Source organism: Pedobacter immunditicola (assembly GCF_037482985.1).
In the GTDB taxonomy this organism is placed as follows: Bacteria; Bacteroidota; Bacteroidia; order Sphingobacteriales; family Sphingobacteriaceae; genus Pedobacter; species Pedobacter immunditicola.
On the sequence record NZ_JBBHKC010000011.1, the window covers coordinates 57,672 to 115,342 of the forward strand.

Annotated in this window: 47 protein-coding genes (1 of these 47 only partly in view); 17 read left to right on the forward strand and 30 right to left on the reverse strand. The window is 40.6% G+C overall.

All coding sequences use genetic code 11. The features are described 5' to 3' along the window. The 15 genes from hmpA to hemA form a co-directional block, all read right to left on the reverse strand. A protein-coding gene (hmpA, locus tag WG905_RS17660) for an NO-inducible flavohemoprotein (protein ID WP_339593081.1) crosses the window boundary here: on the reverse strand, positions 1-997 show its 5' portion. The gene continues 215 nt to the left of window position 1, outside the view; 997 of the gene's 1,212 nt are visible here — the first part of the coding sequence; its start codon is at positions 995-997; its stop codon lies off the left edge, out of view. A 135-nt stretch (positions 998-1,132) separates the two neighbouring features. Beyond that, entirely contained in the window at positions 1,133-2,128 is a 996-nt protein-coding gene (locus WG905_RS17665; protein ID WP_339593082.1) for an ABC transporter ATP-binding protein, read from the reverse strand. Between the two features lie 28 nt (positions 2,129-2,156). Then, positions 2,157-2,939, reverse strand: a complete 783-nt coding sequence (locus WG905_RS17670; protein WP_339593083.1) for an outer membrane beta-barrel protein — start codon at positions 2,937-2,939, stop codon at positions 2,157-2,159. A gap of 19 nt (positions 2,940-2,958) precedes the next feature. Further along, positions 2,959-3,681: a hypothetical protein gene (locus WG905_RS17675; protein WP_339593084.1), complete on the reverse strand. Its 723-nt coding sequence runs from the start codon at positions 3,679-3,681 to the stop codon at positions 2,959-2,961. Continuing rightward, positions 3,662-4,231, reverse strand: a complete 570-nt coding sequence (locus WG905_RS17680) for an RNA polymerase sigma factor (RefSeq protein WP_339593085.1) — start codon at positions 4,229-4,231, stop codon at positions 3,662-3,664. The genes WG905_RS17675 and WG905_RS17680 overlap by 20 nt, the downstream gene beginning before the upstream one ends. A 186-nt stretch (positions 4,232-4,417) precedes the next feature. Then, complete coding sequence (locus WG905_RS17685; protein ID WP_339593086.1) at positions 4,418-5,551, reverse strand: hypothetical protein; 1,134 nt, start codon at positions 5,549-5,551, stop codon at positions 4,418-4,420. Between the two features lie 67 nt (positions 5,552-5,618). Continuing rightward, positions 5,619-6,161, reverse strand: coding sequence for a CopD family protein (locus WG905_RS17690; protein ID WP_339593087.1), 543 nt, complete (start codon positions 6,159-6,161; stop codon positions 5,619-5,621). Between the two features lie 5 nt (positions 6,162-6,166). Continuing rightward, a complete protein-coding gene (gene hemE, locus WG905_RS17695) occupies positions 6,167-7,189 on the reverse strand; it encodes a uroporphyrinogen decarboxylase (protein ID WP_339593088.1) in 1,023 nt (340 codons plus the stop codon). Positions 7,190-7,210: 21 nt separating this feature from the next. Next, on the reverse strand, positions 7,211-7,696 hold the full coding sequence (locus WG905_RS17700; protein WP_339593089.1) for a hypothetical protein: 486 nt from the start codon (positions 7,694-7,696) through the stop codon (positions 7,211-7,213). A gap of 29 nt (positions 7,697-7,725) precedes the next feature. Further along, a complete protein-coding gene (locus WG905_RS17705; RefSeq protein WP_339593090.1) occupies positions 7,726-8,433 on the reverse strand; it encodes a response regulator transcription factor in 708 nt (235 codons plus the stop codon). A gap of 5 nt (positions 8,434-8,438) precedes the next feature. Continuing rightward, positions 8,439-9,305 (reverse strand): sensor histidine kinase, encoded by an 867-nt coding sequence (locus tag WG905_RS17710; protein WP_339593091.1) that lies wholly within the window; start codon positions 9,303-9,305, stop codon positions 8,439-8,441. Continuing rightward, positions 9,306-10,679, reverse strand: a complete 1,374-nt coding sequence (hemL, locus tag WG905_RS17715; RefSeq protein WP_339593092.1) for a glutamate-1-semialdehyde 2,1-aminomutase — start codon at positions 10,677-10,679, stop codon at positions 9,306-9,308. It abuts the gene before it with no gap. Position 10,680: 1 nt separating this feature from the next. Beyond that, positions 10,681-11,649 carry a porphobilinogen synthase gene (gene hemB / locus WG905_RS17720; RefSeq protein WP_339593093.1) on the reverse strand — a complete coding sequence of 323 codons (969 nt, stop codon included), beginning with the start codon at positions 11,647-11,649 and terminating at the stop codon, positions 10,681-10,683. Between the two features lie 17 nt (positions 11,650-11,666). Beyond that, entirely contained in the window at positions 11,667-13,247 is a 1,581-nt protein-coding gene (gene hemC / locus WG905_RS17725) for a hydroxymethylbilane synthase (protein WP_339593094.1), read from the reverse strand. A 41-nt stretch (positions 13,248-13,288) separates the two neighbouring features. Then, the gene (hemA, locus tag WG905_RS17730; RefSeq protein WP_339593095.1) at positions 13,289-14,515 is read right to left on the reverse strand and encodes a glutamyl-tRNA reductase; all 1,227 of its coding nucleotides are present in this window, start codon (positions 14,513-14,515) and stop codon (positions 13,289-13,291) included. Positions 14,516-14,686: 171 nt separating this feature from the next. Between hemA and WG905_RS17735 the strand changes: the two genes are divergently transcribed. Further along, entirely contained in the window at positions 14,687-15,514 is an 828-nt protein-coding gene (locus WG905_RS17735) for an alpha/beta hydrolase (protein WP_339593096.1), read from the forward strand. 159 nt (positions 15,515-15,673) lie between these two features. Here WG905_RS17735 and WG905_RS17740 read toward each other — a convergent pair whose 3' ends face one another. The 8 genes from WG905_RS17740 to WG905_RS17775 all read right to left on the reverse strand — a co-directional run bounded on the left by WG905_RS17740 (position 15,674) and on the right by WG905_RS17775 (position 27,518). Then, positions 15,674-17,248 carry a DUF5689 domain-containing protein gene (locus WG905_RS17740; protein ID WP_339593097.1) on the reverse strand — a complete coding sequence of 525 codons (1,575 nt, stop codon included), beginning with the start codon at positions 17,246-17,248 and terminating at the stop codon, positions 15,674-15,676. A gap of 32 nt (positions 17,249-17,280) precedes the next feature. Then, a complete protein-coding gene (locus tag WG905_RS17745; RefSeq protein ID WP_339593098.1) occupies positions 17,281-18,840 on the reverse strand; it encodes a SusD/RagB family nutrient-binding outer membrane lipoprotein in 1,560 nt (519 codons plus the stop codon). A 65-nt stretch (positions 18,841-18,905) separates the two neighbouring features. Continuing rightward, a complete protein-coding gene (locus WG905_RS17750) occupies positions 18,906-22,172 on the reverse strand; it encodes a SusC/RagA family TonB-linked outer membrane protein (RefSeq protein ID WP_339593099.1) in 3,267 nt (1,088 codons plus the stop codon). Positions 22,173-22,514: 342 nt separating this feature from the next. Continuing rightward, a complete protein-coding gene (gene ispG, locus WG905_RS17755) occupies positions 22,515-24,476 on the reverse strand; it encodes a (E)-4-hydroxy-3-methylbut-2-enyl-diphosphate synthase (protein WP_339593100.1) in 1,962 nt (653 codons plus the stop codon). 18 nt (positions 24,477-24,494) lie between these two features. Next, positions 24,495-25,106 (reverse strand): RDD family protein, encoded by a 612-nt coding sequence (locus WG905_RS17760; RefSeq protein ID WP_339593101.1) that lies wholly within the window; start codon positions 25,104-25,106, stop codon positions 24,495-24,497. A 20-nt stretch (positions 25,107-25,126) separates the two neighbouring features. Next, positions 25,127-26,077, reverse strand: a complete 951-nt coding sequence (locus tag WG905_RS17765; RefSeq protein ID WP_339593102.1) for a toast rack family protein — start codon at positions 26,075-26,077, stop codon at positions 25,127-25,129. Between the two features lie 39 nt (positions 26,078-26,116). Further along, positions 26,117-26,809: a PspC domain-containing protein gene (locus tag WG905_RS17770; protein ID WP_339593103.1), complete on the reverse strand. Its 693-nt coding sequence runs from the start codon at positions 26,807-26,809 to the stop codon at positions 26,117-26,119. 16 nt (positions 26,810-26,825) lie between these two features. Further along, positions 26,826-27,518, reverse strand: coding sequence for an SDR family oxidoreductase (locus WG905_RS17775; RefSeq protein WP_339593104.1), 693 nt, complete (start codon positions 27,516-27,518; stop codon positions 26,826-26,828). A 304-nt stretch (positions 27,519-27,822) separates the two neighbouring features. Here WG905_RS17775 and hflK point away from each other — a divergent pair, with 304 nt between their 5' ends. The 6 genes from hflK to WG905_RS17805 all read left to right on the forward strand — a co-directional run bounded on the left by hflK (position 27,823) and on the right by WG905_RS17805 (position 33,251). Beyond that, positions 27,823-28,782 (forward strand): FtsH protease activity modulator HflK, encoded by a 960-nt coding sequence (gene hflK, locus WG905_RS17780; protein WP_339593105.1) that lies wholly within the window; start codon positions 27,823-27,825, stop codon positions 28,780-28,782. Positions 28,783-28,784: 2 nt separating this feature from the next. Further along, positions 28,785-29,723, forward strand: a complete 939-nt coding sequence (gene hflC, locus WG905_RS17785; RefSeq protein ID WP_339593106.1) for a protease modulator HflC — start codon at positions 28,785-28,787, stop codon at positions 29,721-29,723. Between the two features lie 75 nt (positions 29,724-29,798). Further along, the gene (locus WG905_RS17790; RefSeq protein WP_339593107.1) at positions 29,799-30,533 is read left to right on the forward strand and encodes an MlaE family ABC transporter permease; all 735 of its coding nucleotides are present in this window, start codon (positions 29,799-29,801) and stop codon (positions 30,531-30,533) included. Then, entirely contained in the window at positions 30,530-31,282 is a 753-nt protein-coding gene (locus tag WG905_RS17795; RefSeq protein WP_339593108.1) for an ABC transporter ATP-binding protein, read from the forward strand. Before WG905_RS17790 ends, WG905_RS17795 begins: the two co-directional genes overlap by 4 nt. A 23-nt stretch (positions 31,283-31,305) precedes the next feature. After that, the gene (locus WG905_RS17800; RefSeq protein ID WP_339593109.1) at positions 31,306-32,187 is read left to right on the forward strand and encodes a class I SAM-dependent methyltransferase; all 882 of its coding nucleotides are present in this window, start codon (positions 31,306-31,308) and stop codon (positions 32,185-32,187) included. A 17-nt stretch (positions 32,188-32,204) separates the two neighbouring features. Next, positions 32,205-33,251, forward strand: a complete 1,047-nt coding sequence (locus WG905_RS17805) for a hypothetical protein (protein WP_339593110.1) — start codon at positions 32,205-32,207, stop codon at positions 33,249-33,251. A 106-nt stretch (positions 33,252-33,357) separates the two neighbouring features. Here the strand turns inward: WG905_RS17805 and WG905_RS17810 are convergent, their stop codons facing one another. Both WG905_RS17810 and WG905_RS17815 read right to left on the reverse strand, forming a co-directional pair. After that, complete coding sequence (locus WG905_RS17810) at positions 33,358-34,215, reverse strand: AraC family transcriptional regulator (protein WP_339593111.1); 858 nt, start codon at positions 34,213-34,215, stop codon at positions 33,358-33,360. 125 nt (positions 34,216-34,340) lie between these two features. After that, a complete protein-coding gene (locus WG905_RS17815; RefSeq protein ID WP_339593112.1) occupies positions 34,341-35,009 on the reverse strand; it encodes an ankyrin repeat domain-containing protein in 669 nt (222 codons plus the stop codon). Between the two features lie 316 nt (positions 35,010-35,325). Between WG905_RS17815 and WG905_RS17820 the strand changes: the two genes are divergently transcribed. The 4 genes from WG905_RS17820 (at position 35,326) to WG905_RS17835 (ending at position 39,170) form a co-directional block, all read left to right on the forward strand. Beyond that, positions 35,326-36,672: an amidohydrolase gene (locus WG905_RS17820; RefSeq protein ID WP_339593113.1), complete on the forward strand. Its 1,347-nt coding sequence runs from the start codon at positions 35,326-35,328 to the stop codon at positions 36,670-36,672. Between the two features lie 344 nt (positions 36,673-37,016). After that, a complete protein-coding gene (locus tag WG905_RS17825) occupies positions 37,017-37,619 on the forward strand; it encodes a HupE/UreJ family protein (protein WP_339593114.1) in 603 nt (200 codons plus the stop codon). Between the two features lie 296 nt (positions 37,620-37,915). Beyond that, positions 37,916-38,875 (forward strand): DUF418 domain-containing protein, encoded by a 960-nt coding sequence (locus WG905_RS17830; protein WP_339593115.1) that lies wholly within the window; start codon positions 37,916-37,918, stop codon positions 38,873-38,875. A 79-nt stretch (positions 38,876-38,954) separates the two neighbouring features. Further along, positions 38,955-39,170, forward strand: a complete 216-nt coding sequence (locus WG905_RS17835; RefSeq protein WP_339593142.1) for a cupin domain-containing protein — start codon at positions 38,955-38,957, stop codon at positions 39,168-39,170. Here the strand turns inward: WG905_RS17835 and WG905_RS17840 are convergent. Next, positions 39,167-42,193 (reverse strand): DNA gyrase/topoisomerase IV subunit A, encoded by a 3,027-nt coding sequence (locus tag WG905_RS17840; protein ID WP_339593116.1) that lies wholly within the window; start codon positions 42,191-42,193, stop codon positions 39,167-39,169. The genes WG905_RS17835 and WG905_RS17840 overlap by 4 nt on opposite strands. Positions 42,194-42,548: 355 nt before the next feature. On the opposite strand from WG905_RS17840, the gene WG905_RS17845 reads away from it, so the two are divergent. From WG905_RS17845 to WG905_RS17865, 5 genes are all read left to right on the forward strand, one after another. Next, positions 42,549-42,800, forward strand: coding sequence for a hypothetical protein (locus tag WG905_RS17845; protein WP_339593117.1), 252 nt, complete (start codon positions 42,549-42,551; stop codon positions 42,798-42,800). Positions 42,801-42,856: 56 nt separating this feature from the next. Further along, a complete protein-coding gene (locus tag WG905_RS17850; RefSeq protein ID WP_339593118.1) occupies positions 42,857-43,249 on the forward strand; it encodes a VOC family protein in 393 nt (130 codons plus the stop codon). A 141-nt stretch (positions 43,250-43,390) separates the two neighbouring features. Next, positions 43,391-48,532, forward strand: a complete 5,142-nt coding sequence (locus tag WG905_RS17855; protein ID WP_339593119.1) for a translocation/assembly module TamB domain-containing protein — start codon at positions 43,391-43,393, stop codon at positions 48,530-48,532. Continuing rightward, complete coding sequence (gene tamL, locus WG905_RS17860; protein ID WP_339593120.1) at positions 48,516-50,807, forward strand: translocation and assembly module lipoprotein TamL; 2,292 nt, start codon at positions 48,516-48,518, stop codon at positions 50,805-50,807. Before WG905_RS17855 ends, tamL begins: the two co-directional genes overlap by 17 nt. Positions 50,808-51,000: 193 nt before the next feature. Beyond that, positions 51,001-51,978, forward strand: a complete 978-nt coding sequence (locus WG905_RS17865; RefSeq protein ID WP_339593121.1) for a YihY/virulence factor BrkB family protein — start codon at positions 51,001-51,003, stop codon at positions 51,976-51,978. A gap of 9 nt (positions 51,979-51,987) precedes the next feature. Here WG905_RS17865 and WG905_RS17870 read toward each other — a convergent pair whose 3' ends face one another. After that, positions 51,988-53,892, reverse strand: coding sequence for a DNA topoisomerase IV subunit B (locus tag WG905_RS17870; RefSeq protein WP_339593122.1), 1,905 nt, complete (start codon positions 53,890-53,892; stop codon positions 51,988-51,990). A 374-nt stretch (positions 53,893-54,266) separates the two neighbouring features. Between WG905_RS17870 and WG905_RS17875 the strand changes: the two genes are divergently transcribed. Further along, a complete protein-coding gene (locus WG905_RS17875; RefSeq protein WP_339593123.1) occupies positions 54,267-55,607 on the forward strand; it encodes a DEAD/DEAH box helicase in 1,341 nt (446 codons plus the stop codon). Between the two features lie 156 nt (positions 55,608-55,763). Here WG905_RS17875 and WG905_RS17880 read toward each other — a convergent pair whose 3' ends face one another. From WG905_RS17880 to WG905_RS17890, 3 genes are all read right to left on the reverse strand, one after another. Beyond that, a complete protein-coding gene (locus WG905_RS17880) occupies positions 55,764-56,498 on the reverse strand; it encodes an acyl-CoA desaturase (protein ID WP_339593124.1) in 735 nt (244 codons plus the stop codon). A 246-nt stretch (positions 56,499-56,744) separates the two neighbouring features. Next, positions 56,745-57,242: a cupin domain-containing protein gene (locus WG905_RS17885; protein WP_339593125.1), complete on the reverse strand. Its 498-nt coding sequence runs from the start codon at positions 57,240-57,242 to the stop codon at positions 56,745-56,747. Between the two features lie 38 nt (positions 57,243-57,280). Further along, positions 57,281-57,652 (reverse strand): response regulator transcription factor, encoded by a 372-nt coding sequence (locus WG905_RS17890; protein WP_339593126.1) that lies wholly within the window; start codon positions 57,650-57,652, stop codon positions 57,281-57,283. Positions 57,653-57,671 lie beyond the last annotated feature (19 nt).

Consider the following 57,671-nt stretch of genomic DNA (forward strand, 5'->3'; position numbering starts at 1 on the left):
CATTATAAAAGATGTGCTTTTCCACATTAGCCTTTGATTCGGTAATGGTTTCCAGCTGCTCTTTAAACGCGTGAACTGAACTGTTTCGGCAACCGTGCAGCCAGGTTATAGGAAACGAATAATTTTTATCTACTAAATGTTGCAACATACTGATCATCGGGGTCAATCCTACTCCCCCACTGATTAACATCACCGGACCTTCCATCTTTTCTGGTAAAGTGAAATTTCCAGTTGGTGCAGTTAATTCAACGAGATCACCTTCATTAACAAAATCATGGAGCCTGTTGCTGATCAAACCATCAGTATTAAGTTCAGCACCTTTTTCTTTCTTCACGGAGATACGGTAGTAATCTTGTGCAGGTGTACTGGAGACACTGTATTGCCTGGGTTGTTTTAAGCTCAATTCAGGCAAGTAAAGTCGTAAGCTGATAAACTGACCAGGAATGTGTTGCATTACCTTCCCACCGTCTGCTGGATATAAATAGAAAGATGTGATTTCAGCAGATTCAATTTCTTTCTTCCCTACTTTAAATGGACGCCAACCTGTCCAGCCATTCGTTTTTAAGGTTTGTTGTTCATATAAGCCTGCTTCATGACCAGACATCAATTTCGCCAGCTGCGCGTAGGCGGCCGACCAGGCATCTACGATCTCCGGCGTTGCAGCCGCTCCCAGCACTTCCTGTATAGAAGCGATAAGGTGTTTTCCAACAATCAGGTATTGTTCCGGACGAATATCTAAACTCACATGTTTATGTCCAATGCGGTCTACTGTAGGTGCCAGTACAGCCGGATTTGCGATATTTTCAGCATAAGCTAAAACAGCCATGGCCAGTGCAGTCTGCTGTTTTCCATTTTGCTGGTTTCCCATGTTAAATAAGTTCTTAAGCTCAGGATTATGTGTAAACATCCTATTATAGAAGTGTGTAGTCAGAAGTACACCGTTTTCCCTTAATACGGGTACAGTAGCTGTAATCAATGCTTTTTGTTCACTTGTCATATTAGATCTATCTTAATTCAATAGTCCAAAGTTACAGTTAATCAATAAAAGACAAAATCATCTTCTATTAATATATCAAATACAGCTTGAATATTACAACAAAGTGACTTCAAAAAAACAGATTGACTTCTTAAATTACTGGAATGTTAAAAACTTATTGACGTATGCCTGGATATGGTCATTCTTTTTATGTTCACCGCGATTAAGTTGTATCGCCCTGATCCTTACACCGTTCCTTTCCAGCAGTAGTTCTTCATAAAAGCCTTTATAGTATACATCTTTTACTTCGAACCTTCTGCTGCTCATGGAACTTTTCAATTCTATCCATTCAGGATAAAAAACAACCTTTTTACCGGCACTATGTAAGCCCAGCTTTTCAGCCGAAGCTGAAGACAAGGCGTTAGCGTTACCAAGCAACTGGGCAGTATAAACACTGGAAGGGTGGTTATAAACGTAAGAAGGCTCTCCCTGTTGTATAAGCTGGCCATCTTTGATCAGCAACAACTTATCGGCAAGGAAAAGTCCATCGGCAGGATCATGGGATACCATGATGACAGTAACACCTGTATCGGCAACAATTCTTTTGATATCCGCACGGAGTTGGTTTTTGAGCAGTGCATCTATCTGGCTAAATGGTTCATCGAGCAACAACACAGCTGTATCACTGATCAGGGCTTTTGCAATGGCTACCCGCTGTTGCTCCCCTCCGCTTAGCTCGGTAATCTTTTTATCCTTTAAATGAACAATGTTCAGGTGTTGCATCATCTGCAAAGTTTTCTCCTGCTTTCCTTTAACATCTGTATTGGAAAGCATTGATGCAATGTTATCATAAACCTTGGCATAAATATTCAATGAAAAGTCTTGGGTAACCATTTTCATATCCTTATGTCCGGGTATCAATTGTTCATCCGGTCCGGCAACTCTTTCTCCGTTAAAAAGCACCTGCCCGGCATCCACCTTGAGCAAGCCATAAATACATTTCAACAGGGTAGATTTTCCGCTTCCGCTTTCTCCAAGTATGGCAACAATCTGTCCTTGCTCAATATCAAAACTGATATTGTTTACCCCCGAGACTGGTGTGCTTTGATATTGTTTCGTTAACTGCTGTACGCTAATGACCTGTTCCTTCACTTTGGTAAAGGTAATAATTTTGTGTGTCTTAGTTCATTCCGAAGGTAATACCAAACGACATGTTTTTCAATCCTTTTTGTGCCGGGCTATCAAACATGTCATTAAAGTAATATTTAGTGAAGATGCCTAAGCCGCCATAACCGATACGCACTGCGCCACCATAACGGAAAGCCTGGAAGTTATAATCATCTCTATATTTTACCTTGCCATGCTCATCACTCACTTGTTTCACTTTTCCGTTGAGTAAAAAACTCACCTCCGGACCAACGACGAAATAGAAACGTTTACCCTTATCATTTTCTTTAGAACGGAATTCAAAATTCAGGGGAATATGTACATAACTGTTGGAGAAACGGTTTTTACTAAAGTCCGTGTTTTCCTCCACATAAGTTAAATCGCGGGTACCTTGTTGTATGGTAATGTTATTTCGCAGGCGAATTAAAGTCCAGTCGAAACCACCTGCAATGTATACTTTGAAATGAGGGTTAAAACGATAACCGAACTGGATGACATCGAAAGAAATTGTCGAGGTTTTAACGCCTTTATAGCTCAAAAAATCATTAGTTGGCGACAGGTTAAAACTGCCGTTGTCCACCAGTTTGGAAAAACCCAAATCAAGCCTCGTGAAAGTAATGCCACCTATAAACCGGCCTTTTTTTGCCTGATCCTTTGTCACACTATCTTGTTGCTGCAAGCCACGATTATTGTTCAGGCTATCCTTAGCTGTACTGTCTATTTGTGCGGTTGCTGTTCCTGTCATCCCAAGGGCCAGTCCGCTGACCATCAGTGCTGCAATAATTAACTTCTTCATTTATGTTTAGTTTATGGTTTTAACGTTTTGATTTATTCTTTCCATTCAATTTAATGATCCCTATATTAATGGCCACCAGTGAAGAATTATCATCATCATCCGATTTAAACTGGAGGAACTTCTTTTCCCTTTTATCTACTTTTTCCACCACAAGATTGACCAGGTCTCCAATGTTATTAATTCCATTTTTCTCGTTGGTTACACCCTCTGTTTCTGCCACACCCTGACCGGCAATTGCTTCTTCGGTTGCTGCTGGAGATGGGGTAACCTGGGCAACTTCGATCTCCATTTCTGCAACCTTTAATTCCTGTTTCTTTGTGGTGTTTATATGTTTAAGATGAACTTTGGGGGCTGAAGGTTGCATAGCGATCAAAACATTTTCCGGCTGTCGCCTTACAGCGGGTTGTTTTGCTGTCAGCACTTCTTTGGCCTTTTGAACCGGGGTAATAACAGGTTCGATAACTGGCAATTCTTTAACTTCCTGCGAAGGCTTTATCTCGGTAGTTACTACTTCAGGACTACCGTGTAACTGCATTTTATCCTCATCATTGAATAACAAGCCTGCAGCAATGGCTACAAAAGCCATTGCTGCAGGCATCCAGTAAATGGGCAGCGGCCTTTTTTGCTTTGGTTGGATTTGTTGCTCAATATTGGCCCAAAGAACAGCAGGTGGTTCCACCGCAGCATCAGCTAGTTTATCTTTAAACAATTGATCCAAATCCTTATCCTGTATATTGTGCATAATTTAAGCCCTCCATTTTTGTGATTTTTTCTTTTAATACGGCCCTTGCCCTCGAAAGTTGCGATTTACTTGCGCTTTCAGAAATGCCCAGGGTCTGCGCAATTTCTTTATGGGAATAGCCCTCAATAATGTACATGTTAAAAACCAGGCGATAACCATCCGCCAGCTGCTGAATAAGCTTCAGCAAATCCTGCATTTCCAATTTACTATAGTCGAAACTTACTGCAGGTTGCTCATAAGCATCATCCAACTGCACAAGGTTTAGACTTTTAAGGTTTTTCCGATAACTTTCAATGGCTGTATTGACCATGATGCGCCTTATCCAACCTTCAAAAGAACCCTCAGCACGGTAATCCTTTATGTTATTGAAAATTTTAATATAGCCCATTTGCAGGGAATCCTCAGCTTCCATCCGATCCCGGGCATAGCGTAAACACAGGGCGAACATCTTGGCTGAAGTCTGCTTATAAAGCAGCTCCTGCGCCTTGCGGTCCCCGGCTTTGCAGCCCACCATCAAATCATCAATAGTATAGGTTTTTGTCAACTTCATTTGCTTGTTTGGTTTAATGAAGATGCGAATCGAAATGCAAAGGTTGCACCTGGTTTAAACTATTTTTTAGATGAATAAACAAGGTCGATGTTACTGACGATATTTACAACATGGCTTTCCATGATATAGCAAAAAGCATAGCTATTGATTATCAGAAAAGCTTTAAGTTTCAAAGGCCAGGTTATCTTATTTTTTAATCTTAAATAGCTTAAAATTTTGCTTATAAGTGAGGAAGAAAGAATGATTAAATTGAAGTTGTTTACTGGAATCATCAAGATCAATATGCGGTTCAAAACGCACATCAAGATACAGGTTTGGGATAAGTTCCTGCTGGTATGCATAACGCAACGATAAAATATTCCGGTGATTCTGGGTAAAACCGGTATTGTATAAATTATTGGAAACTGATTCATATAAAGGCATCCCTTTAATAGAAATGAATTTATTTCCTTTCCAGTAAGAAGCAACAATGCTACCGAATGTGGTTTCCATTCCGGCGTTTAGCCATAAGCCATAACCACCCTGGTAAGCACGCCTTTTATCGCCAGAGAAATCTTTATAAGCAGCCACGTAGTTATCTGTATAAACTTCCTTGATCCTTCGGCCATCAATTACTTTATGCAATTTAAAACCTGTGGCACCATTGAATAACGTGGTCAATGGAATGTCTTTTAACACATCAATCTGACCGCCCTGGTGATAAACCAGGAATTGAGCAGGAACACTAAACTTCCAGCCATTGAAGTTGGAGATGGTGGTTTCTGTAGAAAGGCCACCAATAATCTCTTCTTTAGCTGCTGATCCCCGGTAGATCATTTTCTGCCAGGCTATCCAGGCATCAAGTTTAAACTTCTCTTTTTCAACCAGCAACTGCGTTCCGTACTCCACCGGATCAGTGATATGTCGTTCAAAATTATATATTGGTTCGATGTAATTATGGTGAATGCCACCTTCGATACTTCCAAAAATAAGACTGAGGTCACGTTTCTGGTATTTAACGCTGAATAATGGCTTGGCATTGTAAACACCGTTATCCCCGAAATCTTTCCTGATCACGGCACCTGCGGTAATCGCCAAGTTTGGATGGGCCTGGTAAACCAATTGAGGCTGTATTTGCGTACCATATAAAGTATAGCCATCATGAAAATCATTACTATACTCGTAATTTCTAACGAAATTGAAATTATAGAAATTGAACTGAACTTCACCCACGGCGTTACTGTCAGGACGAATGCGATTTTCAATAGCCTTCTGGTTAAACTGACCAAAAACTGCATTCATCAACATCCCTAAAGTCAACGTTAGCAGCGTTGTTTTCATTCTCATGTTTTTGTTATTTAATGGTGATGAAGAGCTAATTAATTTAAATGACTACGCAACTCTCCAATTATTCATCAAGTTTTTTTCTGTAGCTTTTATACCATTTTACAGCAAGCATGATCACGGTAGAAAAAATAACCAATCCTATCAATCCATAGATCCAGTCGACCGCACTTTTCAATACTACGGCAAAAACGATGGCGACCAGGATAATGGTTGCCACTTCGTTCCATAAACGGAGTTGAAAAGAACTCAGCTTAAAAATTCCCTTTTTAAGCTGGTTCAAAATACGTAGACAAAGAAAATGATAGGTAAGTAATAACACGACAAATGCCAGTTTAACATGCATCCAGGGCATGGAAAGCAATGCGGGACGGATGAAGAGCATGGTAACCCCGGCAGCAACAGTGAGCACCATTGCCGGCGTTGTTATAATGCTCCACAATCTTTGCGTTATCTTTTGATATTCACGCTGTAAGATAAGCCTTTCCATTTCAGGCTTATCATTGGCTTCTGTATAATAAATAAACAACCTGACTCCATAAAACAACCCTGCCATCCAGCTAACAACAAAAATGATGTGAACAGCAAGAACGTAATAATAAGCCATGGTAATTAATATTTAAATCCCTTTACCACATCTATTGCGTATTTCACGTTGTCGAAAGGAATATCCGGCATGATACCATGGCCAAGGTTAAGAATGAATCCCTTCTCCCCGCGCATGCGTTCAAACAATGCTAAGATATATTTTTTGATCACCGGTTTATCCGCATACAAAATATGAGGATCAAGGTTCCCCTGAACAGCCATACCTGCAGGCAGGATATTTTTGATATTCAATAAATCGGCGTTCCAGTCGACAGAAATCACATCAGGATTCGCTTCTGCCATCATTGGTGCAAACACAGAGCTTCCTTTACAGAAAGAAATCACCGGGATATCTTTTCTGTTCAGGTTAGCAATTATTTCCTGAATGTAGCGGTGAGAAAACTCACGGTAATCGTTCCATGTTAAAGCCAATGCCCAGCTATCAAAAATCTGAACGGCATTCACGCCGGCAGCAATTTGAAGGTTTAAATACTCAGCGGTCACTTTAGCTATTTTAGCCAACAGCTTATGCGCAGTCTCCGGATGATTATGAATAAAAAGTTTAGTTTTCTTGAAGTCTTTAGATGAACCACCCTCTACAAGGTAACTCATTACCGTAAATGGTGCACCTGCAAATCCAATCAAAGGGATTTTGTTATCCAGGCGTTGCTGAATAACTTTAATGGCATCAGCCACATATTGCAGCTTATCTAAACAATCAACATTTAAAGCCTCCACATCAGCAAGGGTACTTACCGGATTGGCAAACCGCGGTCCGACCCCTTGTGTAAAGCTTAAGTCTCCGCCCATGGCCTCACCTGTTACCAGGATATCTGAAAACAAGATAGCCGCATCAATACCCAGCAAATCGACTGGTAACATCGTTACATCAGCAGCCAGTTCGGGCGTTTTGCACATTTCAAGGAAAGAATATTTATTCTTTATTTCCCAGTATTCAGGCATAAAACGGCCAGCCTGGCGCATCATCCATACGGGTGGACGTTCAGTTTGCTTTGAAAATGCTGCATCTAAAAATAACGTGTTCATCTAAAAAAAATTATATGGTGTTTATAAGCTATTCGCTTCTTTTTCTATTCTATTAATTATTTCCTTGGCTCTAGGCGTACTCGCCATATCCTTTGCAATCTCCAGGTAAGCCAAAATCCTAAGCTTATCCTTCTTACGCAATGCAAGATTTGCCAGATGGATCAGAACAAAAACTTTATCTGTTTTGCCACCCAGTGGAAACCTGCTTGCCAATTGGAAATGGTATTCCGCCTCCTCATATTGCTCCCTGTGTAAGGCAATATTGGCGCGCATAAATTCATAATAACCTCTTCTGTTTTTCGCTAAACGTTCCGGATCAGGAACCTCATCCAATGCATTTTCTGTGGCTTCATAATTCCCTTTCTTAAAATGTTTGGAAGCTAATAAAACCGAACTTTGCTTATAGTGACTCCAGATTAACAGCGCAAGCATCAGTCCTAAAAAGGAGGCTAGCTGGTATTCTTTAACCAACAGGCAGCCAATGCCAGCAACGGCCGTAGTAGCCATCAGTAAGTATCTACCTTTGGCGCTAAACATTAATTATTAATATCGGTGAATTTATAACCAACCCCTCTGATGGAGTGAAAGTAAACAGGATTTTTCTGATCAGGTTCAAAATACTTACGGAAGGTTAAAATAAAGTTATCGATCGTTCTTGTAGAAGGATAAACATCATAATTCCAAACGGTTTCCAGAATTTGCTCTCTTGATACCGCTTCGTTTTTACGCTCTATCAATAACTTCAATAACATCGTTTCCTTTTTGGTCAAAGGAACAATAACACCATCATCCTGTTTCAATTCAAAAGAATTGAAATAAATAGTTTTATCGCCAATTTTATAGGAATTAAGTTCTTTTAAGTCATCAGCCTTCATGCTGCGCTTAACCAGGATACCCACCCTTAAGATCAGTTCTTCCAGGTTAAATGGCTTCACCAGGTAATCATCTGCACCTTTCTTCAATCCCATTACACGGTCTTCACTTGTGTTTTTTGCTGTTAAGAAAAGAATGGGCACTTCAGCATTTTCCAGGCGTATGGTTTCACATACCTGGAAACCATCCATCTCCGGCAGCATCACGTCAAGGATGATCAGGTTAAAACGTTCCTCCTTAAAAACTTTAAGCGCCGTTTTACCATCTTTTACCGCATGAACTTTATAACCTTCCAATTCAAGGTTTAATTTTATCGCATCTAATAAATGGTCTTCATCTTCGACCAATAATATTCTTAGTTTCTGTTGCATAGGAATCAGCTAAATGTAACTTCAAAAATTGTACCCTGGGGCACATTATCTTTAACGCTGATATCAGCGTCGTGGTTTTGTAATACTTCTTTAACAATAAACAGGCCTAACCCTGTTCCTTTTGCCTTCCGCACCCGCTCGTCACCCACACGATAAAACTTATCAAAAATGAGCATTTTTTCTTCGTCAGGTATCCCAGGACCATTATCCGCTACAACCAGGAACGGGTGGCCATTCAATTTAGTTAATTCAACGCTAACCTGTGCACAAGGACCCGAATATTTGACTGCATTTTCCAGCAGATTGGTCACAACAGAAGCTAAAGCAAACGGATCACCGGATACTTTGATGCCCGGCTGTACTTTAGTCGCAATATTCTGTTCACAATCACAGGTATGAATCTGCAAACGGTCAGAAATTTTGTTAACAAGTTCTGAAAAGTCAAATTCCTCTTTGGGGAAAGAATAAGAACGATTTTCAATCTTTGTTGCCAGCAGCATGTTCTCTACCAGGTCATCCAAACGTTCAATGTCCTTCAGTGAGTTTTTAAGTAAAGAGGTTTGCCTTGCCTTGTCTAAATCTCTCTTAACGATGGTTTGCAAGGAAAGTTTGATTGCCGCCAGCGGCGATTTCAATTCATGTGTTACAGATAACAAAAAATTGGTTTGTTGTTCATGTAAACGTTTTTCCTTTTTGATAGACTGAAGCAGAAAATAAGCGCCCACACATAATAAAAACAAGAATACACCACCCTCACCCAATATCATTGCCATCCTTGAGGGCTGCAATTTAATCACAAGCATACCCCATGACACTAACTGTATCAAGCTGTACAGCAACAGAAAGTAAAATATGATGAGGGAGTTCTTCATTTATTTATTTCTAAAAACAATATCAAGCGTTTCCACAATGGCACGTTTAGCCTTTTCCAATTCTATTTTTGTATGTGCTGCCGAAACAAAACCTACTTCATAACCCGAAGGTCCCAGGTAAATTCCACGGTTGAGTAATTCCCGGTGCATGATTTTAAATTTTTCCATGCTGGATGGATCTATATCTGCTGCACTTTGTATTTTTTCTTTCTCTGTAAAAGCAAACCAGAAAATAGAACCAATGTAAAATACCTTAATTTTATAATTCCTTGCGGTAGCAAAGCGTTGAATACCTTCCGCAAATTCCGCTGTTTTATTATTCAGTTCTTTATAGAAATTAGAACGTAAAAGCTCAGTCAATTGTGCAATACCGGCAGCCATAGCCACAGGATTACCAGACAAAGTCCCTGCTTGGTAAACACCGCCTTCAGGAGAAATATGGCTCATGATTTCTGCTGAGGCACCATACATTCCTACAGGTAAGCCACCGCCGATAATCTTTCCATAAGTTACGATATCAGGCTTAACCCCATAATAAGTGGCAGCACCTTCAAAACCTATTCTAAAACCGGTAATTACCTCATCAAATATCAACAAGGTCTTATTTTCCTTGCAAAGGTCCTGCAAGAATTCAATATACTCTTTATCCTGGATCAGCAAGCCATTATTTGCAGGAACCCCTTCAATAATTACTGCTGCAATTTCGTCCTTAAACTGTTCAAAAGCTTTTGTTAAAGCATCAGTATCATTTAAAGCAACCACTATCGTTTCCTGGGCAAATGATGGAGGAACCCCTGCTGAAGAAGTTTCACCAAAAGTTACCAATCCTGAGCCTGCTTTAACCAGCAAAGAATCAGAATGCCCATGGTAACAACCTTCAAATTTCAGGATTTTATGGCGTCCGGTATAACCCCTGGCCAGCCTGATTGCAGACATCACCGCTTCAGTACCAGAACTGGTAAAACGGATTTTTTCTACGTGTTTGTTATTTTTTATGATCAGTTCAGCGAGTTCATTTTCCAAAGCGGTTGGTGCGCCAAAACTCATTCCGTTCTGCATCACCTCGGTTACTTTATCCCTAACTTTTGGATGGTTATGTCCTAAAATTAATGGTCCCCAGCTGGCACAAAAATCGATGAACTGATTTCCATCAGCATCCCACACAAAACAACCATCGCCTTTTTGAATGAACAAAGGAGTGCCATATACAGATTTGAATGCCCTAACCGGAGAGTTTACACCCCCAGGAAAGAAAGTCTTCGCTTTCTCGTAAAGTTCTGCCGATTTTTCCCTTGAAATATCAGGCTTGCTTCCGGTATTTATAGGCATATCACCTTCATTCCCAGAAAATATTTTCTTTAATGACTCTAACATATTACATCCAATTCTTTTCTACTATATCCCTGATATGGTAAGTGGTAATAATGCTGGCACCTGCCCTTGCAAAAGCATACATTGTTTCCATTACCACTTTCTCTTCGTCAATCCAACCCCGTTCTGCTGCTGCCTTCACCATTGCATACTCTCCTGAAACATTATAAGCAGCAATCGGAAGGTTTGTATGTTGATTTAAATGATGTATTACATCCATATAAGCCAATGCAGGTTTTACCATTAAAACATCTGCTCCTTCACTTTCATCAAGCAATGCCTCCCTTAGCGCCTCATTGCCATTCCTGAAATCCATCTGGTAGGCCTTCCTGTCGCCTTTACTTGGCGCACAATCAGCAGCCTCTCTAAAGGGACCATAATAAGCAGAAGCAAATTTGGTAGCATGTGACATCACAGCTGTATTTACAAAATCATTCTTATCTAATAAATCCCTGATCGCTCTGATTCTGCCATCCATCATATCAGATGGGGCAAGCATATCTGCGCCAGCCTGTGCATGCGTTAAAGCCATCTTGGCAATAACTTCTACCGTAGCATCATTCTGGACATAATCGTCCTTTAAAATACCGCAATGACCATGTGTGGTATAAGAGCAAACACAAACATCGGTCACTACATACAAATCATCACCGAAGTTCTTTTTCAGCTCCCTGATGGCAACCGGCACCAAAGAATGGTCATGATAGGCAAAATGAGCATCTTCACTTTTCTCGTCGCCAACGCCAAAAAGCATTATTTTATTAATGCCCAGTTTCAGTCCTTTTTCAACATCCCTAACCATGGTGTCAGTAGAAAAATGACTTACACCCGGCATGGAACCTAAAGGATGAATTACGTTATTACCCGGAACAACAAAGTAGGGATAAATGAACATATCTTTAGATAACCGTGTTTCAGCTACCATCTCTCTAACTAAAGGATTTTTCCTTAACCTTCTCGGGCGGTGTAACATAGTAAACTCTCTTTATTTTATTTAATGTCTATGCCGAAAACAGCTTCCGCAAGACCGATTTCATCGGGTGAATAAGGTAAAATATACTTCACACCCATTTCATCAAATTTCTTACCTGTTGAATGACCAATTGCAATAACTTTCTGCTCAGGATCTAATAAATTTTTGGCAAAATAAGCTTCAACATTTGAAGGACTGGTAAAAATGAGTACATCAGCAGATGTACGGTCAATATCCTCCTCAATCACAGTTTCATATATTGGCAGATCAATTACTTTTGTACTTGGTCGTAAATACTTTTGCATACTTAAAAGAGAATCCTGCGCCCTTGGGAACAGCACTTTCTTACCCTCAACTACATCCGCAAAAGTCGCGGAGACTTCATCGATTTCACCCCCCTCACCAACAAAATGAGACAGGTGGCCCCATTTCCTTAATGCATCTTCAGAACCTCTGCCAACAACACCAAATTTAATGCGTTTAGACAAAACCGGGTTTAACTTGAAAAAGTATTCAACGCAATTTCTGCTGCTGAAGAAAATCCAGTCAATATTTCTAATATAAAACGGATCAAGAATATGTACAATAGGGAATGTCCGGATTAACGAACGGCCTTCAATTTCGATTTGATGTTTCTCTAATGCTCTTCTGAAATAGTTATGTTCACCGATTTCTCTGGAGATAAACACTTTTGAAGGCAATTTCCTTTCGGATTTAAATTTAGAAACAATTTTTTCAGCAAGTCCATCCAGGTTTTCTACGCGAAAAAACAAACGATCAGGAAAATCCTCATCGGTCTCTGCCTTCGATGTCCAAACCTCAAATTGCCCGTTCTCTTTTTTACAATAACAACCGAGTGGCATGTGACAGCCACCTTCAAATAAGTTGAGCACTTTCCGCTCCACCGCAATCTCCTCTGCAGTAGCCGGGTGATTTAATTGCTGAAGCAAGTCAAACAATTCATTATCCGTTTCGCGGATCTGAATACCCAAAGCACCCTGTGCAGGAGATGGAACAAGCTCTGTGGTATCAAGAACTTCTACGTGAAATTCACTTAGATCAATCCCCAGTCTGTTTACACCAGCTTTGGCCAATAAAATAGCATCATAATTTTCATCACGCAATTTTTGTATCCTTGTCGGTACATTACCACGTAAATCTTCTATATTTAATTCAGGGCGTAAGGCTAATAATTGCGCCTTGCGACGGTTTGATGATGTGCCAACCATGGCTCCCGTTTTTAACGAAAGCTTTTGGGTAACATCAACACAATCTTTAAGAATAAGTAATAGCTCGGCGGGATCTTCCCGCTCAGGAACAGCTGCAATAATTAAACCGGCAGGATGCGTAGTTGGTAAATCTTTATGAGAATGTACAGCAAGGTCAATGCTGCCGATTAACAATTCTTCTTCAAGTTCTTTGGTAAAGAATCCTTTTCCCTCCAGCTTATCAAGCCTGAGGTTCAAGATCTTATCCCCTTGAGTTTTAATGATCTTTAGTTCTGCCTCAGCACCGATTGCTGCTAGTTTGTCTTTAATAAAATTGGCTTGCCATAAGGCAAGGTCACTGCCCCTAGTGCCTATAATAAGTTTTTTCACGTACTGAAGTAAAATGTATTTGCTGACTAATATAGCTAGAATTAGCTGTTATTCACTAATATTTCTTTCGCCATCACCATTGGAACACTGATGCATTTCTTCTCCATGTAATTCATTACACGTTCCAAAACAAGACGAGAATTTTCATCCATGCCATTGATTTCATCAGCAAAAACAGCATTAATTGCTGTATGTTTTATTTCTTTTATTTTTTCAGGCACACTGCGCATGGCAATTTCGATTTTGCGCTGACGGAGTACCATCACAAATTCCTTGATATTATCTTCAATAATTTGCTCTGCATTAACCAATTCATTGTAACGCTCCTGGATATTTTTGCGGGCAATCTCTTTTAAAGACTCTACCTCAATATAATAAACAGGGTAATTTTGAATCACTTCAGGCGAAACATCATTTGGAATGGCCAAATCAACAACCACCTTTTTATCGGTATCCCCATTTAGCAATTTCTGATAAATGGCCTCGGTAAGTATATGTTCTGTGGAACCAGTACAAGTGATGATGACATCAAAACCTTTACTATAGTTTTCCAGTTCTGAAAGCGGATAGGCTTCACCATTCAATTCGACAGCGAGGCTTTCCGCCTTTTCCAAGGTACGGTTGAAAACAGTGAAATTTGAAAACTTATGCTTTTTTAAATATTGAGCTATGTTATGAATCGTTTCTCCGGCGCCAATGATCAGCACCCTTGGGTTTACACATACGTTGAGGTCACGTAATTTGCGATAAGCAAGTGAAACCACAGAAACGGGGTTTTTTGAAATATTTGTATAGGTATAAACTTCTTTAGCTGTTTTAACGACACGCTCCATCACTGTGCGCATGTAATCTCCAGTGAAACCGGCTACACGGCAAGACTCATAGGCTTTGCGTACTTGTGCAAGGATTTCTTTTTCTCCAACAACTAAGCTCTCCAGCGAGCATGACGTCCGCAGCAAATGGTTAAAGGCTTCAGATTTTTGATAAACAGATACATTTGCAATAAATTGCTCCATGTATTCAGCAGGAAGACCCATATCCAAAACCGTTAAAAAACGGGCAATGAAATCCTTGTCTACCTCACTTTGGGAGGTAAATATGAATTCTACTCGATTGCAGGTTCCCACATAAAATATCTCCCTAACATTCAGCTCTACCTGAATATTTCTTAACCTATCATCGAGCGTTTGCTCACATATAACTAACTTTCCCAAAGACTTTAGGTCAATCTGTTTATGAGTAAAAGCAATAATCCTTAAATATTCCAATTGATTTGAGTATTTTTTTTTACAAAACAAAAGTAGCAAGACCTTATTCAGTGTCTGTCATTACGCTGTAATTAAGATTTATTTAGAAAGAATTTAAATTAGGGTACCGCAGCACACAATACCATTATAAATTTTGTTATATTAGTTAACTGGTACCATTAATGATGAATTATGATACAGAGAGGCCACTTTATCTTACCTGGATCTCAGGATAAAACCATCGTTGGCGACGATACTTTCGATGACAAATATACAAATCAGGATATTATTCTTTTTGTTCATGGCTTCAAAGGCTTCAAAGATTGGGGTTCACACCACCTGGTTGCAAGCTATTTTGCTGAAAAAGGGTATCGTTTTGTCAAATTCAACCTCTCACATAGTGGCGTTGATCCCGAAAATCTGCAGGATATAACAGATATGTCTTCATTTGCACAAAACACCATCAGCTATGAACTGGCTGATGTAAACACGGTAATCAATTACATTGCTCATATGGCTCCTTCATCCAAGCTCACCCTGATTGGTCATAGCAGAGGTGGTGGCATAGCGATCCTGCGAGCGGCAAGCGATCCAAGGATCAGCCATTTGGTTACCTGGAGCGCAATAGCTGATTTTAGCAGTTTATGGAAAGCCGAACAGGAAGCAGAATGGGAAAGAACAGGTGAAATCTATATTGAAAACGCAAGAACTAAAGAAAAAATGCCTTTGAGCAGCAATTTATTAACGGATTTCAGAAACCATAAAGATGAATATAACATTTTAGCTGCAGCTCAACGCCTTGCAATTCCGTGGCTGATCATCCATGGCAGTGAAGACGTGAATGTGCCCTTTACCGTAGCAGAACGTCTGGCAAAGATACAGCCCAATGCTGAATTAAAGAAAATCGAAGGGGCTAACCATGTATTTGGCTCCGCTCACCCGTATACCGAAGCAAGCCTGCCACCGCAATTATTCGAAGTTTGTGAAACGACACTGCAATTTATTGAACAAAACAAGTAGTAAAACAGGTTTTGAAGTTATCAAGCATGAAACTATTTCAGGCGTAAAACTATTTCAAGCATAATATAATATTGAGCATGAAATTGCTATAAAAAACGGCGGAGCAATCAGCTCCGCCGTGTAAAATCATCAATCCTTTAAAGATCTTAAATCCCCTTTTTATTTTAGAGAAGTGGATGGAGTGCCCTCCGGATTTTCCGCTGATGGCGCAGAACCTTCAATTTCACTCACCGCAGAAGTTTTAGTCAGTAATACCGGCGTTTGCGTTCTGGCTTTCACCCATTTCCCAAGTACAACATTGTATACACCACCCAATTTGTTAAAATAACCCATGTCTGCCGTTAGATAACCAAAGTTCATCGTGTTGGTACCAGATCTGTAGAAAGGTTGCGGTGTCAGCTCTTCGCTCACTACATCCACCTTGTCATAAAAATCTGTATTGGCGATTCTATAACCTGTTGTTCCACCATACAAACTCCCTCCGCTACCGATAAATACCACATCAATTGGCGCAGAATTAACATTTACATTGGTTCCCTCGAATACAGCAAAGCCGGAAGCATTACCACTATTGGCAAATAAACCACTGGTCTTTACTCCAAATCCATCCCCGTTCGTTGTAGAATAATTGAATGCCCTGATCCATTTAGAACTTGCCATCGAGGTAGAACTTGCGCCATTGATCATTTTGGTTGATCCGCCCACATAAAAGAACTCCCCTTTGGCAACCTTTCCGGTGGTCAAATTAAACTTATAAGTCCTTGCATTTCCTGTTGCGGCCAAACTTCCGGTTGCCCATCCTAAACTGGGTAGTCCGATGGGAACAGAAGCACCGGCATTATTGGTCACGACAACAGAAAATGGTGTAGCTGCAAAATCAATATCCCTGGTTGCCACGAACTGCATGTATTCATAATTTCCGTCTCCACCCTTTACGTCTGCCATAAAGCCCGAAATAATAATTGATGCAATGTCAGGCGTAGAACTTAAAGGTTTCACATCCTGTAAGGTACGAATATGGTGATGCGGAATTAATTTCCCTTCTGCACTTACTTTATTAAAAATAACACCGTAATAATTGGCATTAAAGTTAAGTTCATGGCTGTTGGCGAAAGTGGCTGTGGCCTGTGTATGCAGAGTGATATTGTCAAAACCATCATTCAATGATTTGTTACCCGCATAAACATCTGCTGGCAAGGTTCCGGGGTCAAAACCTGCCTTTACAATAGCAACAAAAGTGCTCTCATAATCATCGGGTCTTTCTAGTATTTTACTGCTGGCCACTCTGTTTGGTAAAACTTTTATTCCTGAAGCTTTTTTAGAAACCGCGTCAGAAGAAAGACCAGTGATCTGCAAAACACCTTCACTGCGTTTAAGTATTCCACCGGTAATGTTAACCACTACGGAATCTCCGGGCACATAATTAGCAGCATCATTACCGATGCTGATGGATATGCCCCTCAATAAATTCAGGCGTTTTTTTTCCTGTATTACTAAAAGTCCTGCTGGCAGATTTTTGCCAGAATGATCAGAAATAACCACACCGGTTACACTAGTGGAGCCAAACATATTTTCAGCGCTTAATGTAATATCACTTCCTTTATAAAGGTCTCTGAGATCGTATAATGGTAAGTAGGGACTGATTGTCCCGCCGGGATAATTGCTTTTTTCGCAGCCAGACCATAAAAAGGCGGCGGAAAGCAGGGTAAGGGAAATTAAAAATATCTTCTTCATCTTATATATTTGAATTAAATGAGTTATGAAACTTATGGTTTTTGCCACCAAACATTGGTGAAGATTTCATCGGGCCCCTGGGCTGCCACAGCAGCTTTATAGTTTGTTGGATTTGCAGACTGAACATAAACCGGATATGCCATTCTTGCAGGCATCACCCCGTTGTTTCTCATACCTGCACCTTTAGGAAGAACCGGATGACCGGTACGCCTGTATTCAAACCATTGCTGCATATCAACAAGGAACAAAGCAAAATATTTCTGCAAATGAATCTGCTCCATTTTGCCCTCAAGAGACAGGGTTGCATCCCAGTTGATGTCAGCACCAGAAACATAGTCTGTAAAAGTTTCAGAAGAAACATCAGCCGGGAACCTTGGAACCCAGTAATTAATGGCATTGGCAATTCCATTGTTATAATAGTTTTCAGCAGAACCACTGATCCATCCTTTTACAGCGGCCTCTGCCAATATAAACTGCAATTCCGCATAGTTCATGATGATACCTGTCAGGGGCGATTGCTGCAATGACCTTGCGCCAATTGCCTTGTTATTTGATAACGTTTCATAAGAATAAAAATAAGCGGATTTAATAACATCTTCTCCAACCACATATCCACTAGGAACTCCTGAATAAGAATCACCGCCCGGATTAATACCTAAACTGTTAATGCCCTCGATACCATAAGCTGGAATGATGCGTGGATCATTCCAATCTCTAAGTTGCTCAATAAAGAATTTTCCCATTCCCGGAGATCTGAAATCCTGTGCCCTTACTGCGTTTACATAAGGATTTACATAAGGTCCGCTTCCTGCCTCGCCTGTCCACCTAATTGTTGCAGAGGCTGCATTGTTGTCCATCAAAGGATACTTTGATGGATTACCTTCAACGATCTCCTTAATTTTAGCAACAGTTGCAGCAGAGACATCAGATTTTGCGGATACCCTGGTCAGCAGTCTTAAATACAAGGCATTACCAAACTTACGCCAGGCCACTACATTACCATTATAAACAGGGTCGCTGGATGGAACGATTTCTTTACCCTGACTTAATAAGGTATTGGCTTCCTCCAGTTTGTTGAAAAGATCCAGATAAATATCTTTTTGATTGTCAAAGGCAGGCTCAAGTAAACCGTCCTTTCCTTGATTAGACTCCGTGTAAGGAACATCGCCATAGGTATCTGTCAGCAATGAATATACCCAGGCCTGGCTAATCAGCGAAATACCCTGATAGGAAGTGTTCAAGTTTTCTGGCTCACTGGCCTTCGCATAGATATCTTTAAAATTCTTCAATTGTACATACCAGTTGTTCCAGGTATAATCAGACCAGGTACGTCTGAATTCATACCTGAAAACAGTAGCATCCCCGTCACTTATACTTACGGTCACCTGCATCAGTTCATTGTTAAAATTGCGGTTACGGTTCATATTGGTCGATAAGGTGTTGACCAATGCTGGCGCAAGGAGCTTATCAGGGGTGGTCGTAAGAATATTGATAGGATCTGTATTGATCTCTTCAAAATCTTTATCGCATGAGGAAAGCGTAGTCGTTAACGCCAGCAACATGCCAGTAACTTTATATATTATATGTTTCATTGTATATAGTTTGTTTTTTTAAGTAATCGAGCTATCATAAGTCATGATGGTCTTATTACTGAAAGTTAAATTCCAACAACTAAGTTAAATCCGTAGGATCTGGTCGATGGGAACTGCCCCACCTCAAAGCCCCTGGTGATATCAGTTCCGCTAAGTGTTCCGAATTCAGGATCGAAAATTGGCCATGGTGACCAGATGAAGAGGTTACGACCATATACACCAATGCTTACAGCAGATAAACCGGTATGTTTAAGCCATCTCTTGTTAAGTTTATAATTGAAGCTTGCTTCCCTGAATTTGATGAAATCAGTACTGAAGGTGGTACCCTCAGCATTTTCAGATCCCATTTGTGAACGGTAATAGTTGTCGATATCATAAGTGATCACATCATTGGGGCGGAAAGTTCCATCAGCATTCTGAATTACCCCTTTACCAATGATCCCGTTATACCTACCTGGAAGTGTACTGCTTAATTTTCCTTGCTCTACCATTTTGTAGTTCGTCAGGGAATGGCCCACACCACCCACCTGGGCATCAAATAAAACGTTTAGACCAAAGCTTCTGTAGCTGAAATTATTACCAAAACTGAACTTATACTTAGCAATGGTATTCCCGATATGAATGACTTCGGAGGTTATTTTTGCCCAACCGGTGGCTTCATCATAAATGACCTGTCCGTCTGGTGCTCTTTGATAGCCTCTTCCATATAGATCGCCCATGCTGCCACCAACTTTGGCAACCACCTGACCACCACCAACCGGGCCCATGGCCAAAATGATTGAACTATCAGGCAGTTCCATAATTTGATTTTTATTAGAAGCAAAAGTCATATAAGTGTACCATTTAAAGCTGTTTTTCTTTTGTACAGGAGTTGCGTTGAGCGCAATTTCAATTCCCGTATTATTCACACGGCCCGCATTAATAATGGCCTGGTTGTAGCCCGAAGAACGATCTACGATTCGTGTAAGGATTTGGTTTCTGGTGTTGCCAACATAATAGGCCACATCAAAGCCTAGCCTGCCTTTGAATAACTTTACTTCAGTACCAAATTCGTAAGTGGTTGTCTTTAGAGGTTTCAAATTCGGATTTGGCAATACCCCGGGGTTAGTCAATGCACTATCCGGATAAGTGCCATTGGCCGCTAATCCGTATGTATACGAAGTTCTGTAGGGAATATTAGTTCCGCTACCCACTTGGGAAGCAGAAGCTCTCAGTTTCAAATAAGTTACATATTCCGGTAACTTCAGCGATTCTGAAACAATATAACTCAGGTTCGCAGAAGGATAGAAAAATCCAACGTTGTCGGTCCTGGTTGGGGTCGCCAACGCGCTGTTCCAATCCTGTCTTCCTGTAATATCCAGAAATAAATGATCTTTAAAACCAAGGTTCATCAATCCATAAACACTATTGATCCTTAACCTGCTCGTATCTGGAATGGAAATTAATGGATATAAATTATTATCCAACCTGTAGATATTTGGTATTTCCAAACCATCGGCCCTCAGGTCGCTTTTATTGTATTTATTTTTAAGCTGACTACCACCAACTGTGGCTGTGATGGAAATATCCTTACTTACTTTTTTATTATAAGTCGCCAGGAAATCTATATTGGTTTCCTGTGCATAAATATCCTGTGTACGGTAAGACCCTTGTGGCATCCTGGTTCCTGCATCATAAGGGCGCTCCTGTGCACGTTGTTCAGATGATGCATCAAAAGTGCTGCGCACGAGAACGGAAAATTCTTTCGTAAACTGGTAATTGGCCTGCACATTACCAGTTAAACCATTCCTGCCTGTTTTATTGATAAACTCATTAGTGACTGCATAAGGGTTTTCAGGAAAAGAACTGAACGGATATTTGATCAGCTTATTTTCCTGCCCGTTTACCCAATAATTCTTCAACCAGTCAAGATCAGCATTTGGTTGCCAAAAAATAAACCAATACATTAAGGATTGGTTACCATAACCGTTTCCAGGAAGGTTGTCGCTAAACCTGTTACTGTAATTGAGCTTTGTGGAAAGAGTAAGTTTTGGTGTGATTTTCGAACTCAAAGATAATGACGCTGAGGTTCGTTCCATGCCGGTGTTTGGCACGATCCAGGAATTGTTCTGGTTTGTTATGGAAACCCTTCCCGTCGTATTTTTATAGGTTCCGTCAAGGGACAAAGAGTTGGTTAAGTTATATCCAGCTCCGAAAAAAGTATTGATTTTGTCTTCATAAGGCACCCAGGGCGTCCGCTCCGTTCCCACGGCTTGTCTTATCGGATCATATTGAAAAAACGATTGTCCGTTGAACCTTGGGCCATACGCAGAACTGGTACCACTGGTACTTCCGCCATCAGCACTTGCACCAAAAGAGTAATGTCCGGCGCCATCTAAACCTTGTCCGTATTCGTATTGCATGTCCGGCCAGCGATTAGGTTCTTCGATCGAACCATTGGAACTAAATTTAATGCCGACTGTGTTCTTTTTGGTATTTCCAGATTTGGTGGTAATAATAAAAGCCCCATTTGCACCACGCTGACCATAAAGTGCAGCTGCACCAGGCCCTTTTAAAACCGTCACACTCTCGATATCTTCGGGGTTAATGTCATTAAGACCACTGCCATAATCTGCCGGCATGTTATCACTACCCGTTCCATAAACAGCATCCGAAGAATTTGCCGAGCGCCTGCCGCTGCTGCCGTTAATCACCACACCGTCGACCACAACCAGCGCTTCATTGTCGCCGGTGAGGTTATTCTCCCCACGCAAAATAATTTTATTGGATCCAGCCGGGCCACCGTTTGAGCGGACCAGGTTTAAACCGGCCACTTTCCCCGATAAGGCGTCTGTCCAGTTGCTGGACACCGCATCAGTTAATTGGTTACTGTCGATTTTAGTAACTGAATATCCCAAAGATTTCTCTGCTCTTTTAATCCCAAGAGCGGTAACCACCACCTCATTCAGTTCGCTGGAAGATTCCTGCAAGCTGATGATCATCTTGTCGTCGTTTGAATTGACAACACGTTTTGTAGCTGTATAGCCCAACATGTTAAAGGCAATCTCTGCTCCTCGAGGGACGGATATACTAAAAACGCCTTCGTTATTGGTCACTGCCAGCACCTTCTTTTGGTCATTTGTTATAGAAACGCCGGGAAGAGGCTGACCATCTTTTTCATCTAATACCCTTCCTTTAACGGTGACCGTCTCTTGAAATGACTGAAAGAAGATGGAACTCGGAGGAGCAGCAAAAGCTGTTTGTGACCATGGAGAAATGGATAAGGAAAGCATAAAACAGGCATACTTGAAAAACCTGTTGAACGGCCTTTGTGTAGTAAAAGTTTTGTTCATATAATTGCGTTTGGTAAAGAATTATCAGCACCGTAAAACAAGTTTTGATAAGCCGCAAAGATGAACGTGCTTCGTTAAGTCAATGTAAAGGATTTATTATCTCTTTTCACTTCCTTAATTTCTAATTAACAGTAAATAGCCACTCCTCATTCCAAAAAGCAACAATTCAAAATTTTAGAAGAAGCTTGATACAGCCCTAAAACGCTATATTTAGATAAAAAGAGACGCTGCACTTGGTTTTTGTGAAACCAGGAACAGCATTCTCAGAAGAAGAATATTTCAGAATTTAATTTTTGATTAATTGGCCTATGGTCGGGCAGTAATAATGATCATCAACCTACGTTACCTCGCTTCAATCCAGTTGCCATCTTCCCTGATCAGGTCAATCAAGTCATCCAGTGCATTGGCCGAGTTAACATTCTTCTTCACTACTTCCCTGCCACGGTATAGGGTGATCTTTCCGGGACCAGTACCCACATAACCATAATCAGCATCGGCCATTTCCCCAGGCCCATTCACAATGCAGCCCATGATGCCAATTTTAATCCCTTTTAAATGATCTGTTCTGGAGCGGATCAACTGTGTAGTTTCCTGCAAATCGAAAAGCGTTCTTCCACAACTCGGACAAGAAATATATTCTGCTTTAGAAATCCTGGTACGTGTAGCCTGCAGGATATTAAAACTGGTGGCATTAATGACTGGCAAAGCTACTTGAGGGGCATCAATCCAGATCCCATCCCCAAAGCCATCCGTTAATAAGGCGCCAAAATCAGTAGCAGCGTAAAGCATCAGCTCATCCGCAGCCGATTCATGATAACTCCTTTTAATAATGACAGGAATTTTAATACCTGCATTCATTAAAGCAATGAAAAAAGCACGCTGTGCGGCCGTCCCATTTACTACAGCCGTTTCCAGCAGTAAAACAGCACTTTCAGGCAATTGCCTTATGGCTTCAATTTGTTCTGCAATAGAAGCTGTATTAAAATCAGCAGCCGCTAGAGAGAAAATATTTAAATAAGGATCTACTACCAGATCCGACTGATAAGCGGTAAGCTTAATCAAAGGATGGCAATTTGTTTTATCCCTCAATTCCAACCAGGTCTGGTAATTATAGATTTGTTTTAAATTCCCTGGAAAAGAAAATGAAGGCAGGGCATCACCCAGGTAAACCAGGTCACAGGCCTGATCTGCCATGTTATACTTATCCAGTCCGGGTTCGTATCTATAACCTGCAACAGCTAAGAAATAAGGATCTTTAAGGTTCTGGGCAGTCACATCAAGCATCACCACAGGATGACCATGCCCTCCGATATGCTGTACCGGCAGGGTTTGTCGGCGGTTATATTCATAAGGACTGTAAGGAAGGTCTTTAACCAGAATATGTTCCATTTCAGGAGCTTGCTGTATTATCGCTTCTTCCTGCAACAGTTTTCTGCGCTCATAGCGATCAGCCAGTGCTTTGGCAACCGGGGCTTCGAATTCCGGATCTTCAGTAAGTGAAACCCTGATGGTATCACCAAGGCCATCTTCAAGCAATGTTCCAATACCTACAGCAGATTTGATGCGGCCATCTTCCCCATCACCTGCTTCCGTTACACCCAGGTGCAAAGGATAATTCATTCCCTCTTTTGTCATCGTATCCACCAGTAAACGATAAGCCTGCACCATCACCTGGGTATTACTAGCCTTCATGGAAATCACCAGGTTATAATAATGCTGGTCTTCGCACATGCGGATAAATTCCATGGCAGACTCCACCATGCCACGTGGCGTGTCGCCATACTGACTCATGATGCGATCAGACAAAGAGCCGTGATTGGTACCAATACGCATAGCTGTACCATACTCTTTACAAATTTTTACCAGCGGGGTAAATTTCATATATATTCTTTCCAGTTCAGCCTGGTAAGCTAAATGGGTATATTCTATATTCTCAAAACGTTTTTTATCAGCATAATTACCGGGGTTCACCCTTACTTTTTCCACAATGCGTGCGGCTGTTTCAGCTGCATTGGGGGTAAAGTGAATATCCGCAACCAATGGCACGTCATAACCTCTTAAACGTAGTTCTTTCTTGATATGACGCAGGTTCTCTGCTTCCTTAACGCTCGGTGCTGTAATACGGACATATTCACAACCTGAATTAACCATTCTGATCGTCTGTTCTACGGTACCCTTGGTATCCATGGTATCTGTAGTGGTCATAGATTGTATCCTGATTGGGTTGAATCCTCCCATAGGGGTGTTACCCACAGCCACTTCTCTGGTTAAAAATCTGGAGTATTGCAATGCTATTTTTTCCATGAATTACAAAGATAAAGATTAAATCAATCTATCTTTAATAACCAGGGTATTTGCTGCGATATCATGCCAGCTTTGATTTTTTTTGTTGAGAAATATGTATAGATAACCAAAGAACAAGGGGATAACAGATAATATTTTAGCGACATTTCTGATAAAGGAACGCTTCAGTGAAATTCTGTTGCCATTTAAATCGGTCACCTTGATGTTGAGCAGTCGCTTGCCTACCGTTCCCTCGCTGGCAGACGCATCGCCGAAAACACCGTATAAAAACTTTGCAACAAGCACCACCGGTGAAAAGCTCACAAACAGCAAAATCCGCTCCTCTTTCAAGGTCACCGAGATAAAACACAACAGCGCAGCCCCTATATAAATTAAAATGATAAAGAAAAAATCAATAAAGGAGGCGAGTAAGCGCTGATCAAACGAGGCAAAATATTGCGGCGCCGTGTGCTGAAAAGTAAAACCAAGAAGCGCACGCAATTCAGGGAATTCGTGCGCTTCTTTATAATCGTCCATCCCCGGTTTCCTTATAAAAGTAGCCGGTTGTATTTTCAGTGCTGCAAGTTGTTCCAGCGTATAAGGTCCTTGTGGCTTTCCATTGATCACAACGGTATACAAATCGTTTTCCACCGGTTAAGCTTTAGTTATCATTAGTATCTTTTGACTTCAAAGCTACTCAAACCGCCATCAAAACTTATAAAAATTTTGTTGGTTGAAGTTTTAAAATTCGGCGTTTCATAAGTATCATTTCCTACTTTAGTGAAACCGGTAAAGTCTTTAGAAGAAAGACCTGTTTTTGACCTGATCCTGCAGCCAGAGTTAGTTGGAATATTAAGCTTTACATCAGCCACACCCGTTTTCACGACCACATCAGTAATCGGCAATAATTCTCCCATGGTGATGTCGAGTGCCGCAGCTCCCCCGTCAAACCTAAAGGTCCTTACTTTATAATCACTCAGGTCAAAATCTACCTCACCGGCACCCATACTCATGTTAATGGTCCATTCAGGAATTTGATTCAGCTGAAAGCTTACATCATTACCACCATCATTCATAGACCATTTTCCTTTTTTATCCTGCATATTAAAGGAAATCGTTTGGGTGCTGTCGGTAATTTCTTTTTTGAGTGAATAATTTCCTTTTCTCCCATTCACCTCTGCGGTAATCAAACTATCTGTCGGACCCTGAAGATCGAAAGAAGTACCACCCCCGGAAATATTCAACACCACATTTTTCACAGAATCACCGTTAAAAGGCTCGCTGAAATGCAGTGTCTGCACATCGGGGTCACCCTCATGATCATCATTGATATCCACATGGCCCCTAAAATTATCTGCAATCCAATTTCTGTGTTCAGGAGGCTGCTGGCCTTTATAAAAAAGGAAACTCAACATGATCACCAAAACACCGATTGAAATAGCTGTTCCAAGTTGCGATTGCTTACGGTTGAACAAAATATTCAGCCCTGCAATGATCAGAAACACAGGCCAGAAGCGCCAGACGCTTGACCAATAAAATTCTATTACATTAAAATTCTCCAGTAAAAGAACACCACCTACAAACAGCAGGATAATGCCCCACATTATTCTATCCAGTCTCATTGTCTTTTTTTTAATATGAATTATTTCGTTTGAGCAAAATTAAAGCGGTTTTGGATTAGCTTCATTAACCGTATTACCTGCACTGTCACCCTCATTGATATCGCCAGGCTTATCTGTCACAGGTGCTGAGGTTGGCGGCATTTGCGGCTCTTTCCAATCTTCCCAGGGATCTTTGCGTTTGGATTTAGCAACGAAACTAATACCGATAGCAATAAAAATAAGCGGCCACAATTTGCCCAAACTAAACCAGTAAGGAATGATATTAAATTCATTCATTAAAAAATATAGACCAATAACCAGTAAGAACAAACCGCCAATGGTACGGCCCGTATCACTGTTCTTTTTAACGAAACCATAATCAGGTTGATTCGGTGTTTTGAATTGTTCTGCGTTATATTCGGTATTAAAGGTTGAAGAACTCCAGTTTTGAGTTGACCCCCCTACCGGATTTTCAGGCTTCGTAAATGTTTCCGCCTCATATACAGTCGAAGACTTTTTGGGATCCTGAAAATAATCATTAAATTTTCTATACCGGGCAGCCGGATCAGTATTTACCGGCACCACAATCCACATGATTAAATAAACTAATATACCTGTCCCCATTAAAAAAATGGTAGACAAAACAAAAAGCAGCCTAATTATGGTCACATCAACTTCCATGTATACGGCTACCCCCGATGAAACTCCAGCAATTACTTTGTCGTGTTCGTTTCTAAATAATCTCTTTTCCATAACTTGGTCTCCTTTGCTATTTAAAGTCTTGTGGCTTTAAAATTACTTCATCAACATTTACACCAATGCTTAATTTTAAAATGGTGCTTATCGTATTCGCAATATCTTCAGGCTGCACAAATTGTTCTTTTGGTAACACTGTTCCTTCCCAGGAGGCAGTATATGTAGAACCCGGCAAAACTGCGGTAACTTTAACGTTGTATGGAGTCAATTCCTGCCGCAATACATTATTAAGACTAAAAAGAGCCGATTTAGTTACACTATAACTACCAGCATTTGTTACTATTTCTTTACTGGCCACCGAACAGATGTTGAAAATATGGCCAGAGGCCCTCTCTCTCATTATTTTACCGAAAAATCTGGACAAAATATAGGGTGCATAAAGGTTGATTTGGAGCTGCAGGTCAAAGTTTGTCTCCTCCTCATCCAGTAAAAGTCCAGGAAGGAATGCGCCAACATTGTTAACCAGCACATCAATATCACCCAGTTCCTGAACTGTAAACTCACAAAAACGCTTAACTGCATCTTTATCTGCACAATCTACCGCTGCATACACTACGCTAACCCCTAAACTTTCTAACTGAGCGGCAAAATCCTTCAACTCTTGTTCATTCCTTGCACAAATGGAAAGGTTATATCCTTCTTCGGCTAATTTTAAGGCTATCGCGCGGCCAATTCCTTTAGTAGCTCCAGTAATTAATGCATTCATTATTGCTCCTTTTTTTCAAACCAAGATACAATCTTAAAATTATACTTAATTGAAAAGCTATAATATTACTGATATTTATAAGGATCGACTTATACAATTTAAATTATCATATACGTATGCCTTTGAATCAAGATCATAGCGGTATTTTATTTTAAGATGAACCATAACCATAAGGTTGAGCAACGGATACAAATACTTATATGATAAACATACTCACATATACCATCTTAAAATCCCAGATTAACTGAAAATTAGTTATTTTACAGAGTTTACAATCATTAACCTTTTACTTTTAAATTTTACTATGAATAGAGATTTTACCTATTTAATACAAAACAGCAGGATCATAGCCATCGGCTTTGTAGTGCTCTTGCTCTTATGGAACAGCATATTTCAGATAGGCACAGAAGAAGTAGGCGTTATTACCCGGTTAGGCAGGTACACCCGTACCGTAGAGCCGGGATTGAATATCAAAATGCCTTTCGCCGAAAAGGTACACAAAGTGCCTGTTGAAAGACAGCAGAAACTGGAATTTGGCTTCAGGTCTACCAACGGAAACGGGCAGTCAGCCTACACCAAAGAGGGTGTACAAAATGAATCCCTGATGCTTACCGGCGACCTTAACCTGGCAGATGTAGAATGGGTGGTCCAGTACCGGATCAACGATGCCTATAATTATTTATTTAAAGTAAGAGATCCGGAAAGCACTTTAAGGAATATCTCTGAAGCAGCTACCCGCCAGATTGTTGGCGACAGAACAGTTAACGAAGTGCTCACCATAGGCCGTACAGAGATTACGGTAAAGCTCCATGAACTCATCCAGCAAATCTGTAATGAATATAGCCTGGGCATAAAAGTCGAACAAGTAGTATTACAGGACGTAAACCCGCCTGACCCCGTTAAAGCGGCGTTTAACGCCGTTAATGAAGCCCAGCAGGAAAAGGAAACGCTGATTAACCAGGCGAAGTCTGAATACAACAAAGTCATACCGAAAGCCAGTGGTGAGGCCAAGGCAACCATCCAAAAGGCTGAAGGTTATGCGATTGAAAGGGTAAACAATGCACAAGGCGAGGTGGCCAGGTTCAACGACCTTTACAGCCAATATATCAAAGCACCTGAAGTAACCAGAAAGCGTCTATACCTGGAAAACATGTCGACTGTACTTTCCAAAACGGGTAATATCATCATTACCGATCAAAATGGTGCAAATGTATTACCGTTACTGCAAATGCAGCTGAGCAAAGAAAACCCTAAGAAAGATTAATCATGAACAGAAATCAAATCACTATAGCCATTGCCGCATTTTTAGTCCTTATCGTTTTATTACTAAGCACTTTTACGGTCAGGGAGTATGAGCAGGTGGTCGTCACTCAATTCGGCAGGCCCATCGGACAAGCCATTACCAAACCGGGCATGAATTTTAAAATTCCTTTTATTCAAACGGCCAACGTATTCGAGAAACGGTTTATGGAATGGGTGGGTGACCCGAACCAGCTGCCAACGAAGGATAAAAAGTTTATTTTCGTAGAAACCTATGCCCGCTGGCAAATTACAGACCCACTGCAATTCTTTAAAAGACTAACCAATGAGCGCAGTGCACAATCAAGACTCGATGACATACTGGATGGCGAAACAAGGAACGTTGTTGCCAAGAACAATATTGAAGAACTGGTGAGGAGCAGCAATAGAAAGCCTGAACTGGACTCTATAGGCGAGGTACTTGGCGATTCGCTGATGACCGTTTTTGTGGGGCGAGATAAAATGCAGGACATGATCCTGGCCTCTGCAAATAAACAGGCAAAGGAACTTGGCATTAAGATCCTTGACTTCAGGTTCAAAAGAATCAATTATGTGAAGGAAGTGCAGACACAGGTATATGAAAGAATGAAAAGTGAGCGCTACCGGGTGGCTGACAAATTCAGGTCTGAAGGCCAGGGCGAAGCCTCTAAAATTAACGGAGAGAAAGACCGGGAACTAAAGAATATCCAGTCGGCGGCATTTAAAACAGCAGAAGAAATTAAAGGTAAGGCCGATGCAAGCGCAGCGTCGATTTATGCGTCGGCCTATAATCAATCAGCCCAGAGTAAGAATTTATATAGTTTCATGAAATCAATGGAAACACTGGAAAAAACTTTCAACGAAAAAACCTCCGTTATTCTCTCTACCAACAGCGAAATACATCAATACCTTAAAAAATCAAACTAATTATGTTAAGGCACAACAATTTTTGTTGTTTCTTTGTATTAATATTGTTTTAATCCCTCAGCTAATTTTCAATAAATGAATTTCACCAACTTTGGCAAATATATACTGTTGTTAAAAGCTGTATTTAAAAAGCCAGAAAAGACGAAGATCTACGTAAAAGCCATATTCCAACAAATGAACTTTATTGGTGTAGGTTCCCTGGGATTGATATCAATTATTTCCACTTTTATTGGCGCTGTAATGACTTTACAAATCGCTTTCCAGCTGGTCAGTGATTTTATCCCCAAAACCATTATTGGCTCTGTAAACCGTGACTCTACTATCCTTGAATTAAGTCCGACCATCAGTGCTATTGTGCTGGCCGGTAAAATCGGATCTGCCATTTCATCAGAAATTGGTACCATGCGGGTAACAGAACAAATCGATGCGCTGGAAATTATGGGCATCAATACCCCCGGCTATTTAATTCTGCCCAAAATCATTGCGGGCATTACCATGGTACCCTTGCTGGTTATCGTTTCCATGTTTTTAAGTATTACCGGCGGTTATTTAGGTGGTACTTTATCAGGAGCAGTATCTCCGGCAGATTATATTTTGGGTGTGACTACAGATTTCAATCCTTACACCATCGTCGTATCGCTTACTAAAGCCTTTGTTTTTGGCTTTATCATTACTTCAGTACCTGCCTACGAAGGATTCTATGTTAAAGGAGGCGCCCTGGAAGTTGCACAAGCAAGTACCAGAGCAGTTGTTGTCAGTTGTATCTCAATTTTAGCATGTGATTACATTGTAACCCAACTTTTACTATGATCGAAGTTAAAGATATTAATAAATCCTTTGGTGACAATCACGTTCTCCAGGGCATTTCTGGTAAATTTGAGTCTGGAATTACCAACCTCATCATAGGAGGCTCCGGTTCGGGGAAAACAACCTTGCTGAAATGCATGATCGGCCTTCACCATCCTGAAATAGGAACTGTAGAATATGATGGCCGCGAGTTTACCACAATGGATTTCCAGCAACGCATTGAAATCCGTAAGGAAATAGGCATGCTGTTTCAGGGCTCTGCCCTTTTCGATTCGATGACGGTAGAGGAAAACATTATGTTTCCATTGAACATGTTTACGGAGCAATCCAAATCAGAAAAATTAGATCGTGTTAATTTCTGTCTGGGCCGGGTAAACCTGGAAGGAAAAAATAAATTGAACCCTGCAGAGCTTTCCGGAGGAATGAAAAAACGGGTCGGAATTGCGCGCGCCATTGCCATGAACCCAAAATACTTGTTCGTGGATGAGCCAAACTCCGGACTCGATCCAAGGACATCAATCGTTATTGACGAACTGATTAAAGAACTTACTGAAGAATATAATACCACCACCATTGTGGTTACACATGATATGAATTCGGTGATGGGAATCGGTGATTACATCCTCTTTTTACATGAGGGTAAAAAATTCTGGGAAGGATCCAACAAGGAAATTGCGCATACCGATGTTCCGGAACTGAATGATTTTGTTTTCGCCAGCCGCTTCATGAAAGCTGCGAAAGGGAAGTTTTAAAATACTATAGACAAATACAGAATATGATAGGCCTTTTAACACCCACACACTGGAAAGATTACGAGTTGATAGATTGTGGTGACTTTGAGAAACTGGAACGCTTTGGCAACCTTGTTTTATGCAGACCTGAACCACAGGCAGTATGGAAGAAAACACTTTCAGAACAAAGCTGGAAAAAACAAACACACATTAGATTTAAAGGCCGTTCTGCCACCAGCGGCGAGTGGATAAAAAACAATGCGCATTTTCCTGACCGCTGGAATGTGGAATACACCAATGATGATGTAACCATTAACTTGCGCCTTGGTTTAACTTCTTTTAAGCATGTAGGTGTATTTCCGGAGCAGGCTGTAAACTGGGATTATATCTCCTCCTGCGTGAAACGGTTTAAAACACCCGTACCTAAAGTACTTAACCTTTTTGCCTATACCGGCGCCGCTTCCATGATTGCAAAAGCTGCCGGTGCTGATACCACACATGTGGATTCAATTAAACAAGTTGTGAACTGGGCGAACGAAAACCAGGAGCTTTCAAAATTAAAAGATGTGCGCTGGGTAGTGGAAGATGCCCTTAAATTTGTAAAAAGAGAGCTCAAAAGAGGTAAAAAATACAATGGCATCATTTTGGACCCACCGGCATTCGGACATGGCCCTAATGGGGAAAAATGGAAACTAGAAGACCATATCCAGGAAATGATGCAGGAAGTGGTACAATTGCTGGATGAGCAAGAACATTTCTTGATCTTGAATACTTATTCATTGGGATTTTCGTCTATTATAGTAGAGAACCTGATCAAGACTTCTTTTCCACAAGTGGAGAACCTTGAAACAGGGGAATTATATTTACAAGCTACCTCAGGGGTAAAGTTACCACTTGGGGTATATGGAAAATTTAATAACATTTAAAAAACAAACCTGTTAAAATGAAAATACCTCACCTATCTGGAACATTCCTTATAGGAATTGCAACTATTGCCTTGTTCGCAAATTGCAATTCTGAAACAAAAAAAGTAGCCGGACCAACAACACGTCTGGCGGCTGCAACAAGTGACACCACGGTAGCAGAACCTGCAAACGTCAGGGCGGCAATTGACACCGCAAGCTATAAAGATGCCCTTGTAAAAATTGCAAACGGGGATACGACGGGAAGGTGGCCGGTTAAAGGTCAACCTGTGCCATTGGCAGGTGCGATTTTACCATTTAAAAGAATCGTAGTTTACTACGGAAACCTACACTCCAAAAAAATGGGTGCCCTGGGTGAATATGCACCTAAAGAAATGTGGAGCAGGTTACATACAGAAGTTAAAAACTGGGAGAAAGCTGATCCAACCACGCCTGTACAGGTGGGCTTGCATTACATTGCTGCAGTGGCCAGTGGAACGCCCGGCAGAGATGGTAAATACATCAACCGTATGGGTAATGCGCAGATAGACTCTGTAATGAAGATTGCCAAAATGCATGATGCTATTGTGTTCTTAGATCTACAGGTTGCTTTAAGCACGCTTAAGGATGAATTACCGAGGATAGAAAAATATTTACAGCAGCCCAATGTACATTTAGGTATTGACCCGGAGTTCTCCATGAAAACAGGGGCAAAACCTGGATCAAGAATTGGAACTTTTGATGCGGAAGACATCAATTACGCTACAAAATACCTTGCAGATATGGTGAATGAGTTTAACTTGCCTCCAAAGGTTTTCGTGGTACACAGGTTCACCAAGAAAATGGTAACCAATTATCAAAACATCAAATTACGTCCTGAAGTACAGGTGGTGATGCACATGGATGGATGGGGCCAGCCGGACCTTAAAATCGGTACTTATCGTTATTTTATTCAAAATGAACCTGTGCAATTCACAGGCTTCAAAGTGTTCTATAAAAATGACCTTAAAAAAGCGCCGCATCGTTTAATGACGCCTCAAGAATTGCTGAAATTAAAACCTGCACCAATCTATATCCAGTACCAATAAGACTTACCATATTTCTTTTAAAAAAAGGCTGCCTTCTCAAGGCGGCTTTTTTTATGAAAACGAAAGCATACACTTACGGCTATTTCGTATGATATTTAACAGACGTTTATTGGTCTCTAAATTCTGTGGGAGTGATATCTGTCTGACTTTTGAAAAAGTTAGAAAAATAAGCGTGATCAACAAAACCAAGTTTAAAAGCGATCTCTTTAATGGAGAGTTCAGTTGACTGCAGCATGCGTTTGGCTTCCAGCAGTACACGCTGTTGAATCAATTGGGTAGCCGATACATTTAGATTTTTCCTACAAAGAATGTTTAGATAATTGGCTGTTATGTTGAGCTTTGAAGCATAAAAGCCAACAAGTTTCTCTTCTTTAAAATACCGGTCAATAAGCATGTTGAATTTCGCAAGCCTCGGATTCGACTGATAGACTTTAGCATCAGTGAATATATGCTCGGCCGCCTTACTTACAATTGCAGCAATTACTGCTGCCCTTGCACTGATCACTTCATGAAGTGAATGTTCGGCTTTCAATTCATCTCTTATAGCATCAAATTCATACCTGAGCAAACTGAAACTATTATCACTTAACGGAATTACCGGATGATTGATATAATTTGTAAATGAAAAGCGAAAATATGGCGCAAAACGTTCAAAAAAAGCCTGGTCGATCATTAACTGATACCCGGTTGTATTGGACTCTATGTGCCATTTATGTACCTGGTCGGGAAACAATACATGGACCTGTCTGTTACCGATCACATAATCCTGAAAGTCTATATTGTGGATGCCTTTAGCCTGGTCAAACAAGACGATGATGAAAAAATCATGTTTATGCGGTTTATGGATATGCCTTTCGCCATGAAGGTCATTGTAAAGCAGCTCTTTTCTACCGGCAGACTGCCCTTTTCTGAACTCCTGTATGCCAATAACGGGTACAAATATGTTCTCCTCTTTTAAGGTCATGGTCTACACATCCTTCCTTACATCTGATTTATCTTTCGGAAATTTATGAAAAAATAATCATCACCATACAAATCATACCAATATCCCCACCAAAACACCCTATACTTCATGAAAGTTTTGCATTCCTAATTTGATATTATTGTTACTATTTCACTAAATCCGCGGTTTTTTGCATGTTGAAGCGGCGTAATTCCGTCACGGTCGGGAATCTGAAGATCTGCACCCCCATCTTTCAGGATCTGTACTATTTCCTGGTATTTTTTTGTGCCATTGCCCAATACAATGGCTTCCATCAGGGCTGTCCAGCCCAAACGATTTACATGGTCTACGGGATAGTCTTTGGTATTCACAAGAAGCCTTACCGTTTCAACGTGACCACGTTCACAAGCCGGGATCAGGGCACTGCCGTTATAGCGGTTGAATATATCAAGGCGGGCGCCGTTTGCCAGATAGAGCCTCACAAGTTCCGTCTGTCCGCTTGCCCCGGCATATAGAAATGGACTATCCTGGTTGTAGGCCTGCATATTCACATCTGCCCCTTTTTCCACGAGAAGTTTAGCCATTTCCTGTTGCTTATTGATCGTTGCCAGTAACAGCAGGTTTCGTTTATTTTTGTCCTGTGAATTGACATTTGCACCTTTTTCAAGCGCTTTCTTCAGGCCATCCATATCGTTGTTGTTGACCAGTTCTATCATATTTTCCTGCAGCATACCTGTTTCTTTTGTTGCCGGGTGGTTGTTCGCTCCACAAGAGGAAAATGCACCCATTGATAATAAAAGCAATAATATTTTCATGTTCAAATGTTTTGTTCCCAATTTACGAAACAAAGTTAGGTCTGTTTCCATTTATACCCTTGGAAAATCCATCCCGATGCTTGAAATTTTCATCACAATCACTCATTTTGTTAATAAGCCCGGCACTTCCTTCGATCCCCCCTCTTGCTGTTATTTAACAGAAAGTATATAAATCCAGTGACTAAATCATGTTGTGCCCGAAAGAAGGTTGGAAGATGGATTTTTATTACAGTGATAAATCTTTCAAGGGATGGAATGAATAATACACCTAATAAAGAGCGGCATTGGGTAATTTTGGGTCATATATTTTTATGCTATGATGAGATCGGAAATAACACGCAAAAATTTTTTGACTAAATCGGGACTGGGGCTTGTGAGCATGGCTTTTGCTCCCGGATTGTTAAGTGCCCAAGGTATTTTATCTAACGAAACAGCTAACCAAACGATGAATTTGACTACAGGAAACTATACTTTAAAAAATGTCTTACTGGAAACCGAATTCGGCTATGAGGATGATGAAATCAGCCATACTAAAACCGGGTTATTCTGTGTGGCCATCAGTGAGGGAAAGATCAAAAGCGTATCAGCCAATAAACCAAACGATTCCAGTGCCATTGATGCTAAGGGATTATTGATGCTCCCTGCTTTCCGGGACATGCACATCCACCTGGACAAGACTTTTTATGGCGGTCCATGGCAGGCTGTCCGTAGCAGGACCGGCGGCGTGAAAGGCATGATCGCACTGGAACAACAAATCCTACCGGAAATGCTAAAAACATCTACCACGCGTGCCCAGAAGCTGATCGAGTTGCTTCAGTCGAAAGGTACTTCCTTTGCCAGGAGCCATGTGAATATTGAGCCCACTTCAAAATTACAGTCGCTCAAGAACCTGCAGAAAGCACTTGAAAATAAAAAGAACGGCTTTGGAGCAGAACTCGTTGTCTTCCCACAGCATGGCGTTTTCTATACCGATTCGGCTCCATACCTTAAGGAAGCTGCACAAATGGATATAGATTTTATCGGAGGTGTTGATCCTTATACGCTAGATGGTGCTATTGAAAAAACAATGGATTTTACCGTTCAGTTAGCTTTGGATCATCACAAAGGTATCGATATCCACTTGCATGAATCTGGAGAATCGGGTTTGAAAACAGTAGAATATCTTATTAAAAAAGTAAATGAAAACCCTGTTTTAAAGCATAAAACCTATCTGAGCCACTGCTTTGTTTTAGGGAGACTGGATCAGTCTAAACAAGAAGAAATAGCGGAACAGCTGGGCGCTGCCGGTATCGGCATTGTATCTACCATTCCTTTTGGCAAGTTGATCATGCCGATTCCAACATTATACAAACACAACGTTACTGTGTTGACAGGTAACGACAGCATCATTGACCACTGGAATACCATGGGAAGTGGAAGTGTCCTGCAGAAAACGAATGTAATGGCACAGGTTTATGGCTACGTTACAGAGTTCCAGTTGTCGAGGAGCTTAAGACTAGCAACCGGCAACATCCTTCCACTAAATGATAAGGGTGAACAGCAGTGGCCCAAGGCCGGGGATGCTGCCAATATGGTACTGATGGATGCCAGTTGCTCTGCTGAGGCGGTCTCTCGTATTTCTTCGGTAAAGTCGCTTATACATCAGGGAAATATCGTTTATTAAAAACAAACAAATTCCTGCTTGTATAACCATCTCAGTAAATAGTTGACTTTATTCAATTCTTAACCGAAAACTGTATGATATTTTCAGGAACAGACATTTTCGTATAGCTATTCCAGGAGAAGACAGCGCTCGATCAGGGTGAGTCCACAGTGAGTCCACCATGAGTGCACGGTGAGTCCACGTTTTACCGAACAAACCGTGGACTCACCGTGCTGGCAATGTGGATTCACCCCGCTGGCATCCTTAACCCGCACCAACGCTTCAACGAGCGGCCATCTTACGCATTACCGCAGCTGTAACATCTTTATTGAAAAACACTGCGGTAAAAATGAATTCTTGTAATCATGAAAAGAAAATCCGATTTTGGCGGCCTTATGCAAGATTTTCCACTTTATTTCGAGTTAGGCTGGCAACATATTTTAGACTGGCGCGGATATGATCATATCCTTTTTGTGATGGTTTTATGCGGCACTTACAGCCTGATGGAATGGAAAAAGGTATTGATCCTGGTTACTGCCTTTACGCTTGGCCATAGTATTACCCTTGCTTTGAGTGTATTGAATTTAATTGAGGTGAATTCTGACCTGATCGAATTTTTAATTCCTGTTACCATTGTCATCACGGCTATATCCAATATTGTGAGCAAAAAAGCACAGCAAATGGCCATCAATATCAAATACCTCCTGGCTTTATTTTTCGGACTGGTACATGGCATGGGCTTCTCCAATTACCTTAAAGGCTTGCTGGGGAACAGCAATAGTATTGTAGCAGAACTTTTTGCGTTTAACGTAGGTTTGGAGTTTGGCCAACTGTTAATTGTTGCGGGTACGCTAATTCTTTCCACCTTTTTGATCAGTTTGGTAAAGGTTAAAAAGTGGGACTGGAACTTTTTCTTATCCTCGGCTATTTTTGGGATATCATTGGTGATGGCCTTGGAAAGGATGTAAACAGTATTTCCATTGTTTTTTTCTAGAAATTTATAAAAAGAGGGCCCTAAGCCCTCTTTTTTTTTAGCGGATTTATAAATAGGAGCAACAGCTGACCTTACACACACCTCATGATGAATAGTCGTTCCCATTCGTTTTCCAGGTAATGTTTTTCGCTTTAGTCTGCCGTTACATATAGGTTTAACTTAATTTCCAGATCATTGTATTAAAGGATAGCACACTAAATGCAAGTTCACCAAGGAGTCGAAAACACCTGATTGCAGAAAAGAAACATTAAATAAGAGAAGAACAAATACATGAATAATATTGAAGCAAAGGTCATCCAATTACCTACAAATGCAACAAAACCAGCACCGATTAAATCATTGTCATCGTTACAAAAGCGCATCACCGTTTTAGATGCACTAAGGGGTTTTGCTTTATTGGGCGTTATTCTTATCCACATGTTACAACACTTCGGAATCCGTTCCCTCCCTTCTGTGCAAAATGATCCTCGGTTTCCTGCAATAGATGAAGTTATTCAATGGATAGGGCAAAATATAATCATGGGAAGATTTGTAAATATTTTCGCCTTCTTATTCGGACTAAGTTTCTTTATACAAATGAATAGTGCTGCCAAAAAAGGAATAGATTTCCGCAAGCGTTTTGTATGGAGAATGTTTCTTTTGTTCATGCTTGGCCTAATCGCACACTCTTTTTATAGTCTGGAAATAATATCAGTTTATGCGGTATTCGGCTTGTTGATGATCCCGCTTTACCGGGTCAAAAACTGGATCTTAATCATGATTGCCGGGCTATTATTACTCGGAACCCCACGTATCATCCAGGCAACTATTAATAATAAAGCAATACCAGTGCAAACAGTAAATCCTGTCAATAACAGTACTGCACAAGCGCCGGCTGTGATACCCGAACATATAGCTGATCCATCATTTTTCAACTCGGCAAAATATAATTATGAAGAACGTTTTACGGGGAAGCTTAATTATCAATTTGGAATGATTGGCCGTGGATATCTAACCTTTGCTATGTTCATACTAGGACTTGTGGTGGGCCGCATTCGCTTTTTTGAAGAACTGAGTACGAAGAAACCAAGGAATTTAATTCTTTTTCTCGGCTTTGGTATAGCGACATTGTCCGTACAATGGATAATAAGTATGATTCCGCCAGTGGAAACACGTATTTTATTTAACCCTGCGGGCAGCTATATATCTCCAACTCTTTTAGCCGTTAAAGCTTCGAGGATATTAATTTAGTCCTTTTTTCGGGAGCCTTGGCCATGGGATTCATCATTCTATATCAAACAAAAATGATGGGGAAATATTTGGATATGTTATCACCCTATGGGCGCACGGGAAACCTGGAGCGAGAACCAACTGGCATCATCACAAAGGAGGCCAGATACTCCTGGTAACAGCGGGAAAAGGTTTATACCAGGAAAAAGGGAAACCAGTTGAAGTAATTAAAGAAGGTCAGGTGATAAAGTGTCCGCCAAACCTGGCACATTGGCACGGAGCTACCCCTGATGATACCATGACAACTGGGCTTTAAAACAAGTCCAACTGTCCTTTATTGTCAATATCTACATCATCAGGATTAGTAATCTCTAATTTGATTTCCTTTTTATCAGGTGGCGTTTCAGTTTTAAACTTGGCCTTTTGCTTTACCGGCTTTTCCTCAGCTGCAGCTTTAACAGGAATTTCGACCGTTGGCTCAGGTGCTTTAGGTGATTCACTAATAAATTTCGGTTTCACTTTACCCGTTGAAGCCGTGCTTTGTTTTTCTTTTGCAGGCTCGGGCTTCACTTCAGTTTCTTCTACTTCTGCCGGATTTAAGTCAGCAGTTTCTACTTCAGCAGGATTTACTTTGGGATCCTCAATTTCAGGTTCTGCTGTTTCTGGTTCTCCGATTTCCGGGGTATCAGCGTCCTCAGGTTGATCCTCTTCAACTTCATCAGCATCACCACTTACTTCGGCATCATCGATAGCATCCTCATCAAGACCATCATCCACAGCTTTATCAATACCCACTTTTAAGGCATCTTCTTTCATGGCCATCTCCGCTGTTAACTCCGGTTCTTTGGCATTTTGAATGGCCAGGTTTTTAACATCATGCTGACTTAACCTGTTTCCATTTGCACGAATCCCTTTCAGGTCAATAAATTCAGCCAGTTTAACTTCCAGTGTTTCCGGGATCTGGCTTTTTCCTTTCAGCACATCAACTGTTAAGGTAGCTTCCGGGTTTCCAGTTAGGTAAATGAGTTTGGAGCCGGTCTCTTCACTGATGAGGCTTTGTTTTTTGCCCACAGCAATATTTTCGAATACGAATCTTTTAACATAATAATTCTTCGCCTTGCCTTCATACTGTACTACAGTAAAAGGTTTTTCAGGATCATACTTCTGGATCAGGATCAGGTCTGGGTCAAAGTGGTTACTCAGTTCATAAGTACTCAGCTCATACCATCCCTCTTTGTGAACTTGCAGAATCTTATCGTCGCCATCAAACTCACCCAGGTATTTCCCTCTTCCATCTACGTTTAAGCGGCGCAGCAAGTCATCATACCAGATCTTTAAGCCAGATAAGGTAGAAACACCTTTGCTTTTAAGAATAATTTTTTTGATCGGGTATTTGGATACAATATTCCCCTGCGACCCACGGCCTTTAATGGCGATTTCAGCGAAGTCAATATCAAGAGAGAGTTTCTTTAGTTTGGTATGCGGTCTCAGTTGTACAGTCACCACCTCTGCCTCGCCATTAGGATTGGCAGAGAAATAAAGAAGCTTAGATCCTTTACTACCTTTGGTAAGGTCATATTCCTTATCACGGGTAATACCCACCACGGCAAAACGTTTAATATAGGCGATGCCACTGGCACCGTCTTTATAAATTACGTTATAAATGGTGCGGTCATCGCCTTTTTTGAAAACAGCAGCGTAGATGATACCCTTGCCCACAAAAGTTTTATCAGCAACCTTTGTGATGGTACATTTGCCATCTTCCCTGAAAACAATGATCTCATCAAGGTCAGAACAATCGGCAACAAACTCATCCTTACGTAGACCTGTACCGATGAACCCATCTTCACGGTTCATGTATAATTTTACGTTGGCAAGGGCAACTTTGGAAGCCTCTACCCGATCGAACAACCGGATTTCAGTTTTACGTTCCCGGCCTTTACCATATTTATCTTTTAATTTCTGGAACCAGGCTATGGCATAATCCGTTAAATGACGGAGATGGTTCTTAATCACTTTAATTTCATCTTCAAGAGATTTCATCTGCTCATCCGCTTTTTTAACATCAAAACGGGTGATGCTGCTCATCGGTTTTTCGATCAGCTTCTTGAAATCTTCAGGAAGAATTTCACGGTATAGTTTTTCTTTAAAAGGCTCAAATAAGGCATATAAAACTTTCACTACACCTTCAAAATTGGCAGCAGTTTCATAACCCTGGTTTTTATACATCCCCTCCTGGATAAAGATCTTTAGCAAGGAGCTAAAGAAAATCTTTTCTTCCAGTTCATTCAGGCGTATTTCAAGTTCCTTTTTTAATAAAGCCTTGGTATTATTTGTATTCTCAATAAGGATATCATTTACGCTCAGGAACTGCGGTTTATCATCCTTAATGATACAAGTATTTGGAGAGATGGAAACTTCACAGGAAGTAAAGGCATACAGGGCATCGATGGTCACATCAGGAGATATACCCGGTGCCAGCTGTATCACAATTTCAACATGTTGTGCTGTATTGTCTTCAATTTTCTTGATTTTAATTTTGCCCTTGTCGTTGGCAGACAAAATACTGTCAATCACTGAACCTGTAGTGGTACTATAGGGTATTTCGGTGATGACCAATGTCTTTTTATCTTTTTCGGTAATTTTCGCTCTCACACGGACTTTACCGCCACGCATGCCTTCGTTATAAGCCGAGAAATCAGCCATCCCCCCAGTAAAGAAATCTGGCAGAATATTGGGCCTTACCCCTTTTAAAACTTCAATGGAAGCATCTAAAAGCTCAAGAAAGTTATGAGGCATTACCTTGGTCGCTAAACCAACCGCTATACCCTCCGCACCCTGCGCTAATAATAAGGGGAATTTTACCGGTAAGGTAATGGGTTCGTTGTTACGTCCATCGTAACTCAGTTGCCATACGGTAGTATCAGCGTTAAAAACAACATCATTGGCAAACTTAGATAAACGCGCTTCTATGTAACGTGCGGCAGCTGCACTGTCGCCGGTAATAGGGTCGCCCCAGTTTCCCTGGCAATCGATCAGTAAATCTTTCTGACCGATCTGAACCATAGCATCACCAATAGAAGCATCGCCATGAGGGTGATACTTCATGGTATTACCAATTACGTTGGCCGCTTTATTGAAACGTCCGTCGTCCATTTCCTTAAGCGAATGCAGAATGCGTCGCTGTACAGGCTTTAGTCCGTCGTTGATATGCGGAACTGCACGGTCCAGAATTACGTAGGAAGCATAATCGAGGAACCAGTTTTCATATAACCCGTTTATGGGGATAATGGTATGCTTATTTTCTCCGGCTATGTTTTCTTGTTCTTCGTCGTTCATTAAAAAGTTGTTGCTGTTGTAAATATAAGTGCTGAAAGGAAAATTTCAACACAGAAGTTTTAAACACTTTGAGTGCGGCAAAGGTACATAAAATCCACTAAAATCAGACCGCCAAACGATTTTCAATAAACACAAAAAGCAGTAAATTTTTAGCAACTTTTATTTTCTAGACCTTGGCATTAAGGCATGAACAGCATTAAATATCAAAAACCCCTGGATCTGTTTTATTTGCCTACCGGACTGGCCATGGTTCATCAAATTCTTGGCCGTATTGAAGAAGGAGTTTACACTAAATGACTCTTTTCAGGATAACCAAGACTGAAAAAAGGGCAACTGACTTTTCAATTTATTTATCATGAGCATGGACTTAAAAGCAGAGGACAGTTTACTGATAGGCGACCAACTGATGGCTGATCGAAAATATGTTGCTATTAAAGTCAGGTCCGCGGTCAATCCTTATGAATTCAATGTTCTGCTTAACCCCTTGTTCCGGGGATATCATGACCTGATTCAAATCAATTCTGTAGAAAACATAAAAATCGATTCCCAACTGATTAAAAGTGATGTTAATTGTTTCTTTCCAAGCTTTCACATCATCAATAAATAGTGTAAATTTAGTTAGAAATTAAGAATTTGTTCCATTCACATTAAAACCAAAAGATCATGTTCAAGCACGCAAAAGCATTCAGCAGTTTTTCGGTTAATGACCTGGAAAAAGCAAGAGAGTTTTATAGTCAGAAGCTTGGCTTATCGGTTTCTGAAAATTCAATGGGTTTCCTTGACCTTCAAATGGACGGCAGTAAAGTTCTCATTTACCCAAAAGACAACCATGAGCCGGCATCTTTTACCGTTCTCAATTTTCTGGTGACCGATATAGAAAAAGCTGTAGAAGAACTTAAAAACATCGGAGTTGTTTTCGAGCAGTATACCGATGAGGAAATCAGGACTAACGAGAAGGGAATATCTCGCAGAAGCGGATGTCCTACCGCAGCATGGTTTAAAGACCCCGCAGAGAACATCATTTCAATCATGGAAATGGAGAGTAAAATTGACTAAAAGGAGTCCAAAATTGTTTAAAATATCAAAGAAAGTTTTAAACAAAACTTACTAAAACAAATTCCATCGAAATGGGTTTAAATAGAGCCTAGTGGCATGGTTTTAGTTAAAAATATTATTTAACCATTCATACTTCATCACTTGAATAAATATATACGTAAAAGTTTAAAGGTCATACTATGGATTATATCCATCGTTATCTTATTGGTGGTAACGGTGGCGCTTTCACTCAATATTCCGGCTGTTCAAAACTTCGTTAAAAATAAGGCCATCAATTATCTTAAAGATAAAACCCGTACTGAAGTCAGCCTGGAGAGCATAAAAATCGGCTTTCCAAAAAATATCATCCTCAATAAATTTTACATCGAAGATTTAAAAAAGGATACCCTTTTATATGCCGGAAAGCTATCTGTGGACATCAGCATGTTAAAACTGCTCAGCAACAAGGTGGAGATTAACAATATAGACCTGGAAAATGTGCGGGCCAATGTAACCAGGATTCATCCGGACACTACTTTCAATTTTTCTTTTTTAGTAGATGCCTTCATGTCTGAGGAGGAAAAACCCGAAGAGGAGGTTCAAAAAGACACCACCTCTACGTTGAAATTTTCTATTGATGATATTGGACTTAAGGATATAGGCATTGTTTACCGGGACGATGTTGCCGGAAATGAAATGAAATTGAACCTCGGTGAGTTTACAACGAAAATTAAGGAATTTGACCTCAATAACCAGCATTATGTCATCAATGAGCTTGATTTAAAAAACACCGTGGTCAGTTACATGCAACAAAAGCCACTGACACAGTTACAGGAACACCTGGAAAAAAGTGTGGATACCTCGCAAACAACATCGGGTAAGCTGCCATTGGTAGAGATTGAGGATTTTGCTTTTAATAATGTTAAGATTAATTTCAATGACCGAATTTCTAAAACAGATGCAAATGTAAATCTGAATGATATTGCCCTGACTAAGTTGTTCATTGACCTTACAAACAACATTTACAAACTGGCAAATGCTAACCTCGACAACTCTCAAATTAAATTCAGCTCCGGGGTAAATAGCACTAAGGCTGATTTAAATTTAAGGGAGTTCTCTTTCACGCAGTTAAAGGCCGATCTTAATAAGGGCAGTTATCAAATTGGTGATGCGACACTGAACAAATCCAATGTTTTGTTTGCTTTTAAACCTGAGGCACCTGCAAAAAACACAGATAGTAAAGATACTACTGCCACGGCTCCTTTAAGTTTACTCCTGAATAAGCTTACTTTGGCAGACAACACCGTACAGTTCGATAACCTTGCAGCCAAGCCAGTTAAGGGCATGGATTTTAACCACTTAAAAATCAGTAAACTGGGCTTAACTGCAGAGGGGATTGCCTATAGCGACGCTGGCATCAGTGTGAAGGTGAAAAATGGAAAGCTCAATGAAAAAAGCGGTTTTTCGGTACTGGATTTAAAGGGTGATGTAGTTTATTCTGATCAACAAGTTAAAATAAGCAACTTCCTGCTTAAAACGCCAAATACACATATTGAAAACAACACCCTGTTGACTTATACTTCTATTGATGATTTGACCAAACATCCGGAAAAAGTTAAACTTGATATAGCGGTTAAAAATACGACAATTGGTTTAAGAGACGCTGCATTTTTCAGTGATGCCGTTCCTGCCAATTACCGGAATGAAAAGTTAAAAGTGAGCGCAATAGCCAATGGTTATTTAAACAACCTTCATGTTGCAAAACTTCAGGTTTCAGGACTTAAGAATACGCATATTGACGTGAGTGGCACCGTTAAGGGCCTGCCTGATGTTGACAAAACTTTCCTGGACCTGAACCTGAAAAGATTTTCCTTAACGAAAGCTGATCTGTTGGTCCTGATTCCAAAAAACACATTGCCTGCCAATATCACGTTACCAAATGTCATTAACGCAAATGGTAAGTTCAGAGGATCGATGACAAACTTTAATACGGGCTTTAATATCAATACCGACATGGGTTCGGCTAAGCTGGTCGCCAACATGAAAGGCCCTAAAGGAAGAGAAAGGTATACCGCTAACATCAACCTTAACAATTTTAATGTGGGTCGTATGATGCAAATGGATTCCACGTTGGGCAGAATTACTGTCATTGCTAATGTTAAAGGCACTGGCCTGGACATGAAAAAAGCATCAGCAGACTTAAATGCCAGGGTGGTTAGTGCACAATACAATAAATACACTTACAAAAACCTACTTTTAAGTGGCACCTATGCTGCTCAAAAAATGAATCTAAAAAGCAGTATGGCCGATACCAATGCCAATTATAACCTGACGGCATTTGTGAATATGGCGGGTAAATATCCTGCTGTTAAAGGAAATATTGAATTGAAGCAGCTTGATCTCCAAAAATTAAATTTCAGTCCGACGGAACTGAAGCTGGCGGGTGTCATTGATGCAGATATCGCCAGTGCTGATCCTGACTACCTGAATGGTGATGTTGCTATTAAAGGCTTGCAGTTGGTGATGGATGGCCAGCGTTTCAATGTGGATACCATTCAACTGCATTCAGAAGCAACGGCAACCCACAATTCACTCAGTCTGGATTCAGAAATACTTAGCGTTAAGGTTGACGGGAAATATGAAATCACCAACCTGGCGGCCGCTGTAATCAACCAGATCAACAAGTACTATCAGTTTGGAGAAGTCACCAAAATCCCGGATCAACGCTTCAGGTTTTCTGTGGATTTCTACAATCCAAAGATCTTACAAAGCATGATACCGGAACTGACCACCTTTGCTCCTGCAAGGATGAATGGTTTGCTGGATACCCAAAAGGATAGCCTCAATGTTTACGCCTGGTTTCCAAGGATTGTGTATGGTGATTATAAGGTTGACAGTACCTTGTTGAACATTGACAATAGTGACCAGAAACTAAATTATAAGCTAACCAACCGCAGTCTTCAGAGTCCTTCGCTTGCACTCTTCCATTCGGAGGTGAGTGGAGAGGCTGTAGATAATAACCTGGGGTTGAATGTTTACCTAAGGGATAGCAAGCGCAAAGATAAATATGTATTGGGTGGTAACTTTAGATCCATCGCTACAGATTTCCAGTTTAGTTTTGACCCGGAGAAGTTATTGCTAAATTACCAGAAATGGGCGATAAGTCCGGAGAACTTCATTCAATTTGGGAAGTCAGGGATCCTTGCTGGGAACTTTGACCTAAGCAATGCTGGTCAGGTGCTCAGTATCAACAGTGAAGGTGACATGCCTAACTCCCCGCTTACTGTTGAGTTTAAAGACTTCCGTATTGAAACGCTGACCAGTTTCGCTGAGCAGGATAGTGCTTTAGCTGGTGGGTCTATCAATGGAACGGTGAATGTGAAAGACCTTGCAGCTACACCGAAATTTGAAGCCAACATGACCATAGACCAGCTTCGCTATCAGAAAGATATGCTGGGCACCCTGAGAATTGCGGTCAACAACAATACAGCGAATGCTTTCGAAACCAATATCGCCTTAACCGGTGTTCACGAAATGAGGGTGAATGGCTTTTACTATACGGCGCCACAAAGTGCTTTAGACCTGCAGGTAAATATTGACAAAATAGACCTGAAAGGCATAGAAAGCTTGTCGATGGGACAAATAAAGCAGGGCTCGGGCACCATTACGGGCCAATTTGATATCAGTGGCGCCTTGGATGCGCCAAAGGTTATCGGAGACCTGAAGTTTAACCAGGCAGCCTTTAACGTTGCTTATGCCAACTCTTATTTCAGGATGCCAAATGAAACCATCAGCTTTACTGAAAAAGGGGTAAACTTCAACAACTTTACCATTATTGATTCTTTAAATCAAAGGGCAACCATCACTGGTGGAATCCTCACAACCAACTACCAGGACTTCAATTTCAATATGAATATCAGGACCCGCAATTTCAGGGTAATGAATTCAACTGCTGCCGACAACGAGTTGATTTATGGAACGGTATTTTTAACCAGTACCATCTCCGTTCGTGGCGATCTTAACCAGCCTGATGTGGATATGGATTTAAGGGTTGAAGACAAGACCAAGTTCTTCTTTGCCATGCCGCCTACCGACCCCTCGATCATTGACCAGGAAGGTATAGTTCAATACATCGATGCTGACGTAGCACCATTTAACAACCAGAAGGCACTCACGGCATCGGATTCGATCAGTAAGGCGCCGATCAAAGGAATGAACCTTGCAGCTACCATTGCCATTGACCCTAATGCAGAATTAAGTGTGGTGGTGGACCCCGAAAATGGGGATGCTTTAATGGTGCGTGGACAGGCCACGTTGACGGCTACCATGGACCCGAGTGGTAAAATGAGTTTAACAGGCGCATATGAAGTTTCTGATGGTTCTTATAATTTATCTGTTGGACCATTAGGCAAGAAGGAGTTTAAACTGGTACAAGGAAGTACGCTGGTATGGACCGGTGAGCCTACTACTGCAAATGTGAATATCACTGCACTTTATGAGGTTAATGCTGCGCCGATTGATTTACTTGCAAATCAGCTGAATACCGAAGATGCGGGTACAATAAATACCTACAAAACTAAATTGCCTTTCCAGGTGTACTTATCCATGGAGGGTGAATTGCTTAAACCGATCATTAAATTCAAACTTGATTTACCTGAAAATGAACGGGGGGCCTTGGGTGGCCAGGTTTACACCAAATTACAGCAAATAAATACTGATGAAGGCGAACTGAACAAGCAGGTGTTCTCCTTATTGGCACTGAACAGGTTTATGGCCGACAATCCATTTCAAAGCCTGGCAGGTGGTGGCGGGGTTTCTACCCTTGCACGTTCCAGCGTAAGTAAACTCTTAACAGAACAATTGAATAACCTTGCATCTGATTTAATTCAAGGTGTAAATTTAAACTTCGGCGTGAACACTTCTGAAGATTATTCCAGTGGCCAACTGGAACAAAAAACTGATTTGGAAATCGGACTATCTAAAAAATTATTGAATGACCGGTTAACAGTTACTGTTGGTAGCTCCTTTGGATTGGAAGGAGCTGAACAAAAAGGTAAGAGTTCTTCTAATATTGCTGGCAATGTTAATGTTGAATACTTGTTATCTGCAGACGGCAGGTACAGATTGAGGGCTTACAGGCGCAACCAAAATGAAGGCGTCATTGAAGGAGAAATCATAGAAACCGGGATTGGATTTGCGCTAGTGGTAGATTATAACAGATTCAGGGAAGTTTTCAGAAACTTCTCTAAAAAGAATAGAAGAAATCAAGAAGAACGAAAGCCTCGAAATGAAAGAACTAATTAAATTAAGCTTATTGATCCTTATTTGCTCAGTTTGGGGTGCTTGTAGCAGTACAAAGCACCTCAAACCCGGGCAGAATTTATATGTGGGCGCAGAAATAAACATCAATCCCGACTCTTCTGTCCGAATCGATGACCAAAAGGATGTTAAAAAAACCCTTGAAAGCAAAACCCGTCCCCGGCCCAATAAAAAGATCTTAGGAATGAGGTTTAAGTTAGGAATGTACAACCTGGCTGGTGAACCCAAAAAACCTAAAGGTTTTCGTAATTGGTTGCGGAACAAAATCGGTGAACCGCCGGTTTTGTTAAGTGAAGTTAATTTAGGCTATAACAATGCCGTGCTGGAAAGTTATTTAATCAGTCAAGGTTACCTGCAGGCAGACGTTCTTGGCGATACGGTAGTAAAAAGCAAAAGAGCTAAGGCTATTTATACGGTCAACACCGGTAACCGCTATAAGATAAACAGCATTACCTTTCCTGAGGACAGTGCGGGTATAGCAAGAATTATAAATCAAAATGCTGGCAATACTTTATTGAAAGTTGGTGACAACTATGACCTGGATGTTTTTAAAAATGAACGCATCCGGATTGACGATGATCTTAAACAGCTGGGCTATTTTTACTTCAGTCCTGATTACCTCATCTTACAGGTGGACAGTACCATCGGAAAAAACCTGGTAGATATTAGGCTAAGGGTTAAAGATATTGCACCAGATGCAGGATTGAAACCATATACCATTAATGACATTAATATCTACCCGAATTACTCCCTGAGAAGGGATAGCATCCTGCGTAAATCTGAACCGGAGCTTTATAGCGATTTCAAGATTTACGATCCGCGAAAAACTTATAAAACCAATTTGTTTGACCGCCTTGTGTTCTTCAAGAAGGATGAACTGTACAACAGAACGGATCATAATCAATCCTTGAATAGGATGGTGAACATAGGTACATTTCAGTATGTAAAAGCAGAATTTGTTCCCTTGGACAGCTTTAGAAATAACCAGCTGGACTTAAACATTTACCTGACGCCATTAAAAAAGAAATCCCTTTCTTTCTCTGCAACCGGAACAAGTAAATCAAATAACTTTGTGGGTTCAGAGCTGAAAGTCACTCAAACCACAAGGAATTTATTCAGAGGTGCTGAGCAATTGGACGTGAGTGTGAGTGGTGGTTTTGAAACCCAGGTAAGCGGACAATCTCAGGGCCGGAATTCATTTTCCTTTACGACTGAAGCGAAGTTAACTTTTCCAAGGTTAATCGTGCCATTTTTCGACTTCAACAGTACCAATGCTTTTATTCCTAAAACCATCGCATCAGTTTCTTACCAGTTATTGAAACGTGGTTCTTTGTACAACCTCAATTCCATAAAGGGTGAATTTGGGTACAACTGGAAGGAGAACCAATACAAAGAGCATAATTTTAACCCCATTTCCATAAACTACGTTAACTCGAAAATAACTGCTCTTGATTCAGCAGGTTTGTATGATTCTATTCCGGATTTAAGAAGGGTACTGGAGCCGCAGTTCATTATAGGCAGTAATTATGATTTTACTTACACCAACCAAATGGAGGACAAAAGAAGGAACAACATCTTCTTTTATGGAAGTCTGGAAACCGGTGGTAATGTAGTAGGTTTATTTGCCAAGGAAAACGAGTTAGGCAAGAAAGAAATATTGGGTACAAATCTCACACAGTTTGTGCGGTTGGAAGCTGATTTCAGGGATTATTTTAAGATCACCAGAAACCTGATCTGGGCAAACCGCATCAATTTTGGTTATGGTTACGCTTACGGTAACAGTACGTCATTGCCTTTCGTAAGACAGTTCTTTGCAGGGGGTAGTAACGACATCAGGGCGTTTGCAGCAAGGTCTTTAGGCCCGGGAACTTCAAGCATCCCTACCACGGAAATTTACGCTGATCAAAGTGGTGATATTAAAGCTATGTTTAACACGGAGCTGAGGTTTAAACTGGTGAGCATTCTTCATGGTGCTTTATTTGCTGATGCAGGTAACATATGGCTTCGCCAGGAAGATCCAAATAAACCCGGTTCAGGTTTTAAGTTTAAGAATGTTTTGAATGAGATGGCGGTTGGTACCGGTGTTGGTTTAAGGGTGGATGCTACTATCTTTGTGATCCGACTGGATGTGGCCTTCCCTATTCGTAAACCTTATCTACCACCAGGTGAGCGCTGGGTAATTGATGAGGTTGATTTTGGTGACAAACAATGGCGGAAAGATAATATTATTTACAATATTGGTATTGGTTATCCATTTTAATATTGCTTATACTTAAAGATTGATATCGTTTAATATTTTCAAAGCAATGAAGCTATCATAAGCCTATGATAGCTTCATTGCCGCTAAAAAATAAACTATGTACTGATGAAACCTTTATAAGCTAGTAGTTTACAAAAAGCAATGATTATAAGCTTATGATAGCTTAATAACCTATCATAATAAATATAAACCAATGAAAATCATCAAAAAAGTTGTGAGCTTCTTCAAATCGCTGGGTCACCTTTTTCTTGCTGCAGGTAAGGGGTTTATGGAAGATAGCGTTACTAAACTCAGTGCTTCTTTGGCCTATTATACCATTTTTGCTTTAACCCCGCTAATCATCATTGTAATTTCGGCATCGAGTTTGTTTTTTGGCGATCAGTTAAGTCCGGATACCAAGTTGTTTTCGGAGATTAATGAATTAATAGGTGAACCTGCTACCCTACAGCTGCAAAGTTTTGTCATCAATGCGAACCTCAGCGGAAAAAGCACCATGGGCTTAGTCGTTGGGGTAGCCACACTGGTTATTGGAGCGACGGCTATTTTCATTGAGATTCAGGACAGCATCAACCGCATTTGGAAAGTTAAAGCGATTCCTAAAAAGGGCTGGTTAAAGATGATCACCAATAGGTTATTGTCTTTTTCTTTAATCGTTTCCATGGGATTTTTATTGCTTGTTTCACTCGTTATCAATAGCATTATTGTTGCTTTGGGTACACAAGTCGAACAATACATACCTCAAGTTACTACCATAGTAATGGACCTGGCTACCCGAGCCGTAACCCTGGCCGTAGTTACCGGGGTATTTGCGATTATTTTTAAAGTACTTCCAGATGTGGTCATTAAATGGAGACCAGCCATCATAGGGGCCCTGTTTACCGCTATATTGTTTAGCCTGGGGCAGTTTCTAATTGGCATCTACATTGAGAAAGGAAATCCTGGTTCAGCTTTCGGTGCTGCAGGATCCATCATTATCATTTTGGTATGGATTTATTACAGTGCTATTATCCTTTATTTTGGTGCGGAATTTACGCAAGCCTATGCAGAAAAATATGGTGACGGCATAGCACCCAGCAAATATGCAGTACATACCAAAATAATTATCGTCGAAAAAGAAGTCGCAGTATTACCACCGCAACACCCGGAGGACACTAAAATTGATACAGACTAAACAAACAGCTTACGAAATATCAACCACATCTTCTGTAACTGCGGCCACCGCAGCATCTGCATCTGCCGAGATCAATTGTTCAATGGTATCTTTTTCAATTCTAAGGTTACTGATGATATGTTTCTGGCGATCCGGCGTATTCTTGCCCATATAATACTCGAGCAAACCTTTAATGGTCTGCTCTTTTAGGATTACAGGATCAAGTCTGATGTCTTTACCGATAAACAAGCCAAATTCATCAGGGGATATTTCACCCAAACCTTTAAATCTGGTGATTTCAGGTTTTGATCCTAGTTTCGCAATGGCTGCCTTGCGTTCCTCATCACTATAACAATAGATCGTTTCTTTTTTATTACGCACCCTGAACAAAGGCGTCTGCAGGATATAAACATGTCCGGCGCGCACCAAATCCGGGAAAAACTGTAAAAAGAAGGTCATCATCAGCAACCTGATGTGCATCCCATCCACATCGGCATCCGTCGCAATCACAATATTGTTGTAATGCAAGCCCTCCAGCCCATCCTCAATATTCAGCGCATGTTGCAAAAGGTTAAACTCTTCATTCTCATACACTACCTTTTTGGTGAGTTCATAACAGTTTAGTGGTTTCCCCTTTAAACTAAAAACCGCCTGACAATCGACATCCCTGGATTTGGTAATCGACCCTGAAGCAGAATCCCCCTCGGTGATGAATAAGGTTGTTTCATATCTTTTTTCATGCGTGGTATTGAAATGCACCTTGCAATCGCGGAGTTTTTTATTGTGCAAAGAAGCTTTTTTCGCACGGTCATTAGCCAGCTTCTTAATTCCGGCGATATCTTTTCGCTCACGTTCAGACTGAAGGATCCGCTTTAACAATGCATCCGCCACATCTGAATGCCGGTGAAGGTAGTCGTCGAGTTCCTTCTTCACAAAATCATTAATGAAGGTACGTACCGATGGCCCGTCTGGCCCCATATTTTGAGAGCCTAATTTTGTCTTGGTTTGCGATTCAAAGACAGGTTCCTGCACCCTGATAGAGATGGCTGCAATTATGGAAGACCGGATATCCGACGCTTCATACTCTTTCTTATAGAATTCACGGATGGTTTTTACGACAGCTTCCCTGAAAGCAGCCTGGTGTGTCCCCCCCTGGGTGGTATGCTGGCCGTTAACAAAGGAGTGATAATCTTCACCATACTGCTGTCCGTGGGTCATCGCAATTTCAATATCATTGCCTATAAGGTGAATGATCGGATAACGGAGATGATCTACATCAGCTACTTTATTCAAAAGATCATACAAGCCGCGTTCAGAGAAAAACTTTTGACCGTTAAAATTAACAGTAAGTCCAGCATTCAGGAACACATAATTCCAGATCATACTCTCCACAAATTCAGAAATATAATGGTAGTTTCTGAAGATGCTTTCGTCAGGATAGAACGTGATGGCTGTACCATTGCGCTGTGTAGTATCAATGATGGGATGTTCCATCACAATTTCACCTTTGGAGAATTCTACTTTTTTGGTTTTACCATCACGATAAGACTGAACGACAAAGGAATTCGACAAAGCATTAACGGCTTTTGTACCAACACCATTTAAACCTACAGACTTCTGGAAAGCTTTACTGTCGTATTTACCGCCCGTATTGATCTTGGAAACACAATCGATCACTTTACCCAAGGGAATACCACGACCATAATCACGGATATTCACTTTATGTTCAGACACAGTAATTTCAATCGTACGGCCGGATCCCATCACAAACTCATCAATCGAGTTGTCAAAAATCTCTTTCAACAAAACATAGATACCGTCGTCTTGGGCTGATCCATCGCCCAATTTTCCGATGTACATACCTGGGCGCAATCTAATGTGTTCCTTCCAGTCGAGTGACCGTATGCTGTCTTCGTTATATTTTGGTTCTGCCATGATGATTTGTAGAATTGTAGATTCGCAAATTTAAGGAATTTGAGGTGAAAACAAGTCTTTTAAGACTGCTTCGCAATATTTAGATAATAATGCCCCTCATAACACCAAATGCTCAGTATAATTCAAAAATGCACAATTAAAAGTATGTTTCCGCAATTTAAAATGATGGTTGTTAGCCTTGGCAAAAGGAATGGGGATTTACAATGATAATCCGGCTGCGCTTCAAATGGTGTTTACCTGTTTCCAGGTTTTATTCTTATTTATTTTATTGGAAAGCTACTCTGGAGTAAAAAATCGATATAACGTAAAAAATATATGTATCTTTGCACCGAAATGAAATTTGTTCATTCTATTATACATTAAACACTTACATATTGTTATTCAACGAATTAAACCTGATTGAGCCAATTTTATCTGCGCTGGAATCAGAAGGTTATACTCAACCTACCCCCATACAAGAACAATCAATTCCAACTATATTAAAAGGCAAAGACCTCTTGGGCTGCGCACAAACCGGCACCGGAAAAACTGCCGCTTTTGCTATTCCCATGTTGCAATTGTTGCACAAGCCACATGCAAATACAAAGGGACCAAGGCCCATTAAAGCTTTAGTACTTACACCTACACGTGAGCTTGCCATTCAAATAGAAGAAAGTTTCAAAGCTTATGGCAAAAACCTGCCCCTAAAACACCAGGTTATTTTTGGTGGTGTAGGACAAAAGGCCCAAACTGATGCCTTACAAAGGGGTGTTGATATCTTAGTAGCAACACCAGGAAGGCTCCTGGATTTGATGGGTCAAAACTTCATTAACTTGCGTGAGTTGGAAATATTCGTTTTGGATGAAGCCGACAGGATGCTGGACATGGGTTTTATCCATGATGTAAAAAAAGTAATTGCTAAACTTCCTGCAAAAAGACAAACTTTGTTTTTCTCGGCAACAATGCCCCCGGAAATTCAAAAGTTAGCCAATACGATACTTAACGAACCAAACAAAGTTGAGGTAACACCGGCATCAACTACCGCAGAGAAAATTGTGCAATCAATTTATTATGTGGCTAAAAATGACAAGAGGACTTTACTCAACCACATCCTGCAAGATAAAAATATTCAAACGGCATTGGTATTTACACGCACCAAACATGGCGCGGATAAAGTTGTTAAAGACTTAATTAAAGTGGGTATTAAAGCAGAAGCTATCCACGGTAATAAATCACAAAATGCCAGACAAAGAGCACTGACTAACTTTAAAGACAGAAGCACCCGCATTCTAGTGGCAACTGATATTGCTGCACGTGGTATTGATGTTGATGAATTAACGCATGTGATCAATTATGAATTACCAAACATTCCAGAAACTTATGTACATAGAATTGGCCGTACTGGCCGTGCAGGATTAAGTGGCATCGCTTTTTCCTTCTGTGATGCTGAAGAAAAGGAATATTTAAGAGATATAGAAAAGCTGATCGGACTACCATTACCAGTAGCTGAAGATAATCCTTATGCAATGAGCTGGCAAACCCTGATGGCGAAACAGGAAGATCAACCTAAAAAAGGAAAATCTACTGCATCGAATCACCGCAGGGGTCCTCATGCAAATACAGCTTCAGAAACTGCTAAAAGCAAAAGTGCACCACGAGGTGATCGTGAACCAAACCTGAGCGGTGCAAAGAGAACACCAAAAAGTGGCAGCCGTCGCTGGAGCGGCAAGAGCTAAGCTTTAAAAAACGATACAAACAAAAAAAGACCTTGATTAAATTTCAAGGTCTTTTTTTGTTTGAGTGAAGGTTTAATTCGAAATGAAGCCATTACTAGCTCTTCACTACTGAAGTTTTATCTTCCGATCGTAAGTCTTTCTCGATTTCAAGTGTGGCTAGATTTTAGTCTTTCTGATTTTGATGATACGCATCCAGTGCATCAATTTCAACAAAGGATATGTAGGATCAAATTCAAACCATTTAGCAGCAAAATTAGGGCTATTCGGTCTCATATGGTGGTTGTTTTGAAACAACTCCCCTAACATCAGAAAATCTAATGGTAAAGAGTTTTTGCTATGGTCTTTGTTATCGAAGTTGGAATAACCATATTTATGTCCGCACCAGTTGACAATTGCACCATGGATTGGTCCCATTAAAAAATGAATTGGCAATAAAAGAAACATCCACCACTGCGTGGCAAACATCACATAGAAACCAACATAAAACAATATAAATGTCAATCTGGTTAACCAGGCATCGCCGATTCTGTCTATGAAAGACCAGGTTGGATAATTCCCCCGGAACTGCTCTTCAGGTTCAGTTTTATACTTCACATGATCCAGGTAAATATTTTTAGTCTGGATCATCAAGCCCCAAACGTCTTTGATAAAATGTGGGGAATGTGGATCCTTCTCCGTATCGCTATAAGCATGGTGCATGCGGTGCATAATTGCATAAGCCCTTGGATTTAAAAAGGATGATCCCTGCGCTAAAAATGTCAATGTATAAAAGAATTTCTCCCAGAAGGGGTTCATTTTAAACATTTTATGAGACGCATAGCGGTGAAGGAAAAATGTCTGCGAAAAAAGAGACAGAAACCAGTGTAGGAGAAAGAATACTAAAATAATCATAAATTTATTGTGCCCTAGCGGATTCACATCCGTATTTGTGTACTTTAATAACAAAAGTACTAAAAGAAAAGTTCTGTTGGGTGCAAATAAGGTAAGGAATTTTTAGAAATGTATTTGGTTATGTTCCATTGAGTTAATGCAGAAGCATCAATGCAAATTCAGCAAAGAAAAACGCTAAAATAGGAAGAAAAGTTGTGAAACATCCTTATTCCAATTTCAGGGGAATAAGGATGTTTTATTTAATAATTATCTACCAAAATCGTCTTGGACCCTAACGATATCACTTTCATCTGAAGGCTGATCTAGATCAGTATGCTGCCAGATTTCAGAAACAATACCCCAATCATCAAGGCCGATTAAACGGTGTCTTTCTCCCTTTTCGAGTTTAATCTGCGTGCCGGGAGTTAATTTTTGTAATTCACCTTCTTCATCAGTATCACTGGTCACTACGCCTACAGTTCCACTCACTACCTGCCAGATTTCCGCACGACGGTGGTGATATTGCCATGATAAGCGTTTTTCAGGAGCTACAACTAATATTTTAGGGCTTAATTTACCGCTGATCTTTAAATCATCAATATTTAAGCCATCAAAATAAACATTGGCAAACTGTTGTGCTTGCTCCTCATCTATAACAAAGAAACCACCCCATGGACGGGTATCATCAACATTAACAACATTAAAGCCTTCGATTTTAAGGCGTTGAGCTATACCGCTAAATATTTCTTTTTTCTGATCTGACATCGTAATTTATCTATTGAGGACCAAATATAGTAAAATATTTATTTTACGGTTTTTCCGATTAATTTGTCGATCCTCGTGACAATATAATCGATGTCAAAAGGTTTCTTGATATAATCATCAGCACCAGCTTCTATACTCTTAGTTTTATTCTGGTCATTTGCCGACATCACGATAACGGGGATATGTTTAGTAAACAGATCACCCTTTAGATCAGCACATATTTCAGCACCATCACCATCCGGAAGCATGACATCAAGAATGAATAAATCTGGAACTGAATCCTTTAACTTTGTTTTCAACTCTTCAAATGAGGAGGATAGTTGTAATTCGTAGCCTTCGTCTTTAAGTAGAAACTCTATTATATATCTAATATCAGTATCGTCTTCAAGAACGTGTATTCTTTTTACCATAATATATTATATTATCTTT

Excerpts from the sequence above, each read along its gene's own strand:
- WG905_RS17670 (WP_339593083.1), bottom strand. The coding sequence starts at position 2,939 with ATGAAGAAGTTAATTATTGCAGCACTGATGGTCAGCGGACTGGCCCTT.
- WG905_RS17675 (WP_339593084.1), bottom strand. The coding sequence starts at position 3,681 with ATGCACAATATACAGGATAAGGATTTGGATCAATTGTTTAAAGATAAA.
- WG905_RS17680 (WP_339593085.1), bottom strand. The coding sequence starts at position 4,231 with ATGAAGTTGACAAAAACCTATACTATTGATGATTTGATGGTGGGCTGC.
- WG905_RS17685 (WP_339593086.1), bottom strand. The coding sequence starts at position 5,551 with ATGAAAACAACGCTGCTAACGTTGACTTTAGGGATGTTGATGAATGCA.
- WG905_RS17690 (WP_339593087.1), bottom strand. The coding sequence starts at position 6,161 with ATGGCTTATTATTACGTTCTTGCTGTTCACATCATTTTTGTTGTTAGC.
- hemE (WP_339593088.1), bottom strand. The coding sequence starts at position 7,189 with ATGAACACGTTATTTTTAGATGCAGCATTTTCAAAGCAAACTGAACGT.
- WG905_RS17700 (WP_339593089.1), bottom strand. The coding sequence starts at position 7,696 with ATGGCTACTACGGCCGTTGCTGGCATTGGCTGCCTGTTGGTTAAAGAA.
- WG905_RS17705 (WP_339593090.1), bottom strand. The coding sequence starts at position 8,433 with ATGCAACAGAAACTAAGAATATTATTGGTCGAAGATGAAGACCATTTA.
- WG905_RS17710 (WP_339593091.1), bottom strand. The coding sequence starts at position 9,305 with ATGAAGAACTCCCTCATCATATTTTACTTTCTGTTGCTGTACAGCTTG.
- hemL (WP_339593092.1), bottom strand. The coding sequence starts at position 10,679 with ATGTTAGAGTCATTAAAGAAAATATTTTCTGGGAATGAAGGTGATATG.
- hemB (WP_339593093.1), bottom strand. The coding sequence starts at position 11,649 with ATGTTACACCGCCCGAGAAGGTTAAGGAAAAATCCTTTAGTTAGAGAG.
- WG905_RS17735 (WP_339593096.1), top strand. The coding sequence starts at position 14,687 with ATGATACAGAGAGGCCACTTTATCTTACCTGGATCTCAGGATAAAACC.
- WG905_RS17740 (WP_339593097.1), bottom strand. The coding sequence starts at position 17,248 with ATGAAGAAGATATTTTTAATTTCCCTTACCCTGCTTTCCGCCGCCTTT.
- WG905_RS17745 (WP_339593098.1), bottom strand. The coding sequence starts at position 18,840 with ATGAAACATATAATATATAAAGTTACTGGCATGTTGCTGGCGTTAACG.
- WG905_RS17750 (WP_339593099.1), bottom strand. The coding sequence starts at position 22,172 with ATGAACAAAACTTTTACTACACAAAGGCCGTTCAACAGGTTTTTCAAG.
- ispG (WP_339593100.1), bottom strand. The coding sequence starts at position 24,476 with ATGGAAAAAATAGCATTGCAATACTCCAGATTTTTAACCAGAGAAGTG.
- WG905_RS17765 (WP_339593102.1), bottom strand. The coding sequence starts at position 26,077 with ATGAGACTGGATAGAATAATGTGGGGCATTATCCTGCTGTTTGTAGGT.
- WG905_RS17770 (WP_339593103.1), bottom strand. The coding sequence starts at position 26,809 with ATGGAAAAGAGATTATTTAGAAACGAACACGACAAAGTAATTGCTGGA.
- WG905_RS17775 (WP_339593104.1), bottom strand. The coding sequence starts at position 27,518 with ATGAATGCATTAATTACTGGAGCTACTAAAGGAATTGGCCGCGCGATA.
- hflK (WP_339593105.1), top strand. The coding sequence starts at position 27,823 with ATGAATAGAGATTTTACCTATTTAATACAAAACAGCAGGATCATAGCC.
- hflC (WP_339593106.1), top strand. The coding sequence starts at position 28,785 with ATGAACAGAAATCAAATCACTATAGCCATTGCCGCATTTTTAGTCCTT.
- WG905_RS17790 (WP_339593107.1), top strand. The coding sequence starts at position 29,799 with ATGAATTTCACCAACTTTGGCAAATATATACTGTTGTTAAAAGCTGTA.
- WG905_RS17795 (WP_339593108.1), top strand. The coding sequence starts at position 30,530 with ATGATCGAAGTTAAAGATATTAATAAATCCTTTGGTGACAATCACGTT.
- WG905_RS17800 (WP_339593109.1), top strand. The coding sequence starts at position 31,306 with ATGATAGGCCTTTTAACACCCACACACTGGAAAGATTACGAGTTGATA.
- WG905_RS17805 (WP_339593110.1), top strand. The coding sequence starts at position 32,205 with ATGAAAATACCTCACCTATCTGGAACATTCCTTATAGGAATTGCAACT.
- WG905_RS17810 (WP_339593111.1), bottom strand. The coding sequence starts at position 34,215 with ATGACCTTAAAAGAGGAGAACATATTTGTACCCGTTATTGGCATACAG.
- WG905_RS17815 (WP_339593112.1), bottom strand. The coding sequence starts at position 35,009 with ATGAAAATATTATTGCTTTTATTATCAATGGGTGCATTTTCCTCTTGT.
- WG905_RS17820 (WP_339593113.1), top strand. The coding sequence starts at position 35,326 with ATGATGAGATCGGAAATAACACGCAAAAATTTTTTGACTAAATCGGGA.
- WG905_RS17825 (WP_339593114.1), top strand. The coding sequence starts at position 37,017 with ATGAAAAGAAAATCCGATTTTGGCGGCCTTATGCAAGATTTTCCACTT.
- WG905_RS17830 (WP_339593115.1), top strand. The coding sequence starts at position 37,916 with ATGAATAATATTGAAGCAAAGGTCATCCAATTACCTACAAATGCAACA.
- WG905_RS17840 (WP_339593116.1), bottom strand. The coding sequence starts at position 42,193 with ATGAACGACGAAGAACAAGAAAACATAGCCGGAGAAAATAAGCATACC.
- WG905_RS17845 (WP_339593117.1), top strand. The coding sequence starts at position 42,549 with ATGAGCATGGACTTAAAAGCAGAGGACAGTTTACTGATAGGCGACCAA.
- WG905_RS17850 (WP_339593118.1), top strand. The coding sequence starts at position 42,857 with ATGTTCAAGCACGCAAAAGCATTCAGCAGTTTTTCGGTTAATGACCTG.
- tamL (WP_339593120.1), top strand. The coding sequence starts at position 48,516 with ATGAAAGAACTAATTAAATTAAGCTTATTGATCCTTATTTGCTCAGTT.
- WG905_RS17865 (WP_339593121.1), top strand. The coding sequence starts at position 51,001 with ATGAAAATCATCAAAAAAGTTGTGAGCTTCTTCAAATCGCTGGGTCAC.
- WG905_RS17870 (WP_339593122.1), bottom strand. The coding sequence starts at position 53,892 with ATGGCAGAACCAAAATATAACGAAGACAGCATACGGTCACTCGACTGG.
- WG905_RS17880 (WP_339593124.1), bottom strand. The coding sequence starts at position 56,498 with ATGATTATTTTAGTATTCTTTCTCCTACACTGGTTTCTGTCTCTTTTT.
- WG905_RS17885 (WP_339593125.1), bottom strand. The coding sequence starts at position 57,242 with ATGTCAGATCAGAAAAAAGAAATATTTAGCGGTATAGCTCAACGCCTT.
- WG905_RS17890 (WP_339593126.1), bottom strand. The coding sequence starts at position 57,652 with ATGGTAAAAAGAATACACGTTCTTGAAGACGATACTGATATTAGATAT.